Annotated in this window: 56 protein-coding genes, 1 tRNA gene, 1 other RNA gene and 1 riboswitch (2 of these 59 only partly in view); of the genes, 38 read left to right on the top strand and 20 right to left on the bottom strand. The window is 64.2% G+C overall.

Annotated elements, in window-relative coordinates:
* The 4 genes from V6E02_RS03825 to V6E02_RS03810 form a co-directional block, all read left to right on the top strand.
* A protein-coding gene (locus V6E02_RS03825; protein WP_347307325.1) for a RelA/SpoT family protein crosses the window boundary here: on the top strand, window positions 1-1,898 show its 3' portion. The gene continues 208 nt to the left of window position 1, outside the view; only the last 1,898 of its 2,106 coding nucleotides appear in the window; its start codon lies off the left edge, out of view; its stop codon occupies window positions 1,896-1,898.
* A gap of 82 nt (window positions 1,899-1,980) precedes the next feature.
* A complete protein-coding gene (locus V6E02_RS03820; protein ID WP_347307323.1) occupies window positions 1,981-2,364 on the top strand; it encodes a RidA family protein in 384 nt (127 codons plus the stop codon).
* Between the two features lie 10 nt (window positions 2,365-2,374).
* The gene (gene recG / locus V6E02_RS03815; RefSeq protein WP_430626762.1) at window positions 2,375-4,453 is read left to right on the top strand and encodes an ATP-dependent DNA helicase RecG; all 2,079 of its coding nucleotides are present in this window, start codon (window positions 2,375-2,377) and stop codon (window positions 4,451-4,453) included.
* Between the two features lie 130 nt (window positions 4,454-4,583).
* A complete protein-coding gene (locus V6E02_RS03810; RefSeq protein WP_347307321.1) occupies window positions 4,584-5,390 on the top strand; it encodes a phosphate/phosphite/phosphonate ABC transporter substrate-binding protein in 807 nt (268 codons plus the stop codon).
* Window positions 5,391-5,415: 25 nt separating this feature from the next.
* Here the strand turns inward: V6E02_RS03810 and V6E02_RS03805 are convergent, their stop codons facing one another.
* Window positions 5,416-6,204: a thiazole synthase gene (locus tag V6E02_RS03805; RefSeq protein WP_347307319.1), complete on the bottom strand. Its 789-nt coding sequence runs from the start codon at window positions 6,202-6,204 to the stop codon at window positions 5,416-5,418.
* 56 nt (window positions 6,205-6,260) lie between these two features.
* Entirely contained in the window at window positions 6,261-6,461 is a 201-nt protein-coding gene (thiS, locus tag V6E02_RS03800) for a sulfur carrier protein ThiS (RefSeq protein ID WP_347307648.1), read from the bottom strand.
* 118 nt (window positions 6,462-6,579) lie between these two features.
* On the opposite strand from thiS, the gene V6E02_RS03795 reads away from it, so the two are divergent.
* From V6E02_RS03795 to mutY, 3 genes are all read left to right on the top strand, one after another.
* A tRNA-Gly gene (locus tag V6E02_RS03795) sits at window positions 6,580-6,653 on the top strand.
* Between the two features lie 401 nt (window positions 6,654-7,054).
* Window positions 7,055-9,265, top strand: a complete 2,211-nt coding sequence (locus V6E02_RS03790) for an AsmA family protein (RefSeq protein ID WP_347307317.1) — start codon at window positions 7,055-7,057, stop codon at window positions 9,263-9,265.
* Between the two features lie 2 nt (window positions 9,266-9,267).
* Entirely contained in the window at window positions 9,268-10,329 is a 1,062-nt protein-coding gene (mutY, locus tag V6E02_RS03785) for an A/G-specific adenine glycosylase (RefSeq protein ID WP_347307315.1), read from the top strand.
* A 132-nt stretch (window positions 10,330-10,461) separates the two neighbouring features.
* Here the strand turns inward: mutY and V6E02_RS03780 are convergent, their stop codons facing one another.
* Window positions 10,462-11,139, bottom strand: coding sequence for a mechanosensitive ion channel family protein (locus tag V6E02_RS03780; protein WP_347307313.1), 678 nt, complete (start codon window positions 11,137-11,139; stop codon window positions 10,462-10,464).
* 153 nt (window positions 11,140-11,292) lie between these two features.
* Between V6E02_RS03780 and ubiD the strand changes: the two genes are divergently transcribed.
* The 5 genes from ubiD to ubiB all read left to right on the top strand — a co-directional run bounded on the left by ubiD (window position 11,293) and on the right by ubiB (window position 16,205).
* Complete coding sequence (gene ubiD / locus V6E02_RS03775) at window positions 11,293-12,756, top strand: 4-hydroxy-3-polyprenylbenzoate decarboxylase (protein WP_347307311.1); 1,464 nt, start codon at window positions 11,293-11,295, stop codon at window positions 12,754-12,756.
* A 111-nt stretch (window positions 12,757-12,867) separates the two neighbouring features.
* Complete coding sequence (locus V6E02_RS03770; protein ID WP_347307309.1) at window positions 12,868-13,275, top strand: gamma-butyrobetaine hydroxylase family protein; 408 nt, start codon at window positions 12,868-12,870, stop codon at window positions 13,273-13,275.
* Between the two features lie 6 nt (window positions 13,276-13,281).
* Window positions 13,282-14,013 carry a bifunctional demethylmenaquinone methyltransferase/2-methoxy-6-polyprenyl-1,4-benzoquinol methylase UbiE gene (gene ubiE, locus V6E02_RS03765; RefSeq protein WP_347307307.1) on the top strand — a complete coding sequence of 244 codons (732 nt, stop codon included), beginning with the start codon at window positions 13,282-13,284 and terminating at the stop codon, window positions 14,011-14,013.
* 90 nt (window positions 14,014-14,103) lie between these two features.
* Window positions 14,104-14,673, top strand: a complete 570-nt coding sequence (locus V6E02_RS03760; protein WP_347307305.1) for a ubiquinone biosynthesis accessory factor UbiJ — start codon at window positions 14,104-14,106, stop codon at window positions 14,671-14,673.
* On the top strand, window positions 14,670-16,205 hold the full coding sequence (gene ubiB, locus V6E02_RS03755) for a ubiquinone biosynthesis regulatory protein kinase UbiB (RefSeq protein WP_347307647.1): 1,536 nt from the start codon (window positions 14,670-14,672) through the stop codon (window positions 16,203-16,205). Before V6E02_RS03760 ends, ubiB begins: the two co-directional genes overlap by 4 nt.
* A gap of 481 nt (window positions 16,206-16,686) precedes the next feature.
* Here the strand turns inward: ubiB and V6E02_RS03750 are convergent, their stop codons facing one another.
* Entirely contained in the window at window positions 16,687-17,121 is a 435-nt protein-coding gene (locus V6E02_RS03750) for a GNAT family N-acetyltransferase (protein WP_347307304.1), read from the bottom strand.
* Window positions 17,118-19,157, bottom strand: a complete 2,040-nt coding sequence (locus V6E02_RS03745; RefSeq protein WP_430626761.1) for a M3 family metallopeptidase — start codon at window positions 19,155-19,157, stop codon at window positions 17,118-17,120. Before V6E02_RS03745 ends, V6E02_RS03750 begins: the two co-directional genes overlap by 4 nt.
* A 66-nt stretch (window positions 19,158-19,223) precedes the next feature.
* Here V6E02_RS03745 and V6E02_RS03740 point away from each other — a divergent pair, with 66 nt between their 5' ends.
* From V6E02_RS03740 to V6E02_RS03730, 3 genes are all read left to right on the top strand, one after another.
* Window positions 19,224-19,757 carry a gamma carbonic anhydrase family protein gene (locus V6E02_RS03740; RefSeq protein ID WP_347307300.1) on the top strand — a complete coding sequence of 178 codons (534 nt, stop codon included), beginning with the start codon at window positions 19,224-19,226 and terminating at the stop codon, window positions 19,755-19,757.
* A gap of 66 nt (window positions 19,758-19,823) precedes the next feature.
* Complete coding sequence (locus V6E02_RS03735; RefSeq protein WP_347307298.1) at window positions 19,824-20,579, top strand: hypothetical protein; 756 nt, start codon at window positions 19,824-19,826, stop codon at window positions 20,577-20,579.
* Window positions 20,576-21,442: an alpha/beta fold hydrolase gene (locus tag V6E02_RS03730; protein WP_347307296.1), complete on the top strand. Its 867-nt coding sequence runs from the start codon at window positions 20,576-20,578 to the stop codon at window positions 21,440-21,442. The genes V6E02_RS03735 and V6E02_RS03730 overlap by 4 nt, the downstream gene beginning before the upstream one ends.
* Before the next feature lie 71 nt (window positions 21,443-21,513).
* On the opposite strand, the gene mpl is transcribed toward V6E02_RS03730, so the two are convergent.
* On the bottom strand, window positions 21,514-22,866 hold the full coding sequence (gene mpl, locus V6E02_RS03725; protein WP_347307294.1) for a UDP-N-acetylmuramate:L-alanyl-gamma-D-glutamyl-meso-diaminopimelate ligase: 1,353 nt from the start codon (window positions 22,864-22,866) through the stop codon (window positions 21,514-21,516).
* Between the two features lie 157 nt (window positions 22,867-23,023).
* Between mpl and V6E02_RS03720 the strand changes: the two genes are divergently transcribed.
* Complete coding sequence (locus tag V6E02_RS03720; protein WP_347307292.1) at window positions 23,024-23,950, top strand: CobW family GTP-binding protein; 927 nt, start codon at window positions 23,024-23,026, stop codon at window positions 23,948-23,950.
* On the opposite strand, the gene V6E02_RS03715 is transcribed toward V6E02_RS03720, so the two are convergent.
* Window positions 23,919-24,851, bottom strand: coding sequence for a DUF1853 family protein (locus V6E02_RS03715; RefSeq protein WP_347307290.1), 933 nt, complete (start codon window positions 24,849-24,851; stop codon window positions 23,919-23,921). The genes V6E02_RS03720 and V6E02_RS03715 overlap by 32 nt on opposite strands.
* A 74-nt stretch (window positions 24,852-24,925) precedes the next feature.
* Between V6E02_RS03715 and V6E02_RS03710 the strand changes: the two genes are divergently transcribed.
* The gene (locus tag V6E02_RS03710) at window positions 24,926-26,389 is read left to right on the top strand and encodes a DegQ family serine endoprotease (protein ID WP_347307288.1); all 1,464 of its coding nucleotides are present in this window, start codon (window positions 24,926-24,928) and stop codon (window positions 26,387-26,389) included.
* Window positions 26,390-26,437: 48 nt separating this feature from the next.
* Here the strand turns inward: V6E02_RS03710 and V6E02_RS03705 are convergent, their stop codons facing one another.
* Complete coding sequence (locus tag V6E02_RS03705; RefSeq protein WP_347307286.1) at window positions 26,438-28,273, bottom strand: TonB-dependent receptor domain-containing protein; 1,836 nt, start codon at window positions 28,271-28,273, stop codon at window positions 26,438-26,440.
* Between the two features lie 122 nt (window positions 28,274-28,395).
* A riboswitch (cobalamin riboswitch) is annotated at window positions 28,396-28,658 on the bottom strand.
* 116 nt (window positions 28,659-28,774) lie between these two features.
* Here V6E02_RS03705 and V6E02_RS03700 point away from each other — a divergent pair.
* From V6E02_RS03700 to V6E02_RS03675, 6 genes are all read left to right on the top strand, one after another.
* On the top strand, window positions 28,775-28,969 hold the full coding sequence (locus V6E02_RS03700; protein ID WP_347307284.1) for a DUF904 domain-containing protein: 195 nt from the start codon (window positions 28,775-28,777) through the stop codon (window positions 28,967-28,969).
* Window positions 28,970-28,971: 2 nt separating this feature from the next.
* Window positions 28,972-29,286 carry a cell division protein ZapA gene (locus V6E02_RS03695; protein WP_347307282.1) on the top strand — a complete coding sequence of 105 codons (315 nt, stop codon included), beginning with the start codon at window positions 28,972-28,974 and terminating at the stop codon, window positions 29,284-29,286.
* Window positions 29,287-29,319: 33 nt separating this feature from the next.
* A non-coding RNA gene (ssrS, locus tag V6E02_RS03690) (6S RNA) lies at window positions 29,320-29,496 on the top strand.
* A gap of 102 nt (window positions 29,497-29,598) precedes the next feature.
* Complete coding sequence (locus V6E02_RS03685; RefSeq protein ID WP_347307280.1) at window positions 29,599-30,183, top strand: 5-formyltetrahydrofolate cyclo-ligase; 585 nt, start codon at window positions 29,599-29,601, stop codon at window positions 30,181-30,183.
* Between the two features lie 97 nt (window positions 30,184-30,280).
* Window positions 30,281-30,730, top strand: a complete 450-nt coding sequence (locus V6E02_RS03680; protein WP_347307278.1) for an EVE domain-containing protein — start codon at window positions 30,281-30,283, stop codon at window positions 30,728-30,730.
* A 7-nt stretch (window positions 30,731-30,737) separates the two neighbouring features.
* Complete coding sequence (locus V6E02_RS03675) at window positions 30,738-31,535, top strand: sulfite exporter TauE/SafE family protein (protein WP_347307277.1); 798 nt, start codon at window positions 30,738-30,740, stop codon at window positions 31,533-31,535.
* A gap of 31 nt (window positions 31,536-31,566) precedes the next feature.
* Here the strand turns inward: V6E02_RS03675 and V6E02_RS03670 are convergent, their stop codons facing one another.
* Genes V6E02_RS03670 through htpX form a run of 8 tightly spaced genes read right to left on the bottom strand, consistent with a single transcriptional unit; the run spans window position 31,567 to window position 38,978 of the window.
* The gene (locus V6E02_RS03670) at window positions 31,567-32,208 is read right to left on the bottom strand and encodes a S24 family peptidase (RefSeq protein ID WP_347307275.1); all 642 of its coding nucleotides are present in this window, start codon (window positions 32,206-32,208) and stop codon (window positions 31,567-31,569) included.
* A gap of 11 nt (window positions 32,209-32,219) precedes the next feature.
* Window positions 32,220-34,061 (bottom strand): AMP-dependent synthetase/ligase, encoded by a 1,842-nt coding sequence (locus V6E02_RS03665; RefSeq protein ID WP_347307273.1) that lies wholly within the window; start codon window positions 34,059-34,061, stop codon window positions 32,220-32,222.
* A 3-nt stretch (window positions 34,062-34,064) separates the two neighbouring features.
* Window positions 34,065-34,943, bottom strand: a complete 879-nt coding sequence (locus tag V6E02_RS03660) for a phosphoribosylaminoimidazolesuccinocarboxamide synthase (protein ID WP_347307271.1) — start codon at window positions 34,941-34,943, stop codon at window positions 34,065-34,067.
* 3 nt (window positions 34,944-34,946) lie between these two features.
* Complete coding sequence (locus tag V6E02_RS03655) at window positions 34,947-35,381, bottom strand: phosphate-starvation-inducible protein PsiE (protein ID WP_347307269.1); 435 nt, start codon at window positions 35,379-35,381, stop codon at window positions 34,947-34,949.
* A 15-nt stretch (window positions 35,382-35,396) separates the two neighbouring features.
* Complete coding sequence (locus V6E02_RS03650) at window positions 35,397-36,572, bottom strand: 5-(carboxyamino)imidazole ribonucleotide synthase (RefSeq protein WP_347307267.1); 1,176 nt, start codon at window positions 36,570-36,572, stop codon at window positions 35,397-35,399.
* A complete protein-coding gene (gene purE, locus V6E02_RS03645; protein WP_347307265.1) occupies window positions 36,569-37,063 on the bottom strand; it encodes a 5-(carboxyamino)imidazole ribonucleotide mutase in 495 nt (164 codons plus the stop codon). The genes V6E02_RS03650 and purE overlap by 4 nt, the downstream gene beginning before the upstream one ends.
* A gap of 60 nt (window positions 37,064-37,123) precedes the next feature.
* Window positions 37,124-38,098, bottom strand: coding sequence for a TerC family protein (locus V6E02_RS03640; protein ID WP_347307263.1), 975 nt, complete (start codon window positions 38,096-38,098; stop codon window positions 37,124-37,126).
* A 4-nt stretch (window positions 38,099-38,102) separates the two neighbouring features.
* Window positions 38,103-38,978, bottom strand: a complete 876-nt coding sequence (htpX, locus tag V6E02_RS03635) for a protease HtpX (protein ID WP_347307261.1) — start codon at window positions 38,976-38,978, stop codon at window positions 38,103-38,105.
* Between the two features lie 103 nt (window positions 38,979-39,081).
* On the opposite strand from htpX, the gene nhaR reads away from it, so the two are divergent.
* Complete coding sequence (nhaR, locus tag V6E02_RS03630; protein WP_347307259.1) at window positions 39,082-39,987, top strand: transcriptional activator NhaR; 906 nt, start codon at window positions 39,082-39,084, stop codon at window positions 39,985-39,987.
* A 42-nt stretch (window positions 39,988-40,029) separates the two neighbouring features.
* On the opposite strand, the gene V6E02_RS03625 is transcribed toward nhaR, so the two are convergent.
* Both V6E02_RS03625 and V6E02_RS03620 read right to left on the bottom strand, forming a co-directional pair.
* Entirely contained in the window at window positions 40,030-41,262 is a 1,233-nt protein-coding gene (locus tag V6E02_RS03625; RefSeq protein ID WP_347307257.1) for a multifunctional CCA addition/repair protein, read from the bottom strand.
* Window positions 41,263-41,296: 34 nt separating this feature from the next.
* Window positions 41,297-42,373, bottom strand: a complete 1,077-nt coding sequence (locus V6E02_RS03620; protein WP_347307255.1) for a complex I NDUFA9 subunit family protein — start codon at window positions 42,371-42,373, stop codon at window positions 41,297-41,299.
* A 708-nt stretch (window positions 42,374-43,081) separates the two neighbouring features.
* On the opposite strand from V6E02_RS03620, the gene V6E02_RS03615 reads away from it, so the two are divergent.
* Both V6E02_RS03615 and V6E02_RS03610 read left to right on the top strand, forming a co-directional pair.
* Entirely contained in the window at window positions 43,082-43,399 is a 318-nt protein-coding gene (locus tag V6E02_RS03615) for an HU family DNA-binding protein (RefSeq protein WP_347307253.1), read from the top strand.
* Between the two features lie 15 nt (window positions 43,400-43,414).
* A complete protein-coding gene (locus tag V6E02_RS03610) occupies window positions 43,415-44,011 on the top strand; it encodes a hypothetical protein (protein WP_347307251.1) in 597 nt (198 codons plus the stop codon).
* A 12-nt stretch (window positions 44,012-44,023) separates the two neighbouring features.
* Here V6E02_RS03610 and V6E02_RS03605 read toward each other — a convergent pair whose 3' ends face one another.
* Window positions 44,024-44,356, bottom strand: a complete 333-nt coding sequence (locus tag V6E02_RS03605; protein WP_347307249.1) for a tetratricopeptide repeat protein — start codon at window positions 44,354-44,356, stop codon at window positions 44,024-44,026.
* Window positions 44,357-44,413: 57 nt separating this feature from the next.
* Here V6E02_RS03605 and leuS point away from each other — a divergent pair, with 57 nt between their 5' ends.
* Genes leuS through rng form a run of 10 tightly spaced genes read left to right on the top strand, consistent with a single transcriptional unit; the run spans window position 44,414 to window position 53,983 of the window.
* Entirely contained in the window at window positions 44,414-46,999 is a 2,586-nt protein-coding gene (leuS, locus tag V6E02_RS03600; protein WP_347307247.1) for a leucine--tRNA ligase, read from the top strand.
* Window positions 47,000-47,001: 2 nt separating this feature from the next.
* Window positions 47,002-47,484: an LPS-assembly lipoprotein LptE gene (locus V6E02_RS03595; RefSeq protein ID WP_347307245.1), complete on the top strand. Its 483-nt coding sequence runs from the start codon at window positions 47,002-47,004 to the stop codon at window positions 47,482-47,484.
* Window positions 47,485-47,486: 2 nt separating this feature from the next.
* Entirely contained in the window at window positions 47,487-48,494 is a 1,008-nt protein-coding gene (gene holA, locus V6E02_RS03590; protein WP_347307243.1) for a DNA polymerase III subunit delta, read from the top strand.
* 56 nt (window positions 48,495-48,550) lie between these two features.
* The gene (locus V6E02_RS03585) at window positions 48,551-49,807 is read left to right on the top strand and encodes a glutamate-5-semialdehyde dehydrogenase (protein ID WP_347307241.1); all 1,257 of its coding nucleotides are present in this window, start codon (window positions 48,551-48,553) and stop codon (window positions 49,805-49,807) included.
* Window positions 49,808-49,865: 58 nt separating this feature from the next.
* The gene (gene nadD, locus V6E02_RS03580) at window positions 49,866-50,525 is read left to right on the top strand and encodes a nicotinate-nucleotide adenylyltransferase (RefSeq protein WP_347307239.1); all 660 of its coding nucleotides are present in this window, start codon (window positions 49,866-49,868) and stop codon (window positions 50,523-50,525) included.
* Window positions 50,503-50,865: a ribosome silencing factor gene (gene rsfS / locus V6E02_RS03575; protein ID WP_347307237.1), complete on the top strand. Its 363-nt coding sequence runs from the start codon at window positions 50,503-50,505 to the stop codon at window positions 50,863-50,865. The genes nadD and rsfS overlap by 23 nt, the downstream gene beginning before the upstream one ends.
* Before the next feature lie 4 nt (window positions 50,866-50,869).
* On the top strand, window positions 50,870-51,340 hold the full coding sequence (gene rlmH, locus V6E02_RS03570; protein ID WP_347307235.1) for a 23S rRNA (pseudouridine(1915)-N(3))-methyltransferase RlmH: 471 nt from the start codon (window positions 50,870-50,872) through the stop codon (window positions 51,338-51,340).
* Complete coding sequence (locus V6E02_RS03565; protein WP_347307233.1) at window positions 51,337-51,945, top strand: DUF2238 domain-containing protein; 609 nt, start codon at window positions 51,337-51,339, stop codon at window positions 51,943-51,945. The genes rlmH and V6E02_RS03565 overlap by 4 nt, the downstream gene beginning before the upstream one ends.
* Complete coding sequence (locus tag V6E02_RS03560; RefSeq protein ID WP_347307231.1) at window positions 51,942-52,538, top strand: Maf family protein; 597 nt, start codon at window positions 51,942-51,944, stop codon at window positions 52,536-52,538. Before V6E02_RS03565 ends, V6E02_RS03560 begins: the two co-directional genes overlap by 4 nt.
* Window positions 52,535-53,983, top strand: a complete 1,449-nt coding sequence (gene rng / locus V6E02_RS03555; protein WP_347307229.1) for a ribonuclease G — start codon at window positions 52,535-52,537, stop codon at window positions 53,981-53,983. Before V6E02_RS03560 ends, rng begins: the two co-directional genes overlap by 4 nt.
* A 346-nt stretch (window positions 53,984-54,329) precedes the next feature.
* Here the strand turns inward: rng and V6E02_RS03550 are convergent, their stop codons facing one another.
* Window positions 54,330-54,617: a hypothetical protein gene (locus V6E02_RS03550; protein WP_347307227.1), complete on the bottom strand. Its 288-nt coding sequence runs from the start codon at window positions 54,615-54,617 to the stop codon at window positions 54,330-54,332.
* A 208-nt stretch (window positions 54,618-54,825) separates the two neighbouring features.
* Here V6E02_RS03550 and V6E02_RS03545 point away from each other — a divergent pair, with 208 nt between their 5' ends.
* Together V6E02_RS03545 and modA are read left to right on the top strand one after the other, a co-directional pair.
* Complete coding sequence (locus V6E02_RS03545; protein WP_347307225.1) at window positions 54,826-55,008, top strand: hypothetical protein; 183 nt, start codon at window positions 54,826-54,828, stop codon at window positions 55,006-55,008.
* Window position 55,009: 1 nt separating this feature from the next.
* Window positions 55,010-55,611 carry the 5' portion of a molybdate ABC transporter substrate-binding protein gene (modA, locus tag V6E02_RS03540; RefSeq protein WP_347307223.1) on the top strand. The gene runs 163 nt beyond the window's last position, so the window shows 602 of its 765 coding nt (coding positions 1-602); it begins with the start codon at window positions 55,010-55,012; its stop codon lies off the right edge, out of view.

The following is a 55,611-nucleotide window of genomic DNA, read 5'->3' as shown; positions in this document are numbered from 1 at the left end:
ACGACGTGGTGGAAGACACCGATGTCTCCAAGGAGGACATCGCCGCCCAGTTTGGCAAATCCGTGGCCGAGCTGGTGGATGGGGTGTCCAAGCTGGACAAGATCGAGTTCCAGACCGAGGCCCACCAGCAGGCGGAGAATTTCCGCAAAATGTTGCTGGCCATGGCGCGCGACGTGCGCGTCATCCTTATCAAGCTGGCGGACCGGCTGCACAACATGCGCACGCTGGATGCCATGTCGCCGGACAAGCGCAAGCGCATCGCCAGGGAGACGCTGGAGATTTATGCGCCCATCGCCAATCGCCTCGGGCTCAACGCCCTGTATCTGGAGCTGGAGGATCTGGCCTTCCGTTACCTCTATCCCACCCGCTATCAGGTGCTGGCCAAGGCGGTGAAGGCGGCGCGGGGCAACCGCAAGGCCATCATCGAGAAGGTGCAGGAAGCCATCGCCCAGAAGCTCAAGGAAGCGGGGATCGAGGCGACGGTCACCGGCCGGGAGAAGCATCTCTACAGCATCTATCGCAAGATGCAGGAAAAGGGTCTGAGTTTTTCCGAGGTGTTCGACATCTACGGTTTTCGCGTGGTGGTGAAGGACGTGCCCAGCTGTTATCTCGCTCTCGGCGCGCTGCATAGCCTGTACAAGCCGATTCCAGGTAAGTTCAAGGACTATATCGCCATTCCCAAGGCCAATGGCTATCAGTCTTTGCACACGCATTTATTCGGGCCCTTTGGCACGCCCATCGAAGTACAGATCCGCACCCAGGAAATGCACAAGGTCGCCGAGGCGGGCGTGGCCTCCCATTGGCTGTACAAGACCGGCGAGGAGCCCATTGACAGCGCCCAGCAGAAGACCCACCAGTGGCTGCAAAGCCTGCTGGAGATCCAGAGCGAGTCGGGTGATGCGGTGGAATTCCTGGAACACATCAAGGTGGATCTCTTCCCGGACGAGGTCTATGTGTTCACCCCCAAGGGCAAGATCATGGCTTTGCCACGGGGTGCCACGGCGGTGGATTTTGCCTATGCCGTGCATTCTGACGTGGGCAACCATTGCGTCGCCGTGAAGGTCAACAACGAGCTCGCGCCCCTGCGCACCGAACTCAAGAATGGCGACCAGGTGGAAATCATCACCTCGCCCACCGCCCGTCCCAATCCCGCCTGGCTCAATTACGTGATCACTGGCAAGGCGCGCTCCCACATTCGCAACTATCTCAAGCGCATGCGTACCGAGGAGGGGGCCAGTCTGGGGGAGCAGTTGTTGGCACAGGCATTGCGCGCCTTGAACAGCGAGCTGTCGCGCATCGATGACGCCCACTGGAAGGAGCTGTTGCGGGAATACAGGCTTGCCAGCAAGCAGGAGCTTCTGGCCGAAATTGGTCTGGGCAAACGTTTGAACCTGGTGGTGGCGCGCCGACTGTTGGCGATTGGTGAGGAGCCCGCCGACCGCAAGGCGCTGGGCCCGATCACCATACGTGGCACGGAAGGCCTGGCGGTGCAATTCGCCAAATGCTGCCGACCGATTCCAGGCGACCCCATCATTGGCTTCATCAACAAGGAGCAAGGACTGGTGGTCCATACCCATGACTGCCCTGCGGTGGCGAAATACCGGGAGGACCCAGACAAGTGGGTGGATGTGGAATGGGACCCGGATACGCGCCGGCCGTTCGAGGTGAGCCTGAAACTGGTGGTGGCCAACCAGCGCGGGGTGCTGGCCAAGGTGGCGGCGGCCATCGCCGAGGCCAATTCCAACATCGAGAACGTGAGCATGGAGGAGGAGCCGGGTAGCGCCTACACCTCCATGTATTTCACCCTGCAGGTGGAGGACCGCAATCATCTGGCGCGGGTGATGCGCGAGCTGCGCAAGCTACCGGACGTGGCACGCATCACGCGCATGAAGGGCTGATGACCGCCGCCAAGTGGTTGCGCGGATTCGTTCTGCGCAACCTCGCTTAATCCGCATCGAGAACGAGAAAGGTGGAGCAGGCATGAACAAGCAGATCATCAAAACCGATCAGGCGCCTCAGGCCATCGGCACCTACTCCCAGGCCGTGCGAGTGGGCGATACCGTCTATCTGTCTGGCCAGATCGGGCTGGATCCGGCCACCATGACGCTGGTGGAGGGCATCGAGAACCAGATTCACCGCGTCTTGCGCAATCTGCAAGCGGTGGCGCAGGCCGCCGGCGGCAGTCTAGCCGACGTGGTAAAGCTCAATGTGTTCCTCACCGACCTCGGCCACTTTGCCAAGGTGAACGAGATCATGGCCCAGTATTTTTGCGAGCCCTACCCGGCGCGGGCGGCGGTGGGCGTGGCGTCGCTGCCGCGGGGTGCGCTGGTGGAGGCGGACGCGGTGATGGTGCTGGCTCTTTGAGGCGTGGGGTGTGGGCGGGGGCGAGCGCACAGAACGGATCGAGACGGGCCAGGACGTACCGGATGCCGTCATCCATGGCGTGCCCAAGGCGATCCGCGATAAGCTCGCCAAACTTGGGATCACGCGCGACTTCGATCTCATCCTGCACTTGCCGCTGCGCTATGTGGACGAGACTCACCTCTATCCCATCCGCGAAGCGCCGCTCCACCACACCGTGCAGGTGGAAGGCGTGGTGGTTCAGGCCGAGGTGCGTTTCAGGCCGCGCCGCCAGCTGGTTTGTCTGATCGAGGATGCCACGGGCAGCCTCTACCTGCGCCTCATCCACTTCTACCCCAACCAAGTGAAGGCTCTGCAAACGGGCGCGCGCGTGCGCTTGCTGGGGGAGATACGCCAGGGTTTTCTTGGATTGGAAATGGTCCATCCCCAGTTCCGCGTGGTGAAGGAAGCCGCGCCACTCAAGGAGAATCTGACGCCGGTGTATCCCACCACGGCGGGACTGTCCCAGGCCAGCCTACGTGCGCTGGTGGCCAAGGCCCTTGCCCGTGCCGATCTCGCCGATACCCTGCCGGAGGGCGTACGGCGCGAGCTTGAGCTAATGGAATTCAGCGCGGCCGTGCGCTATCTACACGAGCCGCCACCCGACGCCTCGCTGGCGGGCTTGGAAGCGCGCGACCATCCCGCCTGGCAGCGTCTCAAATTCGACGAGCTCTTGGCCCAGCAGCTTTCCATGCGGCGCCATGCCCAGCTTAGGCGTAGCCGCGGCGCTCCCGTGCTTAACCGGCAAGGTGAATTGACCGCCCGTCTGCGCGCGCGACTGCCCTTTCGACTCACCGCGGCCCAAGAGCGGGTGGTGGCCGAGATCGCTCGGGATTTGGCCCAACCCCATCCCATGCACCGGCTGCTGCAGGGGGACGTGGGCAGCGGCAAGACCGTGGTGGCTGCCCTGGCCTGTGCCCAGGCCATGGACAGCGGCTGGCAGGCGGCGGTGATGGCCCCCACGGAGATCCTTGCCGAACAACACTACCGCAAGCTGGCTGACTGGTTCGAGCCGCTCGGGGTGCGCGTGGCCTGGCTGTCGGCGAGCGTCTCCCGGAAGGAGCGGGCGGAATGGTTGCGCCTCATCGCGCAGGGTGAGGCGCCGCTGGCGGTGGGCACGCATGCGTTGTTCCAGGAAGAGGTGGAGTTCGCCCGCCTGGGGCTGGCGGTGGTGGATGAGCAACATCGCTTCGGAGTCGCCCAGCGTCTTGCGCTGCACAACAAAGGGATGAACCCCCATCAGCTGATGATGAGTGCCACGCCCATTCCGCGCACCTTGGCCATGAGCTATTACGCCGATCTGGATCTCTCCGTGATCGACGAGCTGCCACCGGGGCGCACGCCTGTATTGACCAAACTGGTGGACGAGTCCCGCCGCGATGAGGTGATCGCCCGCATCCGTGCCGCCTGCCGTGAAGGTCGCCAGGCTTACTGGGTCTGCCCGCTGGTGGAGGAATCGGAAAAACTCCAGCTAAAGGCCGCCCAGGCCACCTATGCCAGCCTAGCGGCCAGCTTCCCGGAGCTTCGGGTGGGGCTGGTGCATGGGCGCATGGGGGTGCGGGAAAAGGCGGAGGTGATGGAAGCCTTCAAGGCCGGTGCCATCGACCTGTTGGTGGCCACCACTGTGATCGAAGTGGGCGTGGACGTGCCCAATGCCTCCCTGATGGTGATCGAGCACGCCGAGCGCATGGGGCTTTCGCAACTGCACCAGCTACGCGGCCGGGTGGGAAGGGGGGCGGCGGCCAGCGTCTGCATTCTGCTCTATCAGCAACCCCTGTCGGAAACCGCGCGGGCGAGGCTAAAGATCATCTACGAATCTGCCGATGGTTTCGAAATCGCTCGTCAGGATCTCGCCCTGCGCGGGCCGGGAGAGTTCCTGGGGGCGCGCCAGAGCGGCCTGCCCATGCTGCGCATCGCCGATCCGACTGCCGATGAGGCCCTGATGCAGGCGGCGCGGGATCTCGCCCCCCGTCTGCTTAAGCGCCACCCGGAAGCGGTGGAGCGGCATCTTTCGCGCTGGTTGCCCCAGGCCGAGGAATACATGAAAGCCTAGCTGCCGCGACCGCTCTTTCCCGCGGCAGTCGGGCCGAGGCGGGGGAAGCGGGATTGACGCGGCAGGGGTGGCGGCTTGTAATAGCGCAGCCTGCTACGGAGGTTAGGCACACAACGACAAGGAGACAAGCATGACAGTGCGCACTCGTTTGATCGGCTTCATCCTGTTTTTGCTTGGCCTGCCCGCATGGGCGGCGGACTACTACATCCTCGGGGTGCAAGATTACGTCCGCAGTCCCATCATCGTGGTGCGGGAGTACCAGGGACTTGCCCACTACCTCGGGCGGCGGCTCGGTAAGCCGGTGCGGGTGGAGGCGGTGAAGACCTACGACGAGTACATGAAAAAGGCCGCCGCAGGGCGCTACGACTTCATGTACGCCCCGCCATCCATGATCATCAAGGCCAACCGACTCGCCGGTTACGAACCCGTGGTCAAAATTCCGGGCTTGATTTCCGCCGCTTTCATGGCCTTGGCCGATAGCAACATCGCCTTTCCGGAAGACATGAAGGGCAAGCGCATCGGCTTCTACGAGAAGGATGCCATGGTCACCCAGTTGGCCTTGGCCGAGCTCAAGTCCATGGGCATAGACCCGGCCAAGTACTTCAAGAGCATCACCTTCTACAGCGATGCCACGGCCGTGCTCAACGCCCTGCAATACCGGCTGATCGACGTGGGCGTGGCGGCAAGTCCCCTGTTCACCGCTTGGACCAACCGGGGCTACAACCTGGTGATGGTGCTCCAGGGCAAGGGCATGCCACATCTGACCTTCGCCGTGCGCAAGGATTTCCCGCAGACGCAGACCGTGGTGCAAGCCCTGCTCAAGGCGCACGAGGATCCGGAAGCGGCGGAATATTTCAAGTTCAACGGCTTCACCAACTTCGAGCCAGCCAAGCTTTCGGATTACGACGAGCTGGCCAAGTTTCTTGACATCAAGTGAGCCAAGAGCGCCTGGCGCCCCTGGCTTAGCCGGTGCTGCCGATGATGCCGGTGGTGGGCGAACTGGGGCTGGCGGTATAGACTTTTTTCGCCATGCGGCCGGCGAGATAGGCCTCCCGTCCGGCCTCCACCGCCTTTTTCATGGCGGAGGCCATCAGCACCGGGTTCTGCGCGGCCGCGATGGCGGTATTCATGAGCACCGCGTCACAACCCAGCTCCATGGCGATGGCGGCGTCCGAGGCCGTGCCCACTCCCGCGTCCACGATCACCGGCACCGAAATGCGGTCGATGATGATCTGCAGGTTCCAGGGATTGAGGATGCCCATGCCGGAGCCGATGAGCGATGCCAACGGCATGATGGCTACGCAGCCGAGATCCTCCAAGCGCTTGGCGACGATGGGATCGTCCGAGGTATAGACCATCACCTTGAAGCCTTCCTTCACCAGGATCTCCGCCGCGCGCAGGGTTTCCACCACATTGGGATACAGGGTCTGGGGATCGCCCAGCACCTCCAGCTTGACCAGATCGTGGCCGTCTAACAGTTCCCGCGCCAGGCGCAGGGTACGGATGGCGTCTTCCGCCGTGTAGCAGCCGGCGGTGTTGGGTAGATAGGTGTATCGGGAGGGGGGTAGCACCTCCAGCAGCGAGGGTTGGCCCGCATCCTGGCCGATGTTGGTGCGGCGGATGGCCACCGTGACGATTTCCGCGCCACTCGCTTCCACGGCGCGGCGGGTTTCGTCGAAGTCCTTGTATTTGCCGGTACCGACCAAAAGGCGTGAGCGATAGCGCTTACCGGCAATGACCAGATCGTCCATGGTGTGTTCCAAGGGGGAATAAGAAAGCGTGGGGCGGGAACTTCTGTCCGTGCGGCTCAACCGCCGCCCACGGCGACGACGATTTCCAGCCGGTCCCCCGGCGCAAGCTCCACGTCCCCGTGGCGGCTTTTGGGCACGATTTCCCCGTTGCGTTCCACCGCCAGGCGTTTGCCGGCGAGGTTCATGGTCTCGATCAGTCGCGCCACCGTGGTATGGGGCGGCACCCGTTGCGCCTGGCCGTTGACCCAGAGCTCGATCACCTTCAACAACGCCTCGAAACCCAGTATGATTAGCGCCCAATTCTACCACAGCCACGCATGCGTCCGTGCCCACACTGGCTGCGCGAGCGCAAGAGCATCGGCTGACTAAGGTCAAGCGGGTGTAGTTCAATGGTAGAACGGGAGCTTCCCAAGCTCTTAACGTGGGTTCGATTCCCATCACCCGCTCCAAATTCATCAAAGGGCCCCATATGGGGCCCTTTGAATTTGGAGGGCCGTGGGTGAGAAGTCACCGGGTTCGACACGCCGGCCACTGCCTGGCTTGGATGCACGCAGGGCGGTCCTCGAGCCCAGGCAGCCGGCCAGGGTGGCCGGATCGCCCAGCGCGAGCCGGACACATAGCCATCACCTGGCCCGTCATTCCCGCACAAACGGGAATCCACAGTTGCGCCCGGCGGGCTTCCTGGTTTGCCGCTTGCTCGGGGACGCCGGAAGGGCGCCAGGCACCGACCTCATGCTCTCATTAACCGATGCGCAAGTGCCGCGCGGGACCCTTGCATTGGGGATGGGCCGTGAAGCGCCTCTGCTTGCCGTTACAATGGGACACCCGTGTGTGCCTTTGGAGTCCCGCCGTGCCCAAACGCTTCAAGTATGCGCTGGTTTTCCTGGGCGGCCTTATCGTGCTGTTCCTGGCCGCGTTGGCGCTGATCGCCTTCACCGTGGATCCCAATGCCTTCAAGCCCCAAATCGTGAAGCTCGTGCAGGAGAAGAAGCAACGTACCCTGCACATCGAAGGCGACGTCAAGCTGAAACTATTTCCCAAGCTGGGGATAGACCTGGGCAAGACCCGCCTGTCGGAACACCAGGGAGCGGGCGAATTCGCGGCGTTAAACAGCGTGCGTCTTTACGTCGCCTGGTTGCCGCTCATCAAGAGGGAGCTCGTGGTGGACAAGATCGTGGTGGAGGGCGCGCGCGTCCATCTGGTGCGTAACGAAGATGGCACGACCAATTTCGACGACTTGCTCTCCAAGGAGACGTCGCAGCAGGTGAAATTCGACATCGAGGGCGTGCAGGTGAGCCACAGCGCACTCAGCTTCGACGACCGCATGGCCCACCGCAAGTGGGCTATCAGCGATCTCGATGTCGAAACCGGGCGCATTCGTGACGACACCCACAGCAGCATCAAAGCCGATTTCAAGCTCACGGCGGACAATCCCAAGCTTGCCATGCGCGTGGACCTGAAAAGCGGCATCAAGTTTGCGCTGCAAGACAAGCATTACATGCTGGATGGGCTGGACCTCAAGGTGACCGGTAGCGCGGCCGGCATCAGCGGTCTCGAATTGGGCGCTCGCGGCGATGTGGATTTGCGGGCGCCGACGCAGGCACGCCCCTGGGAAATCGCGCTCGAGGGTTTCAAGCTCACGCTCAGAGGCAAGCGCGTCGCGGACACGCTCGACATTGCGCTCGATGCTCCTCGGCTGCTCGTGACCCAGGACAAGGCGCAAGCCAGCAAACTGAGCCTCGATGCGAAGATCGAACAGCCCAAGGGCACCCTGTCGGCGCGGCTTACCCTGCCTGACGTGAGCGGCAGCGCGAAGCAATTCCAAGTCAGTCAACTGATGCTGGAGGTAGACGGCAGACAGGGCGACAGCGCCATCAAGGGCCGGCTCGCAAGCCCGCTAACTGGCAGCCTAGATGGGCAGACCTTCGAGCTAGCGAAGCTTGCGGCGAATCTGGACGTCGCCAACCCGAAACTTGCCAAGGGCGGCATCAAGCTCGCCCTCGCGGGCAGCGCCAGTTTAGACCTGGCCAGAAAGCAGGCCGGGGCCAGTCTCACGACCCAGCTCGACGACAGCAGCATTAAGGCGAAACTCGCGGTGAGCCGCTTTGACCCGCCACGGCTCGATTTCGACATCGCCATCGATCAACTCGACGTGGATCGCTACCTGCCGGCCAGGGCTAAAACCAGCAGCCAGGAGCCGGAAAGCCCGATCGATCTTTCTGCGCTGAACGCCTTCGACGCCAGCGGCAGCATCCGCATCGGCAGCCTCAAGCTGGCCAACGTCAAGGCCAGTAACGTGCGCCTGGACGTGCGGGCCGGCGGCGGGCGAGTGGAGGTGAGCCCGCTGTCGGCCAATCTGTATCAGGGCACCGTCAAAGGCACCATTTCGGCTACCACCACCGCCCATCCGCGTATTGCCGTGCAGCAAAACCTCTCCGACATCAGCATCGGTCCCCTGTTGCGGGATCTCGCCGACAAGGATCTGCTCCAAGGTCGCGGGACTGTGGCGCTCAACGTTACGACCCAAGGCCAAACCATGAGCGCCATGAAGAAGGCATTGGACGGTATGGCGAGCGTGAGGCTGACCGACGGCGCCATCAAGGGCGTGAATATCGCTGCTCTGCTGCGCCGGGCTCAATCGGCTTTCAGCGGCGGCGTCCACACCCAGAGCGCGAGTGCCACGGAGCAGACAGATTTCTCCGAGATGCGAGCCAGTTTCCAGATCCACAAGGGGATTGCCCACAACGACGATCTCACGCTCAAGTCGCCGCTGTTGCGGGTGTTGGGAAGTGGCGACATCGACCTGGGTGCCGGCAGCCTGGACTACCTGGCCAAGGTGGCGGTGGTGGGCACGCTGGAAGGCCAGGGCGGGCGGGAACTGGGGCAACTGAAGGGCGTGACCGTGCCGCTGCGGGTACGCGGCCCCTTTGACGCGCTGCAATACAGTCTGGATACACGGTCTCTGGTCACGGAATCGGCCAAGGCAAAGGTCGAGGAGAAAACGCAGGCGATCAAGGAAAAGGCCCGGGAGGAGTTGTTGAAGGGCCTGTTCGGGCGCTGAAGATGGCCAGCGACGATTTCGCCACCCGCATCATCGCCTGGCAGCGCCGCCATGGCCGGCATGATCTACCCTGGCAGGGTACGCGCGATCCCTACCGAATCTGGGTGTCGGAGATCATGCTGCAGCAAACCCAGGTGGCTACGGTGATCCCCTACTACCAGCGCTTCCTGGCGCGTTTCCCGGATGTGGCGACGCTAGCCGCCACCGACGAGGAGGCGGTGCTCGCCCACTGGAGCGGACTCGGTTACTATGCGCGCGCGCGTAACCTGCACCGGGCTGCGCAGGAGATCGTGGCCCACCATCAGGGTCGGATTCCAGCCGACCCGCGCACGCTTGCCGCCCTGCCCGGTATGGGGCGTTCCACGGCGGCGGCGGTGGCGGTGTTCGCTTTTGGCACTCGTGCCGCCATCCTCGATGGCAACGTGAAGCGCGTCCTGAGCCGCCACGCGGGGATTGCGGGTTGGCCGGGCGACAAGCGGGTCGAGGCGCAATTGTGGGCCGTCGCCGAGGCACGCTTGCCGCAGCAAGAAGTGGGAGGCTACAGCCAGGGTCTGATGGATCTTGGCGCGACAATCTGTACCCGCGCGCGCCCCGCCTGTGCCCTCTGCCCCGTGCACGAGGATTGCGTGGCGCGACACACTGGGCGCACTGGTGAACTGCCGAGCCCACGCCCGCGCAAGCCCTTGCCCGAGCGGGCCGTGGCTGTGCTGGTGCTGCTCGCCGGCGATGCGGTGCTCCTGGAAAAGCGTCCAGCCACCGGGGTCTGGGGTGGACTGTGGAGCTTGCCCGAAGCCCTCATGGAGGAGGATTGCGCGCAAGTCGCGCTGCGACTGGGCCAGCGTCCCCTGCGATCAAGGGCGCTTCCCGCTTTCATGCATGACTTTACGCATTTTCGCCTCCGCATAGAGCCCCATCTCGTCGAGGTGCAGCCCGTGCGCCAAGTGGCAGAGCCTGGCAGGCTGTGGTTGCCCTTGAGTGAGCTCCAGGGGGCGGCGCTGCCGGCGCCGGTGCGCAGGCTGCTAAAGGGAGTGGCCGAGGAACGGGCATGGCTGATACGGTCCTGATTTGGGCCAGCTTCCCCGACCAAGGCAGGCTTTACCCGCGTACGGGTTGGGCAAGCATATTTACTTTTCGTCGCGTAACTGCTCAACAGCTCTGTGCTGTAGCTGTACCGGGACTGAGCAAATGCCAAGCGTTCAGGGCTTCTTTCCGCGCGAGGCCCACTTCTGAATCACACCCGCCGCCCAGTCGCGGCCGCCCAAGCCGAAGGCCAGGGCCAGCGCCAGGCATGCCGCGCCGAACACGATGGCAAAGGCGGTGATGAGCAAATGGGTGGCGACCGCCAGCTGCTCCAGGGCGACGAACACGGCGAAGATCTGCACCGTATATTCGGCGATGGTGCTGATGGTGAGCGCCCCCTCTATTTCCAGGTTGCGCAGCCAGGCGAAGACCAGACGGTTGATGAAGCGTGCGAGCAGCGTACCGAAGATGATGATCAACACCGCCACCACGATGTTGGGCAGGTAGAGCACCACGCGGTTAAAGAGTTCCGCCACCGCGGTGAGACCGAGGCTATTGGAAACCGTGACCAATACGATGAACAGCACCAGCCAGTAGCTTACCTCGGCGATGATGCCGGACAGGGTGATCTGCATCTCGCCGTGCTTGAGGAACTCCTCAATGCCGGTCTTCTCCGCCAGGGTATCGAAATGGGCGAGCGCAAGCAGGCGACGCACTGCACTGCGGGCGAGTTTCGCAACCAGCCAGCCCACGAACAGCAACAGGAGGGCGACCAGCAGCTTGGGCAGGAAGTCGGCCAGCTGGCGGATCACCGCGTTGAAGGACGCCAGAAAAATATCGAGCTCTTGCTGCATGGCTGTCTCCTTTGTTTGGCTCGGATTGCGCGCAGAGGATGCGCATGGGCGGGGACGTGGCAATGATAGAAGCGCGGTGGGAGCGGCGCAACCCGGCGCTTCGCCGTTGTCCGCCCCTTCGCGTATGATCGTGGCCTGGCGGAGGAAGGTGCCATGAAATATGTTGATCTGCGTGACTTCATCGCACAACTGGAAGCCCGCGGCGAACTCAAGCGCATCGGCGTCGAAATCGATCCCCATCTGGAAATCACAGAAGTCTGCGATCGTGTCCTGCGCGCTAAGGGCCCAGCGTTGTTATTCGAGAAACCCAAGGGCCACGACATTCCGGTGTTGGGCAATTTGTTTGGCACGCCGCGGCGGGTGGCGCTGGGGATGGGCCAGGAGGACGTTTCGGCCTTGCGCGAGGTGGGCCGCCTGCTCGCCTTCCTCAAGGAGCCCGAGCCACCGAGCGGCTTCAAGGATGCCTGGGACAAGCTGCCTCTATTCAGACAGGTGCTCCACATGGCGCCGAAGGAAGTGACGCGCGCCCCTTGCCAGGATATCGTCTGGCAGGGGGAAGAAGTGGATCTCACGCGGCTGCCCATCCAGACCTGTTGGCCCGGCGATGTGGCGCCTCTCATCACTTGGGGCCTCACTGTCACGCGCGGTCCCCACAAGTCGCGCCAGAACCTAGGCATTTATCGCCAGCAGCTTCTAGGCCGCAACAAACTCATCATGCGTTGGCTGCCGCACCGGGGCGGGGCGCTCGACTTCCGCGATTTCGTCGCTCTTCACCCCGGCGAGCGTTTTCCCGTCGCCGTCGCCCTGGGTGCCGACCCCGCCACCCTCCTCGGCGCGGTGACACCGGTGCCGGACACGCTGTCCGAATACCAGTTCGCGGGCTTGTTGCGCGGCGCGAAGACCGAAGTGGTGCGGTGCATCAGTTGCGACCTGCAGGTGCCGGCGGGCGCGGAGATCGTTCTGGAAGGCCACATCGACCCCGACGAGACTGCGCTGGAAGGGCCTTTTGGCGATCACACCGGTTATTACAACGAGCGGGAGACTTTTCCCGTGTTCACCGTCACCCACATGACCATGCGCCGCGAGCCCATTTACCACAGCACCTACACCGGCAAGCCGCCCGATGAGCCGGCGGTGCTGGGTATGGCCCTCAACGAAGTGTTTGTGCCCCTGTTGCAGAAGCAATTTCCGGAGATCACGGATTTCTATCTGCCGCCGGAAGGCTGTAGCTACCGCTTGGCGTTGGTGAGCATGAAGAAGCAGTATCCGGGCCACGCCAAGCGGGTGATGTTTGGAGTCTGGAGTTTTCTGCGCCAGTTCATGTACACCAAGTTCGTGATCGTGGTGGACGAGGACATCGACATTCGCGACTGGAAGGAAGTGATCTGGGCCCTCACCACCCGCGTGGATGCGGCGCGCGACACCCTGATCGTGGAGAACACGCCTATCGACTACCTGGATTTCGCCAGCCCGGTGTCCGGGCTGGGCAGCAAGATGGGCGTCGACGCCACCCACAAGTGGAAGGGCGAAACCAGCCGCGAGTGGGGCAGACCCATCACCCGAGATCCCGCGGTGGCCGCTCGCATTGACGGAATCTGGAAGGATCTCGGTTTGTAAAGGTGCTGGCTTCGGCTCAGCCCAGTGTCGGGTGATGCCCTTGCGTCGCGCGTCGTTTTCAGCGTCATCTCCGGTCGGGTATCATTGCCGTTTTACAGCGAGGAAGTCGGCATGAGCACACAGGAGACCCCGCAGCCCACCGAGATCAAGCTGCACCAGAAGTCGCGTATCCTGGAGATCGCCTTTTCCGATGGCAGCCGCTTCGAGCTGCCCTGCGAATTTTTGCGCGTGTATTCCCCTTCAGCCGAGGTCCGCGGCCATGGCCCAGGCCAGGAAGTGCTGCAGGTGGGAAAGAAAAACGTAGAGATCACCGCCATCGAGCCAGTGGGCACCTACGCCATCAACCTCGTCTTCTCCGATGGCCACGATTCCGGGATCTATTCCTGGAGCTATCTCTACGACCTGGGCAAGAATCAGGCCGAGCTGTGGCAGCGCTATCTAGACCGGCTTGCGGCTGCTGGCGCGAGCCGGGAGCCGGTGGCGGAATCGCCCATTCCCATTCGTCCCAAGTCCAAGTAAACCAGCATGGCCGAGACCCATTTCGGTTTCCGCAAGGTCGAGGAGTCGGAAAAGGCGCGCAAAGTGGCGGAGGTTTTTCACTCCGTCGCCCAGCGTTACGATCTGATGAACGATCTCATGTCCGGGGGCCTGCATCGCCTGTGGAAGGCTTTCACTATCGAGCAGGCACGGGTGCGCCCAGGCGAGCGCGTGCTGGATATCGCCGGTGGCACCGGTGATTTGGCCATCGCCTTCGCGAAACGTGTGGGGCACAGTGGCGAGGTCTGGCTCACGGACATCAACAATTCCATGCTCACCGTGGGTCGCGACCGGATGCTGGATCAGGGCCTGGTGCCGTGGGCCGTGCAGTGTGATGCGGAGAAGCTGCCCTTCCCAGACAACCATTTCGATGTGGTGACCGTGGCCTTCGGGCTGCGCAACATGACCCACAAGGAGCGTGCGCTGGCCGAGATGCAGCGCGTGCTGCGCGCCGGCGGGCGCCTGCTGGTGCTGGAATTTTCCCGCGTGTACAAGCCGCTGGTGCCGCTTTATGACCTCTACTCATTCAAGGTGCTGCCCCTCCTGGGCCGGCTGGTGGCCAAGGACGCGGCGAGCTATCGCTACCTGGCAGAGTCCATCCGTATGCATCCCGACCAGGAGGCCATGAAGCGCATGATGGAAGATGCGGGTCTTGAGCGGGTGGAGTATTTCAACCTCACCGCCGGGGTGGTGGCGCTGCACAAGGGCTACAAGCTGTGAGGGCGGCGCACCCCATCGCCGCCATTGCGTTTGCGGCATGCCCGATGCCGCGGTGGGGCGCCGATTCCCGCGACTGACGAGGCTTGGACGATGCAGCTCGCCGTCTCCTTGCTCAATCACGTGCTGGCGCAGAACCCTGGGGCCCGTGAACGGCTCGCGTCCTTTAGCGGCCTTTGCTTCGCGCTGGATGGCTTCCCCCTACCCCGGTTTGCCTTCACCATCACCGAAGACGGCAGCTTGGCCGCGCCCCGTGGCCAGGCACCGGATGCCGTGCTGAGCGCGTCGCCCGATGCGCTGCTAGCCTACCTGCTGGTGCAGCCCCGCGATCGCAGTCTGATTCGCATTCATGGCTACCATGCCTTCGGTGAGGCGGTGGCCGAGGTGTTGAGCGGGCTGGAATGGGAGGCGGAAGAAGACCTGGCGCGTCTGTTCGGCGATGTGCTCGGGCATCGCCTGGCGGCCTTCGGGCGCGCCTGGTGGGACTGGCGCCTTAAGTCCGCGCAGAGTTTGGCTCGCGCGCTGGCGGAATTCCTTACCGAGGAACGGCCTTGGCTTGCCAAGCGTGCGGACATAGAGCGGTTCGCCGCCGAGGTGGCGAGCCTAGCCGCTTCGGTGGAGCAGCTCGAGGCCCGCATCGCCCGGCTCGGCGGGCGTGGCTGATGCGCCTGCTGCGTCTAATCTACATCCTGCACATCGCAGTCCGATATGGACTAGACGAATTCTTCCTCGCCCATGCGCGGCTCGCGTGGCTGCGCGCCGTGGTGCGCGTGGTCCTGTTCTGGCGCTCCCTGAAGCAGCCGCGCGCCGTGCGTCTGCGTCTCGCCCTGGAGCGTCTGGGCCCCATCTTCGTGAAGTTCGGTCAGGTGCTCTCTACTCGGCGCGATTTGCTGCCGGACGACATTGCTGACGAATTGGCCCGGCTGCAGGACCAGGTGCCACCCTTCCCGCCCGAGCAGGTGGCGGCGGTGTTGCAGCAGGTGTATGGGCGGCCTCATGACCAGGTGTTCCGCGAGTTGGACCTGCTGCCCGTGGCCTCTGCCTCGGTGGCCCAGGTGCACTTTGCCTTGCTGCCGGACGGGCGCGAAGTGGCGGTGAAGATCCTGCGTCCCGGCATCCGGCGGGTGATCGACAAGGATCTCGCCCTGCTGGACACGGCCGCCGGCCTGATCGAGGTGCTGTTCGCCGATGGCAAACGCTTGCGTCCACGCGAGGTCGTGGCGGAATTCGCCCACCACCTGGACGAGGAACTCGATCTGCTGCGCGAGGCCGCCAACGCCAGCCAATTGCGGCGTAACTTCCAGGATCAACGCTTACTCATCGTGCCCGAAGTGTTCTGGGACTGGTGCCATAGCGAAGTCATGGTAATGGAACGCATCCACGGCATTCCAGTGTCCCACGTGGAGCGCATACGCGAGGTGGGTATTGATATTCCTGCGCTTGCCCGCCGGGGCGTGGAAATTTTCTTCACCCAGGTTTTTCGCGATGGCTTCTTCCACGCCGACATGCATCCGGGCAACATTTTCGTCGCGCCTGATGGACGCTACATCGGGGTCGACTTTGGCATCATGGGTACCCTCACCGAGCGCGACAAACACTATCTCGCCCAGAATTTCCTCGCCTTCTTCAACCGCGATTACAAGCAAGTGGCGCGCGCCCACCTGGAAGCGGGCTGGGTGCCGCCGCAGACGCGTGAAGACCAGTTTGAGGCTGCCATCCGCTCCGTTTGCGAGCCGGTGTTCGACCGACCGATCAAGGAGATTTCCTTCGGGCGCTTCCTGTTACGGCTGTTCCAGGTGTCACGCCGCTTCAACATGGAGATCCAGCCGCAACTGGTCATGCTGCAGAAGACCTTGCTCAACGTGGAGGGCCTGGGCCGCCAGCTCGATCCGGATCTCGACCTGTGGACCACGGCCAAACCCTTCCTGGAACGCTGGATGAGCGAGCAGGTGGGCTGGCGTGCCCTTGTGCGCCACGTCAAGCAGGAGGCGCCACGCTGGGCGGCCCTGCTACCTGCGCTGCCACGCCGCTTGGAAGAGGCATTGGTGCGCGATCCCCTGCCGGCTTTGCAGCAGGGTTTCGCGCGCCTGCTGGCGGAGCAAAAGAGACGCAATCGGTGGCTTGCGGTCATCGCCGGGCTGTTGGCTTTGCTGGTCGTCATTGCGCTCTGGTCGCGGCTGTCAGGTGGGCCTTGATCATTCACGAGTCCGCCGCGCGCCAAGCTAAGTGCTTATTGAGCGTTACGTAAGTCGTTGACAGGCTCCGTAAGTCAAACGTCATTCCCGCGAAAGCGGGAATCCAGGGTCTTCCTCGCCATGTTCCTGGGTCCCCGCTTTCGCGGGGACGACACAAAGGTGTCACCTACTTACGTAATGCTCCATAGGCGCAAAACCTGCCAACCGTCATTGCGGCAGGCGACCCGGAACGCGCAAATGGCAGCTGCCGCCATCGGGTCTGGACTGCCCCTTGCGCGGGAATGATGGTGTGCGTGTACACGTCGCCTGTTGGCTTGCTGTTGCGACGCTCGCGTTGGATTGCCGCCGACTTTTGGCTGCCAGAGGAATTCGCGCTGCCACCCCGGCGCCTCGGCCTCTTCGCGAACCTCGCCGGCATGATCGCTGGCTCATTGCTGCTCGGCCGCGGCAAACACGGACCGAGCGCCGGCAGCGTAGCCTGCTAGGGCAGCCGCAGCGTCATCCGGTAGTGGGGAATGCCGGCATCGAGAAACGCCTCGCCCTCGCGTCGGAAGCCGAAGCGCTCGTAAAAGGCAAGGGCGGAGATCTGGGCATTCAGGAAGACTCCGCGCGCGCCCTGGGTCCGTGCCGCTTGCAGCAGGCGCAGCAGCATCGCGGTGCCTACGCCCCGTCGCCGCCAGGGCTTGCGTACTGCCATGCGTCCCACGTGGGCCAGCGAGCCGTGGATGATGAGCCGCCCGGTGCCGATGGGTTCACCTTCCAGCGTGGCCAGCACGTGCAGGGCAGCGGCGTCCTTACCATCCCACTCCAGCGCTTCCGGCACGCCTTGTTCTTCGATGAACACGGCGCGCCGCACCGCGGCCAGCGCTGCTGCTGCCGTTTCCCAGCTGACCAGGTGGACGGCGAAGGCGCTCATGTGCCCTGTGTTTCCACCATGCCCGAGTGACGCAGCAGGGCGTCGATGGTGGGTTCTCGGCCGCGGAAGGCGACGAAGGATTCCAGCGCGCTACGCGAGCCGCCCTGGCCGAGGATCTCGCTCCAGAAGCGATGCCCCACCTCGGGATTAAGCACACCATTTTCCTCGAACAGGCTATAGGCGTCGGCGGAGAGCACTTCCGCCCACTTGTAGCTGTAATAGCCCGCCGCATAACCACCGGCGAAGATGTGGGAGAAATTGTTGGGGAAGCGGTTGTAGGAGGGCGGGAACACCACTGCCACCTGACGGCGGATCTCCTCCAGCAGTTGCAGCGGCGTTTTGCTGCCGTCTGGGTCGAAGTCGTAATGCAGATGCATGTCGAACAGGGCGAACTCGATCTGGCGCACCGTCTGCATGCCGCTCTGGAAGTTCTTCGCTGCCACCATTTTGTCGAACAGCGCGCGCGGCAGAGGCGCGCCACTGTCCACATGGCGGGTCATGGGTTCGACCACTTCCCATTCCCAGCAGAAGTTCTCCATGAACTGGGATGGCAGTTCCACCGCATCCCATTCCACGCCGTTGATGCCGGACACCCCCAGCTCTTCCACGCGCGTGAGCAGGTGATGCAGGCCATGACCGAATTCATGGAACAGGGTGATCACCTCATCGTGGGTGAACAGCGCAGGCTTGCCTCCCACGGGCGCGGAGAAATTGCAGGTGAGATAGGCCACCGGCGTCTGGATGCCACTGGCCTTGCGCCGCCGCGTGATGGCATCATCCATCCAGGCGCCGCCACGCTTGTTGTTGCGTGCGTAAAGGTCGAGATAGAACTGGCCCACTAGCTGGCCGCTGCGATCAGTGATGTTGAAGAAGCGCACGTCCTTATGCCACACCGGCGCATGGGTTGCGTGGATTTTCAAGCCGTAGAGGGTCTCCACCAGCCGGAACATGCCCGGCAGTACCGTGGTTTCCGGGAAATACTGTTTCACCTCGTCGTCGGAGAAACCGTATTTTTCCTGGCGCAGCTTTTCCGAGTAATAGGCGATGTCCCAGGCTTTTAGCTCGACCATGCCAAAGCGCTCCCGCGCGAAGCGCGAGAGTTCGGCCAGATCTCGCTCGGCGAAGGGCTTGGCGCGACGCGCCAGCTCATGCAGGAAATCCAGCACCTGCCCCGGTGTTTGCGCCATCTTGGTGGCCAGGGACAGCTCCGCGTAGCTGGAAAAGCCCAACAGCTGCGCGGCCTCCTTGCGCAGTTTCAGGATGCGCGTGATGAGTGGCGTGTTGTCCCATTCCGGTGGCCCGAATTCCGAGGCACGCGTCACATAGGCGCGGTACATCTCCTCGCGTAGCGCCCGGTTGTCCGCGTATTGCATCACCGGTAGCCAAGAGGGCGCATGCAGCGTGAGCTTGTAGCCGGAACGGTCGTCCCGTTCGGCCGCTTCCCGCGCTGCCTGCAGGACATCTGCGGGCAGCCCGGCCAGTTCGGCCTCGTCTTCCACGTACTTGGCGAAGGCATTGGTGGTGTCGAGCAGGTTCTCTTCGAAGCGGGCAGCAAGCGAGGCCAGCTCTTCCTGGATCGCCTTGAAGCGTGCCTTCTTTACTTCCGGTAGCTCGGCCCCGCCCAGCCGGAAGTCGCGCAGCTCGTTTTCGATCACCTTGCGACGGGGTCGGCTGAGGGACTCATATTCTGGACTTGCACGCAGCGTCTTGAACTTCTGGTACAGCCCGAGGTTCTGGGATAGCTCGGCGTAGTATTCGGTGATCTTAGGCAGGTTGGCGTTGTAGGCCTCGCGCAGCTCGGGCGTGTTGACAACGGCGTTGAGGTGGGAGACCTGGCCCCAGGCGCGCGACAGGCGTTCGTTGGCATCCTCCAAGGGCTCGACGAAACCGTCCCAGGTGGGGGGCGCGGCATCGGCCACCAGGCTGGCCACCTGCGCCCGGTTCTCGGCGAGCAGCGTGTCCACGGCGGGGGTGACGTGTTCTGGTTTGATCTTGTCGAACTGGGGCAGGCCAGAGAAATCCAGCAACGGGTTCATGGTCATCTTCCTTGGGAATCGAGCCGGCGATTATACTGTCACGCACCTTCTCGATTGGTTCCCGTCATGGCCTCCAACATCCTGCCCCACCACGGCGCCACCCCCGTAATTCCTGCGAGCTGCTACGTCCATCCCAGCGCCCAGATCATCGGCGAGGTGACGCTGGGTGAGCATGTCTCTGTCTGGCCCGGCGCCGTCATCCGCGGCGACGTGAATTACATCCGCATCGGTGAGGCGTCCAACATCCAGGATCTCGCCGTGCTGCACGTCTCCCATCGCAGCGATTGGGATCCCCAGGGCGCGCCCTTGATCATCGGCGCGCGGGTCACCGTCGGTCATGGTGTCATCCTGCACGGCTGCACCATTGGTGACGAATGCCTGATCGGAATGGGATCCATCGTCATGGACAAGGCGGTGATCGAGCCGCGTGTCCTGCTGGGTGCAGGCAGCCTGGTGCCGGAAGGCAAGGTGCTGCAATCCGGCCATCTCTACCTGGGCCGACCGGTGAAGCTTTTGCGGCCCTTGACCGCAGACGAGCTTGCTTACTTCGACTATTCCGCCCGCCATTACATGAGCCTGGCCCAAAGCTTTCGTGGCTGACAACCACCCTCCCCGCTTGCAGAAAAAACGGCTTTAATGCCAAAGAAATGGCAACCGGAGGCAAGCATGGCGGAAAATCTGGCGGACTATCTGGGCACCACGGCGCTCGCGGTGGGCGCCCTGGGGGCGGCGGCCTATGGTGTGGTGGACGGGCTCAAGCTCGTGCCGTGGGTTGATCTGGCCGGGTTCGAACGCCTGTTCTCAGGCCGCGCCGCGATCCCCGGCCGGGCCTGGATTGGGCCTGCTCGCGGCACCCTCGATCCCCTGTTGCCGGCGCTGGTGGCGGCCTATGGCCAGGACGTGATGCAGCTGATCAAGGCCCAGTATCGTGCCGGACGCAGTGGTGGTGATCTGCCGCGTACCCTGCGGCAGGGCGTGCGCATCGGCTTTGGGCTCCTACCTGCGCAGGACATCGCCGCGATCGCGGAACGCCTGGGCCTGCCCGCAGGTCTGGCGACCTTCGTTGCCGATGCCTTCTTGCGCCTGCGCGAGCTGCGGCCACCCGCCAGTGGCGAGATTCCACGCGCAGGCGATGGTCCCAGCGACGAGGAGAGGGCGGCGCTGGCGCGCCTGGAAAACGCCATCGACGCTCGCATCGACGCTGCCCTGGGACTGGCCGAGCGCCAATACGTGACCCAGACCAAGCTACTGGCGATGTTGGTGGCCTTGGCCATTGCCTTCGGTGTGGGTCTCCACCTGGGTGCGGCACCCGTGGTGTGCTTCATGGTGGGCATCGCGGCCGTGCCGCTCGCCCCGGTGGCCAAGGATCTGGCCACGGCGCTGCAGGCGGCGGTGCAGGCCTTCCGGGGACGGGGCGGGTGAGCCGCTATTGCTTGCACCTGCGCGATTCGGCGGTGGGCGGGCCTGTGGTCTCCGGGCGGCTTTACCGCTTCGTGAACGGGGTTGAGGTGGACTGGGATGCACAGCTTCCCGAGTTCACCGCCAGCACACGAGGCCAACGTCTGTTGGTGCTGCTGCATGGCTACAACGTGAGCCGCAGCGAGGGCCGTGCCAGCCTCGCACGCTACATGGACTTGCTCGCCGCCCAAGGCCTGAGCGACCCGATGCTCGCGGTGCTCTGGCCTGGGGATGGCTGGGCCAAGGCACTGAGCTATCCCTTCGAGGGGCGCGACGCGGACGACAGCGCCGAGGTCTTGTGGAAATGGCTTTCCACTCACCTAAAGCCAGGCACCCGAGTTGCCTTCGCGGGCCACAGCCTGGGCTGCCGCGTGGCGATGGCAACCGCGCGCCGATTGGCCCTTGCCGGGACGCTAAGACTGGATCGCATCGTGTTGATGGCGCCGGCGATCGACAACGACAGCCTAGGCCAAAGCGGCCGTTTCGGCTATCGCGAAGGCACCCTGGGCGCCGAGCGGGTCGCCGTGCTGGCCTCCGAGCAGGATTGGGTGCTGCGCTTTGCCTATCCCTTGGGGGATCTTACCCAGACCATTCTGTTCGGGGAACGCTGGGGACGGGCGCTTGGCCTCAGCGGCCCAGTGGAACGTGACCCGGAAGTGCTGGCCCGCCTGGAGCCCGTGCCCCGGGCCGACCCCGCTTACCACGTGGATCATGGCGATTATCTGGGTGTCGCCCGCCAGGGTGGGCACACTGTGGCGGAAACCGAACGCTTCCTCGCCCCCTTCCTGGAACGCCATTCGCAACCTCGCTGGCCGGCGGCTGGATAAACCCCCAATGGGCCGCCAGTGCGCGGCGTGATCCACGATTTGCCATTTGTTGCAGGAGAACGGATGCGCGCTCAGGCCGCGCACGCCGACAAACGCGCGAGGAGCTTCTCATGCAGGCCGCCGAAGCTGGCGTTGCTCATGATGAGCACGTTATCGCCTGGCCGCGCGGCGCGCGCGATGGCATCCGCCAGCGCGTCGAGATCCGTGTGGATTTCCGCCTTGTCTGCCAGGGGTGCGAAGACTGCAGCGGCATCCCAGCCCAGGTTGGCACCGTAGCAGAAGACGAGATCGGCCTCGCGCAAGCTCTCCGGCAGGCGGTCTTTCAGCACACCCATTTTCATGGTGTTGGAGCGCGGCTCCAGCACCGCCAGGATGCGTGCTTTGCCCACCCTGCGGCGCAGGCCCGCGACAGTGGTGGCGATGGCCGTGGGGTGATGGGCGAAGTCGTCATAGACGGTGACGCCGTTGACGATGCCACGCACTTCCAGCCGGCGCTTGACATTGCGAAACTGGGAAAGCGCCTCGATGGCCACTGCTGCAGGCACGCCCGCATGGCGTGCCGCGGCGATGGCGGCCAGCGCGTTCATTTGGTTGTGCTCGCCCAAAAGATGCCAATGGACGCGCCCTTGCAGGCTGCCTGCGAAATACACGTCGAATCCACTTTCTTGAGCGTCCTGGGCGGCCCAGCCCGGGGCAACGCCGAAATACTCCACCGGCGTCCAGCAGCCGCGGCCAAGGATGCGCGCCACGCTCTCCTCGCGTCCATTGGCGACGATCAGGCCTGAGCGTGGCACGGTGCGCACGCAATGGTGGAACTGGGTTTCGATGGCGGCCAGGTCGGGGAAGATGTCGGCGTGGTCGAATTCCACGTTATTGATGATCAGCGTGCGCGGCCGGTAGTGCACGAACTTGGAGCGCTTGTCGAAGAAAGCGGTGTCGTACTCGTCGGCTTCCACCACGAAGAAGGGCGAGTCCGTAAGCCGCGCCGAGACGCCGAAGTTTTCCGGTACGCCGCCCACCAGGAAGCCGGGCGCAAGCCGTCCATATTCCAGCATCCAGGCCAGCATGGAGGTGGTGGTGGTCTTGCCGTGGGTGCCGGACACGGCAAGCACCCATTTGTGTCGCAGGATGTTCTCCAGCAGCCACTGGGGCCCCGAAATGTAGGGCAGGCCCCGGTCGAGGATGGCCTCCATGAGTGGATTGCCCCGGGTGACCACGTTGCCGACTACGAAGAGATCCGGATCGAGCCCGATCTGGTCCGGGTCATAGCCTTCGATGAGGCGGATGCCCTGGGCTGCAAGCTGCGTGCTCATGGGAGGATAGACGTTGGCGTCACAGCCGGTGACGGTGTGGCCGGCCTGGCGGGCGAGCACGGCGATGCCGCCCATGAAGGTGCCGCAGATGCCGAGAATGTGGATATGCATGAATGTCTAGGGTGAATGTTACGACGATAAACCCAGCATGCGCAGGGAGGCTGAGACGAAGCGGCGTTTCCTGCGCCACAAACGTTCTCGCTGCGCTGCCTTGCCTGCGCTGACAGGCTTTGCAGAATGCCGCACTATAGCGTTTTTCCGAGCCAAGATGAAAATCCCCACCAATCTGATCAGTGGTTTTCTCGGCGTGGGCAAGACCACCGCCATTCTCGATCTGCTCGCGCGCAAGGGACAGTCGGGTCGCTGGGCGGTACTGGTGAATGAATTCGGGCAGGTGGGCATCGACGGCGCGCGCTTGCAGGCCAGTGGCGTCATGGTGCGGGAAGTGGCTGGCGGCTGCATCTGCTGCGCCGCGCAGCTCCCCCTCAAGGTCGCCCTCACGCGGCTGTTGCGCGAGGTGCGCCCGGAACGGCTGATCATCGAGCCGACGGGTGTGGGTCACCCCGCGGGCATCATCGATGCCTTGCGGGATGCTTGGCTTGCGCCCCATATCGAATTGCGCAGCGTCATCACCCTGGTGGATCCCCAGCAGTTCGCCGACGCGCGGCTCCAGGCGCTAAAGACGTATCGTGACCAGCTGGCGCTGGCAGACGTGCTGGTGATCAACCGCTGCGATCTCGCCACGCCCGCCCAGGTGCAACGCTGCCTCGCCGCTCTAGAGGCGCTTTATCCGCCCAAGCTCGACGTGGCCTGTACCCAGCAGGGTCGGCTCGACCCTGACTGGCTTGATCTCGCTTACGGGGAAGTGCAGGCATCATGGCACCCGGCCCACGACGAGGTCGGCTGCTTTGTTTCGCGAAGCTTACGTTTCGAGCCGGAGGTGGTGTTCCACCGTGAGCGCCTCAGCGCATGGTTCGAAGCGCTCGCCAGCGACGCGCGCATTCTGCGCGCCAAGGGTGTGCTGCGTGTGGGGCGCGACTGGCAGGATTACGAACTGGCAGGCGGCCAGCTGACGGTGGCCCCCATCACGTGGCGGCGCGACAGCCGGGTGGAAGTGGTGGCACAAACGCCTGCCCCCGACTGGGCGCAGATCGAAGCGGCGCTCACGGCGGCGCGGATGGCCAGTCCGGGCTGACCACGAAGCCTCGGCTGTCCTCGCGCCACAGCCCGTTCGCTACGGGTGCCAGACGCGCCACGAGCAGTGGCGTCCGCGCCCGGGCGAAATGGGTGGCGAGCACGTGCTCGAGGTGATCTCCCTCGAACAGGGTGCGTTCCCCTTCCTGTCCCAGCGCGGGGGCCAACCACTGAAGCCGTGGCAGCACCTTCCAGCGGCGCTCACCTTCTGCGGGTCGTGGCAGCTCGCGCGTGCCGTAGCGCAGCCACCAACCGCTGGGCGCGGCCGGGGAGAGTTCTGGCAGCCGTGGCCGCGACGCATCCAGGGGAAAGAACAGCCAGCCTTTCACCAGCGCCTGGGCCCGTGGCTGCGCGCCGCCCAGCGCAGCGCGTCCGGCAGGCGTGTGGGCGAGCAGAAGCTGGTGGCCAAACAGGTGATCGAGCTTGTCCACCAGACGGTCGGCGCAATCCGGGCCAAGGAATCCCTTAAGTCCTGCCGCAGGCTCCATCAGCAAGTAGAACTTCACCGCGACTTCCCAGTGCACGAGGCCGCCGAGCTTGGGATGCCGGAAAAGCAAATCGAACTCGCCTAGAACGCGGCCTGCGTCCCTTACCGCAAACCCCACGCGCAGCTCTTGCGCGCCGGCGTGCGTGAGCCAGAAGGCGACGAGACGCTCGAAATACTCGCCCAGACGATGGCTGTGATGGGACTCGAGCCACTTGGTGAGCGGCGCCGGATCGCGGTCGAGGCTGTGCAAAAGCTGCGAAAGCTCGGCCACCTCTTTGGCGCAGAAGGCATCGGGCACCACGGCCGCGGCGTGCGGATGATCGGCTGCCAGCAGGCCCGGACTGGCAATCGCCCAGGCCAGATCGCGCACCGCAGGGTGCGTAAGCTGGACATCCAGGGGCGCAAAGGCGGACACGGGGAGTAAACTTTTGCGTGGGCCAGCTGTCTTTCGCAAGCCGGCATCAAAAATCATAGCCCAAGGAGTGTTCCATGTCCCGACTGTTGGTCAAGACGGCCGCTTTGTTGGCTGTGCTGTTTCCTCTCGCCGCCTGTTCTCAGCCCGCTTCCTCCGGCGCGGCAGCCCCGCGCAACGAAGTGCCTGCCACCAGCGCGCCCGCGCCCAGCACCGTGGTGGCCTTGCCCGATTTCAGCGCCCTGGTGGAGAAGGAAGGCCCGGCGGTGGTGAACATCAGCACCACGCAAAAGATCCGCGGCCGAGCGTTTCCGGGTTTCCCCGGTTTGGACCCAGACGATCCGTTTTATGACTTCTTCCGCCGCTTCATGCCGCCCGTGCCCAATGGGCCGCAGGAATTTGAGACCCATTCGCTGGGCTCCGGCTTCATCATCAGCCCTGATGGCTACATCCTCACCAATGCCCACGTGGTGGACAACGCCACCGAAGTGGTGGTGAAGCTCACGGACAAGCGCACCTTCAAGGCCAAGATCGTGGGTAAGGACCGCCGGACCGACGTGGCGTTGCTCAAGATCGATGCGAAGAACCTGCCCACCGTGCCCATCGGCGATCCCAACAAGCTCAAGGTGGGCGAATGGGTGGTGGCGATCGGCTCACCCTATGGTTTCGAGAATAGCGTCACCGCCGGCATCGTCAGCGCCAAGGGACGTAACCTCCCGGGCGATGGCTATGTGCCCTTCATCCAGACCGACGTGGCAGTGAACCCAGGCAATTCCGGCGGCCCGCTGTTCAACATGCGCGGCGAAGTGGTGGGCATCAACGCCCAGATCTACAGCCGTACCGGCGGTTACATGGGGCTGTCCTTTGCCATTCCCATCGACGTGGCCATGGACGTGGCCAATCAGCTGAAAGGCACGGGCAAGGTCTCCCGCGGCAAGCTGGGCGTGGTGATCCAGGAAGTGACGCCGGATCTCGCCGCTTCCTTCGGCCTGAAAGAGGCCAAGGGTGCGGTGGTGAGCCAAGTGGAGCCGGGTAGCGCGGCGGAGAAAGCCGGGATCCAGCCCGGGGATGTGATCCTCAAGTTCGATGGCAAGGACGTGCCCGACTCCGCCACCCTGCCGCGCATGGTGGGCGCGGCCAAGCCCGGTGCCAAGGTGAAGATCGAAGTATGGCGTGACCGGCGTGTGAAGGAACTCACCCTCACCCTGGGCGAGTGGGACGACAGCGCCATGGCGACCGACGAGGGCGAGGCTCAGGGCGAGCAATCCGGTCGCCTCGGCGTGGGCGTCACCAACCTCAACGCCCAGCAGAAGGCGCGCCTCAAGGTAAGCCACGGCGTGCTGGTGCAGAGCGTCTCCGGTCCGGCAGAACGCGCCGGCGTGCAGCCCGGGGATGTGATCCTCGCCGTCAACAGCGAGCCGGTGCGCGACGTCGACCATTTCGCCAAACTCATGAAGCAAAACGAGGGCGCAAAAGTACTGGCCTTGCTTTTGCAGCGGGGCGATCGGCGCTTGTTCGTGCCGGTGCGCGTGGGCGACTGACGGACCCGGCGAAAAGCCCGCCGAATGGCGGGCTTTTTTTTGCGGGTGTCAGCGCGGCAGGTAGCGCAGCTCCACGAATACCGTGGAACCGCGGGCGGGATAGCCCTTGACCAGTTCGTATGTCCGATCGAAAACGTTGTCCCAACGGCCGGCGAGAGTCAGTGTCCGGTCGATGGCGTAAGCTGCGCGCAGATTGAGGAAGCCATAACCCGGAAGGTGGCTAGACGGATCTTCGTTGATAGAATCGAAGCGATCGCCGCTCCCCACCACTTCGGCCCCTACCTGCCAGGGGCCGCTTTTCCAGTTGAGCCCCAGGCTGCCATAGTATTCCGCCCGTCTTGCCAGGCGTCGCCCGCTGTCGGCATTCACAGCCTCCTGTATCGTCGCGCGCGCCACAGCCCGCCATTGGCTGGCGAGAGGCAGGCTGGCGGCGAGCTCCACGCCCTGGGTGCGGGCGCGTGCAACGTTCACCGGGCAGCCCCACGGGCAAGTGGGTTTCTTTACCTTTTGGTCGAAGGCGATGAGGTCGCGGATGCGATTGGCAAACCCCGTGAGGGAGACCTCGCGCCCTGCTTCGGCGTAGTGCACGGCGATTTCTTCACCCGTGGACTTTTCGGGCTTGAGGTCAGGATTGGCACTGTTGGGGTAATACAACTGATCGAAAGTCGGCGCATGGAACGCAGTGCCCAGGTTGGCGGTCACGCGCCACGCCGGCGAAACCCGGTAGCCATAGCCGATGCCACCGGTGGTATGGCCGCCAAACTGGCTGTTTTCGTCGTGACGCAGGGAAAGCTGCATCGCATGGGGTCCAGTATCGAGACGATAAATGGCGAAGCCCGAGGCGATGTGGCGGCGGGTGCGGTCATAGGGCGTGCCACTGCTGAGTTTCTGGGCCACGTATTCCACGCCGGCGGTGAGGCGCGCGCCGCGCCCGAGGGTGATGTCGTTTTGCCAGGTGAGTTGGTCCTGGGTGGAAGTGACCGGCGCGTAATTCACATTGATCCAGCGGTAATCATCCACCCCCTGGGCGAGGCGTAGCAGGCTCGCCCAGTCGTCCGTGAGGCGCTTGCGGCTGTAGGCGGACACGCTTTGCACGCGCTCCTTCTTGAGCGCATCGCCAGGGGTGCCCGCATCGAAATGCGCCACGCCTTCTGCAGCGAACACCGTGAGTCCCAAGCTTGTGCGGGCGTCCACGTCATGGCGGAGGGCGGCGTTCAGGGATGTGTTGCGGTAGGGATCGCGATCCGCGTTATAGACCCAGGTCGTCGCTCGGTCATTGGTCGCCGAGGGGGCGTTGACGCTTTCATGGGCAAGCCGCAGGTTGAGCTGGGTGCCCCCCCAGCGTTGCCAGAGCCCCAGGCTGGCACGTCCCATCTGATCGCTGCCCACTCCGAGGCTCGCGTCGAAGCCGGAACCCACCGGCCGGCGCGTGAAGATCTGGATTACGCCGCCGATGGCGTCGGCGCCGTAGAGGCTGCTGCCGGGCCCGCGCAGGATCTCGATACGCTCGATCTGTGTGAGTGGAATGTGTTCCAGCGCCGTGGTGCCGCTGGTGATGTTGTCCAGACGTACCCCATCCACCAGCACCACCGTGTGGCCGCTGTTGGCGCCGCGGATAAAGATGGAGGACACCTGCCCAGGGCCGCCGTTGACGCCGATTTCGACGCCACCTTTGGTCTGCAGCAATTCGGGCAGGGTTTGTTGGCCAGCGCCCTCGATGTCTTCGCGAGCGATGACGGTGGTGCTTTGCAGGGTCTGGGTGAGTGGCTCGGCATGGCGGCTGGGGGTGACGACGACCGTGCCGAGATCAAACGTGGAAACCTCCTCGGCGAACGCCGGGGTAAAGGCGCAGGCGATGGCGCCTGCGATGAGGCTTTTTTTCATGATGGCTCCCTCCCGCGGCAGGCAGCCCGCGTGCCGCGCACGTTGCGAATGCGAGTGCTGCAGGGAGACGAAGGCGGAAGGAAGACAGAACGCCGCCACCGGAACGCCACACCCCCGCAGCATCCGCGCTTGCGTCTCAGGCCGGTCTCCGGGCTCGCGAGTGAGCATGAGCTCGGGCATGCCGCCTTCCCAGGGTTCCCAGTGGCTCGATGGCCGGGGCGGCCATCGTGGCATGTCGCAACTCGCCTACCGTTGCGGGTGCAGCGCAGGCTTGCCGCCTAGCCGAAAAACGACTGCGCGACGTTTTCGACCAAACGGATACCTGACTTCCCAGTTTCACCCCCCTGCCTGGCGGCAGGAGGACACCTGAAACGAGGGCGCATTGTAACGGCCGCGGGGCCCGGCGCCAAATGTCAAGGCGGCTCGGCCAGATGACAAAGTACTTTCAAAAGAAGCCGTTATAATTTGACGCCACTTAACTTTTGAAACTATAGTGTCGCCATGGACGCGGAGCTGAAAAGCCTCGAAGAAAAGGTCTCGCAGCTGGTGCGCTTCTGCCAGCGGTTGCGGGACGAGAACCACGCCCTGCGCCAGCGGCTCGCTGCCGAGCAGAACCTGAACAAGACGCTGCACGAGAAGCTGGATGGCGCGCGCGCCCGTTTGGAAAGCCTCCTCAACCGCATTCCCGAAAGCTGATCATGGCCGCCAATTCCAACGGCGTGGACGTCACCATCATGGGACGCGAGTTCCGCATCGCCTGCCCACCGGAGGAGCAGGACAAGCTCATGCAGGCGGTGGCGTACCTGGACCGCAAGATGCGCGAGATCCGCGATGCGGGCAAGGTGATCGGCGTGGAGCGCATCGCCATCATGGCAGCGCTCAACATCGCCCACGAGCTCCTCAACACGCGCATGGGGGGCTTTGATGTTGGCGACATCAAGCGTAGAATCCATTGCCTCGAAAAACAGATTGACGAGGCCATGGCCGATCAGGACGATCTGTTTGAACGATGACCGGCACCATGGGCCGGTGCATTGCGACCCTGTCATCCCCTGCGGTGTCCGTTACGGCCAAAACTTCCTTGAACCAATGCCACTGTGCTTGGTTGCGGCTTTCCGGACGCTTTTGTGCGCGTCCCACGCGGACGCACCTGCGGCGCCCCGGCTGCGACCCCCTGAACCTCAGGTTCAGGAGACTGGCCGGACGGCATGCGCGGGGGGCCCTTTCCCCCATGCTGGCTCGGTGCGGCGCCTGAGAGCCTCGCCGCCAACGCTTCCGCGCTTGGACCCAGTTGCGGCTGTGTCTTTACTGATTCGTCTCGGCTGATGGATAAGGCCCTGCTGCGCCGCGAAATGCGCGCCCGCCGCAAGGCGGTGAACATGCATGAGGCACGTGCCGCGGCGCGGCGGTTACTGCGTGTCGCCCTCGAGCACCGCCTGCTCACCAAGGCGCGGCGTATCGGTTTTTATCTACCCATGGCGGAGGAAATCGATGTGCTGCCTCTGCTCAATAGGGCGCTGTGGCTCGAGCGCGAGTGCTATCTGCCCGTGGTGCCGCGCCGTGGGGCGGCAGCCCTGTGGTTTTCCCAACTCACGCCTCTGCCCACCTGGTACCAAAACCGCTTTGGTATACACGAACATGCCTCGCCAAAGCGAGTGCGGGCCCGTGAGCTCGACCTTTTGTTCCTGCCCCTGGTGGCCTTCGATCGGGAAGGCAACCGTCTTGGTATGGGCGGGGGCTTCTACGACGCGACGCTTGCCTATCTGCGCCACCGCCGCCTCTGGCGCAGGCCACGGGTCATCGGCGTGGCCTACGACTTCCAGCGGGTGGACAGGCTGCCACGGGAACCCTGGGACGTACCCCTCGACGCGGTGCTCACAGACCGGGGACTCCATCGTTTTCCGCGCTGATCGGTGCGTTTGGTGAAACGACGCAGCGCATTTCCCAAGACAACGGTGCTGCGGTTACCATTCACCTTTCCTTCCCCAGGAAGCGTATCGAGGCTTTATGCGTTACTGGCTGATGAAATCCGAACCGTCCGAATATAGCATCGACGACCTGGCGCGCGATGGCAGCGTGGCCTGGTTCGGGGTGCGCAACTATCAGGCACGCAACTTCATGCGCGATCAAATGAAGCCCGGCGATCTGGCTTTCTTCTATCACTCGAGCTGCGAGCAGCCTGGCATTGCCGGCATCTGCGAGATTTCCAAGGCGGCCTATCCCGATGCCACCCAGTTCGATCCCTCGAGCAAGTATTACGACCCCAAGGCCACGCCGGACAATCCCCGTTGGTTCAACGTGGAGGTGCGCTTCAAGCGCAAGACGCGGCTGCTCCCCTTGAGCGAGTTGCGCGCCCATCCGGAACTCGCGCAGATGCGTATCTTGCAGCGGGGCAACCGCTTGTCCATCACACCGGTGGATCCGCGGGAATGGGCTTTCATCGAGCGACTTCTGTGAGCGCTAGATGCTGATCGAGTGGTTCGCCTACGTGGCCCTGGGTGCCTGCGCGGGCTTTCTGGCGGGCCTGTTGGGCGTGGGGGGCGGCCTCATCATCGTGCCGGTGCTCACCTTCATCTTCACCGCTCACCATTTCCCCGAGACTTATGTGGTGCACCTGGCGCTGGGCACGTCGCTAGCCAGCATCGTGTTTACTTCCGTCTCCAGCTTTCGCGCCCACCATGCCCATGGCGCGGTGAATTGGCACGTCTGGCGTCGCATCACTCCCGGCATCATCACCGGCACGCTGGCTGGCAGCGTGTTGGCCGCCTGGTTGTCCACCGTGTTTCTCAAGGGCTTCTTCGTGGTGTTTCTGTTCTATGTGGGCACCCAGATGTTGCTGGACATCCGGCCCAAGGCCGCGCGCGCCCTGCCAGGACGGACCGGCATGTTTGCCGCAGGAAACGTGATCGGCGCGGTGTCCAGCTTGGTGGGCATCGGGGGCGGAACGTTGTCGGTACCCTTCATGACTTGGTGTAACGTGAAGCTACACGAGGCGATCGGCACTTCTGCCGCCATTGGCTTTCCAATCGCCGTGGCGGGCGCCATCGGCTATGTGGCCAATGGCCTCTTGGTGGAGGGCCTGCCGGCGGGCAGTGTGGGCTTCGTCTATCTACCCGCGCTCATTGCGATTGCCGTGACGAGCATCCTCACCGCTCCGCTGGGAGCAAGGCTTGCTCACCGCCTGCCGGTGAAGAAGCTCAAGAAAATCTTCGCCCTCCTGCTCTACACCTTGGGGCTGAGAATGGCCTGGACGCTTATCTGAAAACATCTGGGTCGGGCGCGACGGCTCGAGCTCAGGTGTAGCGCTTCATCTCCCGGCGGCGGCCGGGTTTTTTCTTGAGAATTACCACGCCGCGGATGGCGCTGGGGCCGGCGATCTCGAAGGAAGGATATTTGGGGTTGAGGGCGTGCAGGCTCCACACGCCGTCGATGATGCGTAGCTGCCGAAAATAGAACTCGCCCTGATGCTCGGCGACCACGAATGAACCGTCGCGCGCCAAGCCTTCCGGCTCGCAGACGATGATCTCGCCGTGAAGGAATTCGGGCTCCATGTAGTCGTCCAGCACCATCAGGGCGAAGGGCTCCGCGCCGGCGCAGTTGCTCACTTCCGCCAGGGGATTGATGGGAATGACTTTCTTCTCGCTCATGGCGTGAGGATAGCGCCGCTCGGACGGAGAATCCACCCTAGAAGGTGTGCGTGTATTGAACCTGCAGGATGTCCGCGTGGCTTTCGTAGCTGCTTTTGCCGGCCCGCTGTCGATGGGGGCATTCTTGACGAACGGGTGCGTGTAAGCGCGGTTGAGGGTGTTGGGACCACTGAGTCGCAAGCCTCGGCCTGCGGCCACCTCGGTGCGGTCGTGGTCCGGGCTTTGTACCGTTCCATATCGGCCGTCGGGCAGTGGGGTCTCGTCGTAGCCCGCGCCCATGCGCCGCATTGCGTGCTCCGTCAGCCGCGTAACTCGGCATAGAGGCCCTCGATGGCGTCGCGGTATTTCTCGAGAAGGGGCCCGCGCTTCATTTTCAGCGTCGGCGTGAGTAGCCCGTTGTCCACGGTCCATTGGTCCAGAGTGGCATGGAGGCGGCGCACCTGGGCATAGCCTGGAAAATCCTTGAGACGTTCGGCGATGCGCGCAAGCAGGGCCTTCTGCACCCGTGCCTCCCCCAGCGCGGCTGGGTCATCGGGATCGAGCCCGAGGCCACGTGCGAAACCTTGCCACTGCTCCGGCTCCAGACTCGCCACCGCGGCAAGCCATGGCTGGCCTTCTCCCACTAGCATCACCTGAGCGAACAGGGGATCGAGCTGGATGGCGGCTTCCATGTCCGCCGGCGGCACCTTCTCGCCGTTGGACAGCACGATGATGTCTTTGATGCGGCCGATGATGTGGTAGTGGCCGTATGCGTCCACCGTGGCCTTGTCGCCGGTGTGCAGCCAACCGTCGGGATCGATGGCGGCGCGGGTGGCGTCCGGATCGGCCCAATAGCCTTGCATCACGCAGCGGCTGCGGGTGAGGAGCTCGCCGTCTTCGGCGATGCGTACTTCCACCTGGGGCAGCGGCAGACCGATGCTGGCGGGGATGTTGGACTTGGGCCGGTTGACGGTGACCACCGGGCTGGTTTCCGTGAGGCCATAGCCCTGATAGAGAGGCAGCCCCAAGCCCACGAAAACCCGCGCGATGTCCGGGTTGAGCGCCGCACCGCCGGAGACGGCGTAGCGCAGCCGCCCGCCTAATTTGTTGCAGATGGGGGCGGCCACGCGCGCGGCCAAAAGCGGCCAGGCGAGCAACTTGGGATGCCACCGTGCGCGCCCTTGCTGCCATTCGAAGCGATGCCAGCCCACCTCCACTGCCAGCTCGAACAGGCGACGTGCGAGGGGAGATTTCTTCGCCAGCGCATCGCGGATGCGCGCATGAAAGCGTTCGTAGATGCGCGGTACGGAGATGAGCACCGTGGGGCGGATCAGCTCCAGGTCGTGGGCAAGCAGGGAGACAGAGCGGGCGAAGGCCACTTCCCCGCCCAGGGCCATGGGCAGATAGACCCCGGCGGTGCGCTCCAGGGTGTGGGACATGGGCAGGAAGGAAAGGAACACCTCATCTATCGCGAACGGTCCGCAATGGAGCACGTACCAGATGTTCCAGAGAATGTTGCCGTGAGAGAGCATCACGCCCTTGGGTCGGCCCGTGGTGCCCGAGGTGTAAACGATGGAGGCCAGGGCATCGAGGCCGAGCTTCACGGGCGGCACCGGTGTGCCTTCCGCCGCTGCGAGCCACTCTGCTGCTACCACCACGCGCGCATCGGAGACGGTGCCAGGCTCCAGCGTGCCAAGGCTCACCACACGCCGCAGGAAGTGGCTGCCTTCCAAGATGGTATTCAGCTTGCGGTGCTGCACGCGACCTTCCACCAGCAAAAGGCGCGCACCGGCGTGGTCGATGATGTAGCTGGCGTTTTCTGGACGGTCGTCGAGATAGAGGGGAACCACTGTGAGCCCGAGACTCATGGCGGCGAGATCGAAGATCACCCACTGGGGACAGTTGCGCAACATCACCGCCACGCGCTCGCCCGGCGCGAGATTTTCCCGCGCGAGGGCCATGCGCCAGCGCGCGACTTCCTGCGCCACTTCGCGCCAGGTGAGCGCTTTCCAGGTCTGCTCGGCGTTGTCGTAGTAGCGGTAGGCTACCTTGTTGGGCATGGCCGCCACCCGCGCCTGAAACAGGCCCGGCAGCGAGCCCGCTATCTCCGGATGGATGGCGCTGGGTGCCAAGTAGTCCGGCGGGTCGGAGTAGGGCGCCATGGTTCAGGCGACGAGCCGACGCAGGGCTTCCCGGTATTTTTCCGCGGTCTTGGCGATCACCTCCGGGGGCAGTGCCGGCGGCGGCGGATTCTTGTCCCAGCCCGAGGCCTCCAGCCAGTCGCGCACGTATTGCTTGTCGAAGCTGGGCGGGTTGCTGCCGGGCTGGTATTGGTCCGCCGGCCAGAAGCGGGAGGAATCCGGGGTCAGGGCCTCGTCGATGAGATGCAGGATGCCGCAACCATCGCTGCCGAATTCGAACTTGGTGTCGGCGATGATGATGCCCCGCTCCAGGGCATAGGCAGCCGCTTGCCGATAGAGGGCGAGCGCCACCTCACGCACGCGTTCCGCCGCGCCCGTGCCGATCAGCTCTGCCATGCGCGCGAAGGAAATGTTCTCGTCGTGACTGCCCAGGGCGGCCTTGGTGGACGGCGTAAAAATCGGCTCCGGCAGGCGGTCCGCGAGTTCGAGTCCCGAGGGCAGGGCGATGCCGCACACGCTGCCCGTGGCCTGATATTCCTTCCAACCCGAGCCAACCAGATAGCCCCGCACGATGGCCTCGATGGGCAGCGGTGTGAGCTTTTTCACCACCACGGCACGGCCCTTCACTTGGTTGACTTCGTCCGGCGCGACAACGGACTCGGGCGCCTCACCGGTGAGGTGGTTGGGAACGATGTGCTTGAGTTTTTCGAACCAGAAATTGGAGACCGCGGTGAGGACTTCGCCCTTGCCCGGGATGGGTTCGTTCATGACCACGTCGAAGGCGGAAAGCCGGTCGGTGGTGACGATGAGCAGCCGCTTGGCGTCCACCTCATAGATATCGCGCACCTTGCCCCGGTGCAACAGCTTCAGGCTATGGAGTTCCGATTGATAGAGGACGCCCATGATTCAGCCTTCCCGGCGGTGGGGGGGACGCAGCTCGGCATGGGCATCGTCCTGGGGATAGGGATAACGCGTGTGGCCATAGCGGATGGCGAGCACTGCCAGCGCCAGCAGCAGAATGGCGCTGGTGACGGCCAGCATGCGCCAGACGTCCATTTCCTTCATGTCGAGGATGAGATAGCGCGCCAGCGCCACCATGGCGATGTACAGGGGAAAGCGCACGGGTAGCTTGCCGGAGCCATAGTAGAGCCCCACCATGGTGAGCACCTCCAGGTAGATGAAAAGCAGCAGCAGATCGGCCAGCCGCACGTGGCGCGCCTCGATCATGGTGCCCACTTCCTGAGCCGTGGCGATCACCGTGGCGACAGCGATGATGAATAGCCCCACGCGCTCTGTGAAGGCAAGCACCCGTTTGTTCCAGTCGAAGAAGAAACCAGACATGGTTGGGCCTTCTATTTAGGCAGCGGGTTCGCGCACTTCGGGCGGCGGGCCTTCCACGCCGATGGCTTCTCGCGCTGCCAGCGCGGTGGCGAGGGCCGCCTCCAGCGTGGGCGCCACCACGTTGAAATGGCCCATCTTGCGCCCGGGGCGCGCCTGCCGTTTGCCGTAGAGGTGCAGTTTCAGGTTGGGATGAGCGAGCAGCACGCTCCAGTCGGGGGCGCCATTGCGCCAGATATCGCCCAGCAGATTCACCATCACCACCGGCGAGAACAGGCGGGTCTCGCCCAGGGGGAGGCCGCACAGCGCGCGCACCTGCTGCTCGAACTGGCTGGTGAGGCAGGCATCCAGGGTGTAATGGCCGCTGTTATGTGGGCGCGGAGCGATCTCGTTGACGACTAGCCGCTTACCTTCCAGCAGAAAGAATTCCACCGCCATCACGCCGCAGTAGTCGAGCTTTTCCGCGATGGCGATGGCCATTGCCCGTGCGTTCGCGGCTACCGCTGGCGCGATCCGCGCCGGCACGATGCTCACGTCCAGAATGCCGTTGTGATGTCGGTTCTCCGCGACCGGATAGCAGGCGGTATGTCCCGCAGCGTCGCGTCCCAGCACCACCGACAACTCCGCCGTGAGGGGTAAAAAAGCCTCCAGCACGCAGGGTTCTTGGCCCATGGCGACGAAGGCGGCACGCGCCTCATCTAGGTTTGCCACGCGCGCCTGGCCCTTGCCGTCGTAGCCGAAGCGGCTCACCTTGAGCAGAGCGGGGAAGCCTGTGTGCGCTGCCGCGTCCGGTAGCGCCTGCACGTCCGGCACCAGGCCAAAGGGGACGGTGGGAAAGCCTGCCTCGGCCAGGAAGGTCTTTTCCCGCGCCCGATTCTGCACGATGGCCACCGCATCGCCGGAGGGACGGACTACGGTGTGGCGCGCCAGCAGGCGCAGACTGTCGGCGTGTACGTTCTCGAATTCGGTGGTCACCGCCGCGCATTCCTGGCCCATGCGCGTGAGAGCGGCGGGATCGCCATAGTCCGCCCGGATGTGTTCGGTGGCGATCTGGCCGGCGGGGCTATCCGGGTCTGGATCGAGCACCAGCACCCGGTAGCCCATGGTGAGCGCAGCTTGGGTAAACATGCGGCCCAACTGCCCGCCACCCAGCACGCCCAGCGTCGCGCCTGGCAGGATCATGGCCGGCGTCATGGTTGCTCCGGCAGCTTCATGGCCAGCACCGTTTCGGTCTGACGCGCGCGGAAGGCTTCCAGGCGGCCAGCGAGCGCGGGATCCTCGAGGGCCAACAATGCGATAGCGAACAATCCGGCATTGGCGGCTCCCGCTTCGCCGATGGCGAAGGTGGCCACGGGGACGCCTTTGGGCATCTGCACGATGGACAGCAAGGAATCCATGCCCTTGAGGTGGCGCGAGGGCACCGGCACGCCCAGCACCGGCAGCCGCGTCTTGGCGGCGAGCATGCCGGGCAGATGAGCTGCGCCGCCGGCGCCGGCGATGAGGCATTTCAGGCCACGGTCGGCGGCACGCGCCGCGTATTCGAACAGGAGGTCCGGCGTGCGGTGGGCGGACACCACGCGCGCCTCGTGGGGCACGCCCAGTTCCTTGAGCATGACGCAGGCATGTTGCATCACCTCCCAGTCGGAGGTGCTTCCCATCACCACGCCCACCAGCGGCTTGTCCATGTTCGCTCCCCGCGCCGGCTTAAGCCGGCGCAAAAAGCGGATTATAGCGGAGCAGGCTGCTCAGTCGCCGCCCTTGGGGGGTTGTCCGTCGCGGGTCGCCGCCAGGCTGGCAAGCATGGAGCTGGCAATGATCACGGCGACCAGCCCGAGGGCGAGCCCGGTGGGGACCTTGTAGAAATCCGCCACCAGCATTTTCGTCCCCACCAGTACCAGCACCAGTGCGAGGCCGTACTTGAGGAGATGGAAACGTGCGTGCATGTGCGCCAGCAGGAAATACAGGGCGCGCAGGCCCATGATGGCGAAGATGTTGGAGGTGAAGACGATGAAGGGGTCGGTGGTGATGGCGAAGATGGCGGGAATGGAATCCAGGGCGAAGATGAGATCCGAGGTCTCGATCAACACCAGCACCAAAAACAGGGGCGTAAACCAGCGCACGCCGTCGCGACGGCAGGTGAATCTTTCGCCGTGATAGCCCTCGGTGACGCGCAGATGCCCTCGCATCCATTTCAGCACCGGGTTCTTGTCCAGGCTGGGTTCGTGCTCGGCAAAGATGAGCATCTTGATCCCAGTGATCACCAAAAAGGCACCGAATAGATAAAGCACCCAGTGAAACTGGCTGACCACCCATACCCCTGCGAGGATCATTGCGGCGCGCAGGATGATGGCGCCCAGCACCCCGTAGAGCAGCACTCGGCGCTGGTATTCCGCGGGCACGGCGAAATAGCTGAAGATCATCAGGAACACGAAGATGTTGTCCACGGACAGGGACTTCTCGATGAGATAGCCGGTGAGGAACTCCAGCGCCTTGGCATTGGCTAGCGCCCGTCCCAGGGTGGCATCCAGATGCCACCAGATTAGGCCGCAGAAGGCGAAGGCGAGCAGCACCCAGACGGTGCTCCAGCCCAGCGCCTCCTTCGCCGAGACCCGGTGCGCGGCGCGCCCGCCCAGCAGGAACAGGTCCGCGGCGAGCATGACCAGCACGAACAAGACGAACCCCGCCCACAGGCCCGGTGTGCCGATGGTCACTGAATCCATGGCATCAACCGAGGGCGCGCAAGGCGGCGATGCGTTCTTCCAGCGGCGGATGGGTCATGAACAACCGCTTCAGACCGTGACCGATGCTGCCGGCGATGCCGAAGGCCGCCATCTTGTCCGGCAAGGGCGCGGTATGCACCCGGGCCAGACGTTCCAAGGCGGCGATCATTTTCTGGCGGCCCGCCAGCTGCGCGCCACCCCGGTCGGCACGGAATTCCCGTTGGCGCGAGAACCACATGACGATGAGGGAGGCAATAAGGCCCAGGATCAGCTCGGCGATGATCATGGTGACGAAGAAGGCCGGGCCGTGTCCTTCCTCGTTCTTGAAGATCACCCGGTCCACCGTGTGGCCGATCACCCGCGACAGGAACATGACGAAGGTGTTGACCACCCCCTGGATCAGGGCGAGGGTCACCATATCGCCATTGGCGATGTGGGACACCTCATGTCCCAGGACGGCTTCTGCCTCGTCCCGGGTCATGGACTGGAGCAGTCCCGTCGATACCGCGACCAGCGCGTTGTTCTTGTTCCAGCCGGTGGCGAAAGCATTGACCTCGGGCGAGTCGTAGATGGCCACCTCGGGCATGCCGATACCCGCCTGGCGCGCCTGACGCCGTACCGTCTCCACGAGCCACTGCTCGGCCTCGGAGCGGGGCTGGTCGATGACACGCGCGCCGACCGCCATCTTGGCGCTCCATTTGGAAAGCAGCAGCGAGAGGAAGGCGCCACCGAAGCCAAACACGGCAGCGAACACCAGTAACGCCTGGAGGTCGAGACCCTGGGCGGTGAGATAGGGTTCCACCCCCAGAATGCGCAGGGTGATGGACAGCATCACCACGATCGCCAGGTTGGTAGCGAGGAACAACAGGATGCGTTTCATGGCAGTCCTCCGTATCAGAGCAAAACTTGGCAAGTCATCATTGTAGGGGCGCTGCGCTAGAATAAAAGTCGAATATTTATGAACGAAAATTCGTAAAAATCGAATGATCAACCTGAGGCATCTGTATTACTTCTGGACCGTGGCCAAGACCGGCAGCGTCGCCGCCGCTGCGGAACGGCTGCATCTTGCGCCTCAGACCGTGAGTACCCAGGTGAAGCTGCTGGAAGACAGCCTGGGCACGCCCCTTCTCCAGCCCGCGGGTCGGCGCCTCAAACTGACGCCGGCGGGCAGCCGGGCGGCGGCCTACGCCGACGAGATCTTCGCCCTTGCTGAGGCGCTCAAGACCAGTCTGCGTAACAGTGGCGAGTTCGCGCAACCGCTGCGGGTGGGCATTTCCGACGCAGTGCCCAAGAATGTGGCTTACCGCTTGTTGGCGCCGGTGACGGAGCTTGCCGAGCCGGTGCGCCTGGTCTGCCAGGAAGGCAAGCTCGACCGGCTGCTAGCAGAGCTTGCCCTGCACCGCTTGGACGTGGTGGTGGCAGATCGCATGCTGCCGTCTACGGTGCGTGTCAAAGGCTACAACCACCGCCTAGGGGAATCGCAACTGGCCTTTTTCGCTGCCGCCCCACTCGCGCGGAGTTGCCGACGATTCCCCGCCTGTCTTGATGGGGCGCCCATGCTTTTGCCCGGGGAGGACTCCGCCTCGCGCCTACGTCTTCAGGAATGGTTCGAGGCACAGGGTGTACGGCCACGCATCGTGGGCGAGTTCGATGATGCGGCGCTGATGAAGGCCTTCGGCGAAGCGGGGCGGGGCATCTTCCCGGCGCCGGCGGTGCTGGCCGCAGAGGTGCAAGCACAGTACAAGGTGAAGGAGATTGGCCGCGCCAAGGGGGTGAACGAAGCCTATTACGCCATCACCGCCGAGCGGCGCATCAGCCATCCGGCGCTGCGTCTGGTGACCGAGGCGGCGCGCGACCGGCTATTTTCCCGGAGCGGACGGCCCGACTGAAGCACTTGCGCGCACTAGACGGCGCACGCGCCGCGTCAAACCTCAATCATGGCCAATCTGGGAGGCGCCCAAGGCCGCATTCACCGCCGTCACGCGCGCGGCGAAGAGGGCGGCGCGAATCGCCTCGCCGCTGTGATGCTGGCGGGCAATGGCACCGGCATCCACCGCCGCAGCCGCCTCGAAGGCGCGTGCCAGACGCTGTGCGCCAGGCATGGGGCGCTCCTCGTAGCCGGGTCGCCCCTGGTAATCCGCCGTGCAGGCCAGGAGAAAAGCGTGTAGCCGCGCCGGCTGGCGGAAGGCGTCCAGCCGGGTGAGCAGGGTGACCAGGGTTTCGGCATCGGCCTGGTCGGCGCGATGGGCCTCGCCATGCCAGCGCACCACCAGGCAGGCGAGATCGCGGCAGTCGTGGGGCACCCGCAGGCGTGTCGAGACGGCTTGCACCAGAGCCACGCCCGCTTGCTCGTGGCCGTCGTGGAAAGGCCACTGCTCGCGTGGGGTCACCCCTTTGCCCAGATCGTGGGTGAGGGCGGCGAAGCGCACCGGCAGCGTGCCTCCCAGCGCCGCTGCACGATCCACCACCCGCATCACGTGCACGCCGGTGTCCACTTCTGGATGGCTTTTCGGGTTCTGGGGCACGCCGAAGAGACGGTCCACTTCCGGCAGAAGCTTCGCCAGGGCACCGCAGTCGCGCAGCAGCTCAAACATGCGCGAGGGCTTGGCCTCCATCAGGCCGCGCGCCAGCTCCTGCCACACCCGTTCCGGCACCAAGGCATCCACCTCGCCGTTTCGCACCATCTCGCGCATGAGGGCGAGGGTTTCCTCGGCCACGGTGAAGTCCGTGAAACGCGCCGCGAAGCGGGCCACACGCAAGATGCGCACGGGGTCTTCCACGAAGGCCGGGCTCACATGGCGCAGCAGGCGTCGCTTAAGATCGAGGCGCCCGCCGTAGGGATCGATGTACTGACCGTTTTCGTCCTTGGCGATGGCATTGATGGTCAAATCGCGTCGGGCGAGATCCTCTTCCAGCGTCACCTCCGGCGCGGCATAGACGGTGAAGCCCTTGTAACCGCGACCACTTTTGCGTTCGGTGCGCGCCAGCGCGTATTCCTCGTGGGTTACCGGGTGCAGGAATACCGGGAAATCCTTGCCCACCGGCAGGAAACCATGCTTCACCATTTCTTCGGGCGTGGCGCCCACCACGACCCAGTCGCGGTCGGACACGGGCCGCCCCAACAGTTCGTCGCGCACCGCGCCACCCACCATGTAGATCTTCATCGCTGTTGTCCCAATGGCGGGTGCGCACCCTGCTTTAGCGGCGCGCCGCGTGGCGCAGGGCATCGTAACGGGAACAGACGGCTTGTGGGCCGATGTAATGGGGTGCTACCGCCTCCAGCGCCATCGGCTGGAAGCCGAACAGGGCAGGGAAGGGACAACGACAGACGCTGTCCACCTGCATGGCATAGTAGTTGTCGCGGGTCATGAGGCGTCCTGGCAGATGTTCCAGTAGCCAGGCGTTCCAGTAAGACAGACGGTCCGACAACGGCAGGATGAGGGGATGCTTGCCTTCCAGACGCGCCACGTATTCCACCAGCTCGCGGAAGGTATAGACCTTGGGGCCGCAAAGCTCATAGACCTGGCCATAGGTGGCGGGATTTTCCAAGGCCTCGGCAAAGGCGCGCGCCACGTCTTCCACGAAGACCGGCTGGAAGCGGGCATTGGGACAGGCGAGCGGAATCACCGGCAGGCGCCGCACCAACCTGGCGAGCAGGCTAAGGAAGGAATCGCCGCGGCCGAAGATCACGGACGGGCGGAACACCGTGGTGGCCATGGCCTGACCGCGGATGGACTTGGGTCCATCGAGATACCAGTTCTCATGCTCCCGATGGGGCAGATCCGCTTCCCGCACCAAGGCCTCGCCCACTCCCTTGGAGCGAGCATAGGCGCTTTGCGCCACCGGATTGGCGTTGAGGGCGCTCATGTGCAAAAGCCGCCGCACCCCCTGGCTGCGACAGGCATGGATGATCCGACGCGGCAGCTCCACATGCACTTCGTGGAAATCCCCACGCCGCGCGGTGGGCAGGTCCACGCGGCCGACCCGTTGCTCGTGCAGGATGCCCACCAGATTGATGGCGGCATCCATGCCTGCGAGCAGGCGCGATAGCGTGGCCGGATCGTGCACGTCTGCTTCTACCACCTCCACCTGGGGCAGTACCAGAAGCGCTTTGGCGCGCGCCGCGTGGCGCGTGGGTACGCGCACGCGGTAGCCCGACTCGTGCAGGCGGTGCACCACGTGCTGGCCAACGAAGCCGCTGCCGCCGAAGACGCAGACGGCCTGAATTTTGGGCAGGGTTTTTACCAAGGGAAGAGTCGGTGCGTGTGCTTCCATGCGAACCTTGGGGAAAGGGAATAAAGAAGCGACGCCGGGCGTCGCAAACCCAGGCATTCTACCCAAACCCGGCCAGCGGCCAAAGGCGGAGGAGACGGAAATCGGCCCGTTGGCCAAGGCCTATTGAGCATCACGTAAGTAGGTGACACCTTTGTGTCGTCCCCGCGAAAGCGGGGACCCAGGAACATGGCGAGGAAGACCCTGGATTCCCGCTTTCGCGGGAATGACGTTTGACCTACGCAGCCTGTCCACGACTTACGTAACGCTCAATAGCATCGTTGCACGCGAGCGGTGGATTCATTGAGTGTGACGCAAATCCGCGACCAGTTTCCGTCCAAAAGTCGTTGACGGGCTGCGTTGAGTGGACCGTCATTGCCGCGAAAGGGCAACCCAGAATGTTCCTGGCCATTTTTCTGAGTCCCCGCTTTCCCGGGGTCACACGAAGGTGTGACCTACTTGCGTGACACTCGCTAAAACCCCATCAGCCCCCCGCTTTCAGAAAGCGCATTTTCACCTTCGCGATCGAAAGATGGGGGCGTTCGTGCCGCCTGCGCGCCACCATTTCCCCAAGCCGGCCTTGCGTCGGCACCGGATGCGCCGAGCTTTCCGTGGGGCGAACCCCTGTTTTTACGCTGCGGGGGCTTGTATCCCGCTTTCCCTGTGCTAGCATTGCCGCACCGATTTCCCCCCAACCCACAAGGAGACGATATGGCCAAGGCCGCTGCACCCGCGAAAGCACCCACTAAGACCGAGATCATCGCCCATATCGCCGAACAGGCTGGCATCACCAAGAAGCAGGCCGGTGCCGCCCTCGCCGCGCTCCAGAGCATGGCGGGCAAGGCGCTCAAAAAGGGTGGCGTATTCATGATCCCCGGCTTCGTGAAGGCCAAGGTGGTGGTCAAGCCCGCTACCAAGGCGCGCAAAGGCATCAATCCCTTCACCAAGGAAGAGATGGTGTTCAAGGCCAAACCCGCCCGCAAGGTGGTCAAGGTCCAGGCCCTGAAGAATCTGAAAGACATGATCTGACGCACGGATTGCTCCGTGCCGAACGGACGCCGGGCCCGAACGGGTGACCCGGCGTTTTTTCTCGCAGCCATCCAGGCAGTGCTCATGGCGGGCAAAACGATCTCCGTCCTGGCGACCTTGTGGCTTGCGGCCTGTGCGGCAATGCCGCGCCACCAGACCGTGAAAGCATACCTGGCGCCGCCAGCGGTCCAGTCCTGCGTGGAAGGCTGCGCCCGCGAGCGCGAGCGCTGCCAGAAGGATTGCGGCGAACGTTTTCAGAGGTGCCGCCAGAGCCTGCTGCCCGAGGCCCAGGCACGTCATCAACAGCGTCTCAAGGAGTACGAGAGCGCGTTGGCCCAATACCGCTGGGAACTGGAACGCTACCGTCTGGAGCTGATGCTGGGCTGGGGTGGCTGCCACCCCTATTGGGGCGGCTGGCTCAGCTGGCCGCCCTTTCCGCCTGGGCCGCCTCCATCCGCGCCGACCCTGGAGAAGGAAATCGAGCGCCTGAGCCGGGAGCGGTGCGATCGCGACTGCGGCTGCGAGACGGCCTATGACGTCTGCTTCCAAGCCTGCGGTGGCAGCATCCGTTACGAGAACCGCTGTGTCGCGGGGTGTGCGGGCGCGCCCTAGACCCTGCCTTGATCAGCCGCCGGTGAGTTGCTTTTCGATGCGCCGGGCAAACACCGTCATTTCCTTGGCTGCCTGCTTGTCGCCTTTCTTTTCCGCGGTCTCGATGCCCTGGCGATAGGCTGCGAGCGCGTCTTCGAGTTGTCCCGCCTGGGCGAGCGCCTTGCCCAAAAGCTTCCAGGCGGCGGAATAGGCTGGCTCGAAGGCGAGCGCTGCGCGCAGATGGGCGGCCGCCTCCAGGGGTCGGTCGAGTTTCAGGTACTCGTTGCCCAGGGCGAAGCGCACGAGCGCGTTGTCTTTGCCGCTGGCCAGCATCTTTTCCAGGTTTTCCAGCGCCGGGTGCACCATGGCCAAGTTTCCCTACGGGTATAATCCGCGTTTCGCACCAGATCGTTAAGCGCAAACATGCAGCCCCATTATTCCCCCCGTGAGATCGAAGCTCAAGTGCAGGCCGAGTGGGAAGCATCCAATGCCTTCGTTGCCCGCGAGGATCCCGCCAGGCCCAAGTACTATTGCCTGTCCATGTTCCCCTATCCTTCCGGGAAGCTGCACATGGGACATGTGCGCAACTACACCATCGGCGATGTCCTGGCGCGCTTTTACCGCATGCGCGGCTACAACGTGATGCAGCCCATGGGTTGGGACGCCTTCGGCCTGCCAGCAGAAAACGCGGCGATGGCGAGCGGTGTGGCTCCAGCGCGCTGGACCTACGACAACATCGCCTATATGAAGCAGCAGCTCAGGCGCCTGGGCTTCGCCATCGACTGGACGCGCGAGGTGACCACCTGTCGTCCCGAGTATTACCGCTGGAACCAATGGCTGTTCCTGCGCATGCTGGAAAAGGGCATTGCCTACCAAAAAACCGGGCTGGTCAACTGGGATCCGGTGGACCAAACCGTGCTCGCCAACGAGCAGGTCATCGAGGGGCGCGGTTGGCGCACCGGCGCCGTCGTGGAAAAGCGCGAGATTCCCATGTATTACCTGGCCATCACGCGCTATGCGGAAGAGCTTCTGGCTGAGCTCGACCACCTGCCGGGCTGGCCCGAGCAGGTGAAGCTGATGCAGAAGAATTGGATCGGCAAGAGCCACGGCGTGCGCGTTGGTTTTCCCTATACCTTGCCGGATGGCCACCGTGACGTCCTGTGGGTGTTCACCACCCGCGCCGACACGCTGATGGGCGCAACCTACGTGGCGGTGGCGGCGGAACATCCCTTGGCGGCTTATGCCGCGCGCCGAAATCCTGGGCTTGCCGCCTTCATCGAGGAATGCCGCAAGGGGGGCGTGACCGAGGCGGAAATCGCCACCCAGCAGAAGAAAGGCATGCCCACGGGCTTGAGTGTCACCCATCCCTTGACTGGAGAGGCGCTGCCGGTGTGGGTGGCCAACTACGTGCTCATGGGCTACGGCGAAGGCGCGGTAATGGCGGTGCCGGCTCACGATGAGCGTGATTTCGAGTTCGCCAGCCAATATGGATTGCCGATCAAGGTGGTGATCGAACCCGTGGGGGGAACGGCCGCGCCCCTGCCCTTCGTGGAGCATGGACGCTGCGTCCGGTCGGGCAAGTACGATGGCCTCGAGTTCGAGCAGGCGGTGGAGGCGATCGCTGCGGATCTCGCCGCCAAGGGGCTGGGTGAGAAGAAGGTCACCTGGCGCCTGCGCGACTGGGGCATTTCCCGTCAACGCTACTGGGGCACGCCCATTCCCATCATCCACTGCGAGCACTGCGGCGAAGTACCGGTGCCGGATGACCAGTTGCCCGTGGTGCTGCCGGAAGATCTAATCCCGGATGGCTCTGGCAATCCGCTGGCCAAGTGCGAGGCATTTCTGCGCTGTAGCTGTCCCAAGTGCGGCCGCCCTGCGCGGCGGGAGACCGATACCATGGACACTTTCGTGGATTCGTCCTGGTACTTCCTGCGCTATTGCAGCCCGGATGCCGAGACGATGGTCGATGCCCGCGCCGACTATTGGATGCCCGCCGACCAATACATCGGTGGCATCGAACATGCCATCCTGCATCTGCTCTATGCGCGTTTCTGGACCAAGGTCATGCGCGATCTGGGACTGACGCGGATTAGCGAGCCCTTTGCCAACCTGCTCACCCAGGGCATGGTGCTCAACCACATCTTCTTCCGCCGCACGGAAAAGGGCGGCATTACCTATTTCGCGCCGGACGAGGTGGACATTCGCCGCGACGGGAAGGGCGCCATCATCAGCGCTGTGGCGCGGGCCGATGGTGAGCCGGTGGAATATGGCGGCATCGGCACCATGTCCAAGTCCAAGAAGAATGGCGTCGATCCCCAGGCCTTGATCGATCAGTACGGGGCCGACACCGCACGCCTGTTCATGATGTTCGCCGCGCCCCCCGAGAACACGCTGGAGTGGTCCGATGCAGGCGTGGAGGGTGCGTGGCGTTTCCTCAACCGGCTCTGGAAGCTGGTGTATGCCCACGTGGAAAAGGGCGTGGTCCCTGCCTATGCCGGCGGTGAGCTGCCGCCCGAGCTCAAGGCGTTACGTCGTCAGGTGCACGCCACTCTGCAGAAGGTGACCGACGACATCGGCCGCCGCAAGACCTTCAACACCGCCATCGCCGCGGTGATGGAGCTGGTCAACGCCCTGGGTAAAGTCACGGAGGACTCCTTGCCGGCGCGGGCAGTGATGCAGGAGGCGCTGGAGCTCGTCGCCCACATGCTCTGGCCCATCGTGCCCCACATTTGCGAGGCGCTCTATCGCGAGCTGCGCCCAGGCGCGAACCTCACCCACGCGAGCTGGCCGCAGGCGGATGCCAGTGCCCTGGTGGAGGAGGAGATCGAACTGGTGGTGCAGGTCAACGGCAAGCTTCGGGGCCAGATCCGGGTGCCGCGGGAGGCGGATCGCGAGACCATCGAAGCCCTGGCGCGCACCAACCCCAACGTGCAGAAATTCATCGCTGGCCAAACCATTCGCAAGGTGGTGGTGGTACCGGGCCGGCTCGTGAACATCGTGGCGGGCTGATCATGTTGCCACGCGTGATCGGTTTTTGCCTGCTACTCGTTCTCGCCGGCTGCGGCTTTGCGCTGCGCGGCGCGGCGAGCCTGCCCTACCAGAGTCTCTATATCGAAAACGCCGGCCCAGAGATGGGGGTGGAGCTGGCGCGCGCCATCCGCACCACTGACACCCGCGTGGTGGACGACCCTGCAAAAGCCCAGGCCGTGCTCCAGGTGCTGTCTCAGCAGCGGGAAAAGCAGATTCTCTCCATCAGTGGCGCCGGCCGCGTGAGCGAATACCGCCTCCTCTATCGTGTGACTTTCCGCGTGCGTGACGCGGCAGGCAAGGAACTGCTGCCGGTGCAAAGCATCGAGCTCGCGCGCGAGCTCACCTACGATGCCTCGCGCGCCCTGGCCAAGGAAGCCGAGGAAGCTGTCCTCTACCGTGACATGCAAAGCGACGCCGTGCAGCAGATCCTGCGCCGGCTGGCGGGGCGTCGCCCCACTTTCTAGCCATGCAGGTGCGGGCGGCCGATCTGTCCCGGCATCTGGCGTGCGGACTCGCGCCGTTGTACGTGATCACGGGCGATGAGCCGCTGCTGGTGATGGAGGCGGTGGATGCCATCCGCGCCGCGGCAGTTACCCAGGGTTATACCGAGCGCGAAGTGCTCACCGTGGAAGGCGGCTTCAGATGGACCGAGCTGGCCGCGCGCGGCGCGAGCCTGTCTTTGTTTGCGGCACGGCGCATGCTCGAGTTGCGCATTCCTGGGGGCAAGCCCGGCGTGGAAGGTGCGGCTGCGTTGGAAGCCTATTGTGCCAGCCTTCCGCCCCATACCCTCACCGTGATCACCCTGCCGCGCGTCAACCGGCGCGCCGCCCAGGCCAGCTGGTTCCAGGCCTTGGCCCATGCGGGCATGGTGGTGGACATTGCCCCCGTGGAGCTCGAGCAGCTGCCCGACTGGCTGGCGGAGCGCCTGGCGCGCCAGGGACAGAGCGCCGATGCACAGACGCTGCGCTTTCTCGCCGAGCAGGTGGAGGGCAATCTCCTCGCCGCCCACCAGGAAGTGCAGAAACTGGGCCTGCTCTACCCCCCGCGCCGCCTCAGCTTCGAAGAAGTGAGCGAGGCGGTGCTGGACGTCTCCCGTTACGACGTATTCCAGCTCGCCGACGCCATGCTCGCGGGCCAGGTGGCGAGGCTGGCGCGCATCCTGGATGCGCTGGCGGCGGCAGGGGAAAAACCGGTGCCGGTGCTGGGCGTTCTGGCTTGGGCCATCCGCGGGCTGGCGCGCGCCCGCGCGGCCTTGGATCGCGGCGTGGCGATGGAGGTCGCGCTGCGGGAAGCGGGCTTTTGGGGGTCACGCCAGCAGCTGGCGCGCCGGGCTTTGGCCAAGCTCTCGGCGGGTCGGCTCGCCGCCGCCCTGGGGTGGGCAGCGGAAGTTGATAGAATGAGCAAGGGGTTGGCAGCGGGCGACGTGTGGGATGGCTTGCTGCAGCTCGCCTTGCGCATCGCCCGGCCGGCTTAGAGAATTTCTGCAAAAGCGCGCCGCTTTTTCGAAGGCTTTCGTGGGCACTCCTTAAGATGGACATCAAACAGTACATGAAGCAAGTGGGCCAGCAGGCCCGCGCCGCTTCCCGCGTCATGGCGCGGGCGGACACCCGCGTCAAGAACCACGCGCTCATCACCATGGCCGCTGCTATCGAGCGGGATGCGGAGAAACTCCTCGCCGCCAATGCGCGCGATCTGGAGCACGCGCGCGCCGCCGGGCTGGAGTCCGCGCTGCTCGATCGCCTCGCCTTGAACGCCAAGACCGTGGCGGGCATGGCCGAAGGTTTGCGTCAAATCGCGGCCCTGCCGGATCCGGTGGGGAGCATCACGGATCTCAATTACCGGCCCTCGGGCATCCAGGTGGGGCGCATGCGCGTGCCACTGGGTGTGATTGGCATCATTTACGAGGCGCGCCCCAATGTCACCGCGGACGCGGCGGGCCTGTGCCTCAAGAGTGGCAATGCCGCTATCCTGCGGGGCGGCTCGGAAGCGATCCACTCCAACCAAGCCATCGCCGCCTGTGTGCGCGAGGGGCTCCTCGCCGCCGGCCTGCCGGAGACGGCGGTGCAGGTGATCGAAACCACGGACCGGGCGGCAGTGGGCGAGCTCATCACCATGAAGGAATACGTGGACGTGATCGTACCCCGCGGCGGCAAGGGGCTCATCGAGCGGCTGATCAACGAGGCGCGCATTCCCGTGATCAAGCATTTGCATGGCGTATGCCACGTCTATATCGACGATCGGGCCGATTTGGACAAGGCGGTGAGAATCGCCGACAACGCCAAAACCAGCCGCTACGGCACCTGCAACACCATGGAGACACTCTTGGTGGCCGAAGGCGTGGCGGCTGCGGTGCTGCCGCGCATCGCGAGGATCTATGCCGAGAAGGGCGTGGAAATGCGCGGCTGCGACAAGTCGCGTGCCATCGTCCCGGAGATGAAACCCGCCAGCGAGGAGGACTGGAGCACTGAGTATCTCGCTCCCATCATTTCCATCCGTGTCGTCCCGGACATGGACGCCGCCATCGAGCACATCAACACCTATGGTTCCCAGCATACCGATGCCATCGTCACCGAAGACTACACGCGGGCGCGGCGCTTCCTGCGCGAGGTGGATTCCAGCTCGGTGATGGTCAATGCCTCCACGCGTTTCGCCGATGGCTTCGAATACGGCCTCGGCGCGGAGATCGGCATTTCCACCGACAAGATCCACGCACGCGGCCCGGTGGGGCTGGAAGGGCTCACCTGCCAGAAATTCGTCGTGCTGGGCGACGGCCAGGTGCGGACGTGACGCGCCAGCGGCATGGCGGCAGCACGCGGGGGCCACGGCGGTTGGCCATGGGCCATCCATGATCGGCATCCTGGGCGGCACCTTCGACCCCATCCACTATGGGCATCTGCGCCTGGCCCAGGAGGTGGCGGAAGGGGTGGCGCTCAACGCGGTGCGCTTCATCCCCACCGGCAAGCCCTGGCACCGCGCCCCGCCCCACGCCTCGGGTTGCCATCGGCTGGCCATGGCGCGGCTGGCCTGTGCGGGCAATCCCCTGTTTTGGGCGGATGCGCGCGAGGTGGCAAGCCAAGCGCCGGGCTATACCGTGGATACTTTAAGCGCTCTGCGCCAAGAACTGGGCCAAGACCTGCCCCTGTGTCTCATCCTCGGCGCCGATGCCTTTCTGGGACTCACCAGCTGGCATCGCTGGCCTTTGCTATTCGAGCTGGCCCACATCGTGGTGGCGCAACGTCCCGGTTTCCCGTCGCCCGACGATCAGGCGGGCCTGCCGCCTGCCCTGGCTGCGCAGTGGCGCGCACGGCGTGTGACGGACACCGCGGCCTTGCGAAACACGGCTGCGGGCCACATCTACCTGCAGACCATCACGGCCCTCAACATTTCTGCCACCCGCATTCGCGCCGACCTGGCTGCGGGCCGGAGCGCCCGCTACCTGCTGCCGGACATCGTGCTCGATTACATTCACCGCAACCGACTCTATGAACGAAGCCCCCAACAGTGAAACCCTGCGCCAAGTGGTCGTGGCCGCCCTGGAAGACATCAAGGCCAAGGATATCGTGGTGATGGACGTGAAGCATCTTACTGCCATCGCCGACTTCATGATCGTGGCCAGCGGCGAGTCTGCGCGTCAGACCAAGGCGCTGGCGCGCAACGTGACAGAGAAGGCCAAGGCCGCGGGTGCCCAGGTCATGGGCGTGGAGGGCGAGGAGGCCGGCGACTGGATCCTGGTGGATCTGGGTAGTGTGATCGTCCACATCATGCACCCTGCGGTGCGCGCCTATTACAACCTGGAAGAACTCTGGGGCGCCTCACCCAGCCGGGCCCGCCGCAACGCACCGTAATCGCATGCGGCTGGCCATCATCGCCGTCGGCACTCGCATGCCGGACTGGGTCGAAGCAGGGTTCGCCGAATATCAGAAACGCATGCCGCGCGAAGCGCGCATCGAGTTGATCGAAATCCGTCCCGAAAAACGCGAGAGTGGCCGCAGCAAAGAGCAGGTGCTGCAAGCGGAAGCGGCGCGCATCGAGGCGGCGCTGCCGCGGGGCGCGCTGCGGGTGGTGCTGGACGAGCATGGCCAGGGTCTCACGAGCCGGCTGCTCGCCGCCAAGCTCGACGCGTGGCTTGCCAGTGGGCGCGACGTGGCTTTCCTGATTGGTGGCGCCGATGGGCTGGCTTACGAGATCAAGCGCCAGGCCGATCTGACCTGGTCGCTCTCGCCTCTCACCCTGCCCCATGGCCTGGTGCGGGTGCTGGTGGCAGAGGCCCTCTATCGCGCCATGAGCATCCGCCAGGGCCATCCCTATCATCGGCCATGAGCATGGGTCCAACCTGGTTCGTTATCTATGGCGGCGTGCTGCTATGGTCCGCCATCGCACCGCGAGACTATTTCACTTGGTTCTTGGAAGTCCTGCCGGCGCTCATTGCCTTGCCGCTGCTGATGGCGACGCGCCGGCGCTTTCCCCTCACGCCCCTGGCTTACTGGCTGATCCTGGTCCACGCGGTGATCCTCATGGTGGGAGGCCACTATACCTATGCGCACGTGCCGCTTTTCGACTGGCTACGCGAGGTCTTCCACTGGCAGCGCAACAATTACGACAAGGTGGGACACCTGGCCCAGGGTTTCGTCCCGGCCATGTTGGCAAGGGAAATCCTGATCCGGCTCGATGTCATTCGCGGCCGGGGCTGGCTGAACTTCTTCATCCTCTGTTTTTGCCTGGCCTTGAGCGCAGCCTATGAACTGATCGAGTGGGCGGTGGCGGCAGCCTCGGGTGATGCGGCGGTGGCTTTCCTCGCCACCCAGGGGGACGAATGGGACACGCAGTCCGACATGGCCTTCGCCTTGGCAGGTGCGATTCTCGCCCTCATCATCCTGACGCGCCTGCACGACCGCCAGCTCGCACGCCTGAGCCCTCGCTCATGAAGCACGCCGCGCCCCTGATCTACCTCGCTTCCCAATCGCCGCGCCGGCGCGCACTGCTGCGCCAGCTGGGCATTCCCCACCGCGTCTTGGTGCCCGATGTCAACGAAGCACCCCTGCCGCGCGAGACGCCGGAGGACCACGTGCGGCGGCTGGCGCGTATCAAGGCCGAGGTGGGCGCGATGCGCGTGCTAAAGCGTCGCTGGCCGCCCCTACCGGTGCTGGCGGCAGACACCGTGGTGGTGCTGGGCCGCACCCTTCTCGGCAAGCCCGTCGATGCTGCGGAGGCGGCGGCCATGCTGGCGCGCCTGTCAGGACGCCGCCACCGGGTGCTCACGGCCGTGGCGCTGGCGTTTCAAGGTAAACTCCAGCTTGCCCTATCGGATACGCAGGTGGTGTTTCGGCGCCTTGCAGCATCCGAGATCGAAGCCTATGTGGCCAGTGGTGAGCCGCTGGACAAGGCAGGGGGTTATGGGATTCAGGGCCGGGCGGCGGCGTTCGTGCGTCGCATCGAGGGCAGTTACAGCGGAGTGATGGGCCTGCCCCTGTTCGAGACGGCTGAGCTTTTGCGAAAGATCGGAATCCGCATACCGTGAGCGAAGAAATCCTGATCAACGTCACGCCCCAGGAAACGCGTGTGGCGGTGATGCAGCAGGGCGTGGTACAGGAACTGCACATCGAGCGGGCGAGCAGCCGAGGCTTGGTGGGCAACATCTACCAGGGCCGGGTGGCGCGCGTGCTGCCCGGCATGCAATCGGCCTTCGTGGAGATCGGCCTGGAACGGGCTGCTTTTCTGCACGTGGCCGACATTTGGCAGCAGAAGGCGCAGGAGGGAAAGCCGATCGAGAAAATCCTGCACGAGGGACAGACCCTACTGGTCCAGGTGATCAAGGATCCTATCGGCACCAAGGGGGCGCGCCTGTCCACGCAAGTGAGCATTGCCGGACGGCTGTTGGTCTATCTGCCCCAGGAGACCCACATCGGCATTTCCCAACGCATCGAAGACGAAGAGGAACGCGAGCTGTTACGCGAGCGACTCCTGCATCTGCTGCCTCTTGATGCTCGTGGTGGCTACATTGTGCGCACCAGTGCGGAGACGGCCAGCGAAAGCGAACTTGCCGCCGATATCCAGTATTTGCAGCGCATCTGGCAGGGCATCGAAGAAAAGGCGCGTAGCGCCCCGCCCCAGACCCTGCTCTACCAGGAGCTCGACCTCCCCTTGCGCGTGCTGCGCGACTTCGTCCACGACGACACCGCGCGCATCCTGGTGGACTCCCGCGAGACCTACGGGCGCATGCAGGCCTTCGCTGCCAGCTATGTGGCTAACGTCGCGCCGCGCATCGAGCATTACCAGGGCGAGCGACCCCTGTTCGACCTCTACCAGGTGGAAGCGGAAATCGAGAAGGCCCTTTCGCGCAAGGTCGCGCTCAAGTCTGGCGGCTATCTCATCATCGATCAGACCGAGGCGCTCACCACCATCGATGTGAACACCGGTGCATTCGTCGGCGGGCGCAACTTTGACGACACCATCTTCAAGACCAATCTCGAGGCCGCCCACGCCATCGCGCGCCAGCTGAGGCTGCGCAATCTGGGCGGCATCATCATCATCGACTTCATTGACATGGACAACGCGGAACACAAGGCGGCGGTCCTGGAGGAGTTCCGCAAGGCCTTGGCGCGCGATCGCACGCGCATGACGGTGAACGGCTTCACCGCGCTGGGACTGGTGGAGATGACGCGCAAGCGTACCCGAGAAAGTCTTGCCCATGTGCTGTGCGAGCCCTGTCCCGTCTGCCAAGGGCGGGGCGAGCTCAAGACCCCGCAGACCGTCTGCTATGAGATCCTGCGTGAACTGCTGCGCGAGGCTCGCCAGTACAATGCGCGGGAATTCCGCATCCTCGCCTCGCAGCCGGTGATCGACCTGTTCCTGGACGAGGAATCCCAGAGCCTCGCCCAGCTTGCCGACTTCATCGGCAAGCCCATCTCGCTGCAGGTGGAAAACCAGTACACCCAGGAGCAGTACGACATCGTCCTGATGTAGCTCGGCGTGGGTTTGGCAAGCCCACAAGAACGGGTGGCGAACGACGGCGAGCCGTCTTCGGCGCAGGGATCACTTCATCGTGCCGGGCACCGTGGGCAACCCGGCACACCGCATTCGGGCCAGATGACGCGGGAGCCGGAGAGACCGAAATGCGGCCTATTGAGCGCTACGGAAGTCGTTGACAGGCTGCGTAAGTCAAACGTCATTCTCGCGAAAGCGGGAATCGAGGGTATTCCTCACCATGTTCCTGGGTCCCCGCTGCATAAGTTCAGAAACCTTTGGCACTGCTTCGATGACGGAGGAACGCCATGCAAGGGCAGCACATTGGATACAGGATCAGGGGGTTTTACCGGGCAGCGGGATTGCGGCATCTTTGGCAGATGACGCCCAAAGATGCCCAAGCACGACTCGGCGCCATGCCCGGCAACGCCTGAAGCCCGTGCGCCGTCACCCCAAGCCGCGCAAGCCCAAGGCCGTCACGGTCGTCCCATGGCAGCACCTGGCGGTGGATACCATCGAGCGGGTGCGCGATAGACTTCGCCGCGACTTCCTTACCTTCATCGATCCGACCAGCCGCTTCGCCTTTGGCCTGGCGATCCCAAGCAAAACCAGCCGCCACCGCCGCCGCACTCATACAATTCTTCCTCCAACATCAACCCGAGTGGCAAAGCTGGGGGATCCATACATTGAGTTGACACACACCGCGCCTGACCGCTATATTTATGTGAATATAGCGAGGTGGCGCAATGCAAAATAGGCAACCTCCTGCTAGGCGCAAGCATCGGTGTAAGGCGCTGTTTTTCCTTCGGTGTTTGTAAGATGGTGGTTGCGCAGGGCCGGTGATGATCACCACCGGCACCGAAAAAACACTCGGCCTGAAGGTGGGCGACGCAGTCTGCGCGCTGATCAAGGCGAGCCATGTCATCCTCGGGGTGGACCAAGCATCTCACCTCGCTTGCCGGCTCCGGGCCTGTGCCCGGGGCCGCCTTTTTCCCTTTGTTGTGACAAAACCTGACGGAGTGTGAGATGACACGATTCACCCATGTGCTGCGCGGTGCCGCGTTGCTGCTGGCCCTGCCCCTGGCGTTTGCAGCGCAGGCACGCGCCGAAACCATCACGGTGGCGGTTGCCGCCAACTTCAAAAAACCCGCCGAGGAAATCGGCGTGCTGTTCAAGGCCAAGACCGGCAACGAGGTGAAGTACGCCTTCGGTGCCACCGGTCAGTTCGCTGCGCAGATCCGCAACGGCGCGCCGTTCGACGTGCTGCTCGCCGCCGACGACACGACGACCAAGGCGCTGGCCAAAGAGGGCCACGCCGTCGCCGCGACCGATTTCATCTACGCCCGCGGCGCGCTCGTGCTCTACAGCACGACGCTGCCGGTGAAGGCGCAGGGCGAGCAGATCCTGCGCAAGGGTGACTTCCAGCATCTGGCGATCGCCAACCCAAAGACCGCGCCCTACGGTGCCGCAGCGATCGAGGCGATGAAAAAAATGGGCGTGTATGAGGCGATCAAACCAAAGATCGTCGAGGGGCAGAACATCGGCCAGACCTTCGACTTTGTCGCCACCGGCAACGCGCAGGCGGGCTTCGTCGCGTTGTCGCAGGCGATCGGTGCGGGCAAGGGGCA

It is taken from the genome of Thiobacter sp. AK1, from assembly GCF_039822265.1.
GTDB lineage: Bacteria > Pseudomonadota > Gammaproteobacteria > Burkholderiales > Thiobacteraceae > Thiobacter > Thiobacter aerophilum.
Note: the sequence above shows the minus strand (reverse complement) of the source record. Positions and strands in the feature narration are given on the sequence as shown.

Coding starts and splice junctions, on each gene's coding strand:
- V6E02_RS03820 (WP_347307323.1), top strand. CDS start 1,981: ATGAACAAGCAGATCATCAAAACCGATCAGGCGCCTCAGGCCATCGGC.
- V6E02_RS03810 (WP_347307321.1), top strand. CDS start 4,584: ATGACAGTGCGCACTCGTTTGATCGGCTTCATCCTGTTTTTGCTTGGC.
- V6E02_RS03805 (WP_347307319.1), bottom strand. CDS start 6,204: ATGGACGATCTGGTCATTGCCGGTAAGCGCTATCGCTCACGCCTTTTG.
- mutY (WP_347307315.1), top strand. CDS start 9,268: ATGGCCAGCGACGATTTCGCCACCCGCATCATCGCCTGGCAGCGCCGC.
- V6E02_RS03780 (WP_347307313.1), bottom strand. CDS start 11,139: ATGCAGCAAGAGCTCGATATTTTTCTGGCGTCCTTCAACGCGGTGATC.
- ubiD (WP_347307311.1), top strand. CDS start 11,293: ATGAAATATGTTGATCTGCGTGACTTCATCGCACAACTGGAAGCCCGC.
- V6E02_RS03770 (WP_347307309.1), top strand. CDS start 12,868: ATGAGCACACAGGAGACCCCGCAGCCCACCGAGATCAAGCTGCACCAG.
- ubiE (WP_347307307.1), top strand. CDS start 13,282: ATGGCCGAGACCCATTTCGGTTTCCGCAAGGTCGAGGAGTCGGAAAAG.
- V6E02_RS03760 (WP_347307305.1), top strand. CDS start 14,104: ATGCAGCTCGCCGTCTCCTTGCTCAATCACGTGCTGGCGCAGAACCCT.
- V6E02_RS03750 (WP_347307304.1), bottom strand. CDS start 17,121: ATGAGCGCCTTCGCCGTCCACCTGGTCAGCTGGGAAACGGCAGCAGCA.
- V6E02_RS03745 (WP_430626761.1), bottom strand. CDS start 19,157: ATGAACCCGTTGCTGGATTTCTCTGGCCTGCCCCAGTTCGACAAGATC.
- V6E02_RS03740 (WP_347307300.1), top strand. CDS start 19,224: ATGGCCTCCAACATCCTGCCCCACCACGGCGCCACCCCCGTAATTCCT.
- V6E02_RS03735 (WP_347307298.1), top strand. CDS start 19,824: ATGGCGGAAAATCTGGCGGACTATCTGGGCACCACGGCGCTCGCGGTG.
- mpl (WP_347307294.1), bottom strand. CDS start 22,866: ATGCATATCCACATTCTCGGCATCTGCGGCACCTTCATGGGCGGCATC.
- V6E02_RS03720 (WP_347307292.1), top strand. CDS start 23,024: ATGAAAATCCCCACCAATCTGATCAGTGGTTTTCTCGGCGTGGGCAAG.
- V6E02_RS03710 (WP_347307288.1), top strand. CDS start 24,926: ATGTCCCGACTGTTGGTCAAGACGGCCGCTTTGTTGGCTGTGCTGTTT.
- V6E02_RS03705 (WP_347307286.1), bottom strand. CDS start 28,273: ATGAAAAAAAGCCTCATCGCAGGCGCCATCGCCTGCGCCTTTACCCCG.
- V6E02_RS03700 (WP_347307284.1), top strand. CDS start 28,775: ATGGACGCGGAGCTGAAAAGCCTCGAAGAAAAGGTCTCGCAGCTGGTG.
- V6E02_RS03695 (WP_347307282.1), top strand. CDS start 28,972: ATGGCCGCCAATTCCAACGGCGTGGACGTCACCATCATGGGACGCGAG.
- V6E02_RS03685 (WP_347307280.1), top strand. CDS start 29,599: ATGGATAAGGCCCTGCTGCGCCGCGAAATGCGCGCCCGCCGCAAGGCG.
- V6E02_RS03680 (WP_347307278.1), top strand. CDS start 30,281: ATGCGTTACTGGCTGATGAAATCCGAACCGTCCGAATATAGCATCGAC.
- V6E02_RS03675 (WP_347307277.1), top strand. CDS start 30,738: ATGCTGATCGAGTGGTTCGCCTACGTGGCCCTGGGTGCCTGCGCGGGC.
- V6E02_RS03670 (WP_347307275.1), bottom strand. CDS start 32,208: ATGCGGCGCATGGGCGCGGGCTACGACGAGACCCCACTGCCCGACGGC.
- V6E02_RS03665 (WP_347307273.1), bottom strand. CDS start 34,061: ATGGCGCCCTACTCCGACCCGCCGGACTACTTGGCACCCAGCGCCATC.
- V6E02_RS03660 (WP_347307271.1), bottom strand. CDS start 34,943: ATGGGCGTCCTCTATCAATCGGAACTCCATAGCCTGAAGCTGTTGCAC.
- V6E02_RS03655 (WP_347307269.1), bottom strand. CDS start 35,381: ATGTCTGGTTTCTTCTTCGACTGGAACAAACGGGTGCTTGCCTTCACA.
- V6E02_RS03650 (WP_347307267.1), bottom strand. CDS start 36,572: ATGACGCCGGCCATGATCCTGCCAGGCGCGACGCTGGGCGTGCTGGGT.
- purE (WP_347307265.1), bottom strand. CDS start 37,063: ATGGACAAGCCGCTGGTGGGCGTGGTGATGGGAAGCACCTCCGACTGG.
- V6E02_RS03640 (WP_347307263.1), bottom strand. CDS start 38,098: ATGGATTCAGTGACCATCGGCACACCGGGCCTGTGGGCGGGGTTCGTC.
- htpX (WP_347307261.1), bottom strand. CDS start 38,978: ATGAAACGCATCCTGTTGTTCCTCGCTACCAACCTGGCGATCGTGGTG.
- nhaR (WP_347307259.1), top strand. CDS start 39,082: ATGATCAACCTGAGGCATCTGTATTACTTCTGGACCGTGGCCAAGACC.
- V6E02_RS03625 (WP_347307257.1), bottom strand. CDS start 41,262: ATGAAGATCTACATGGTGGGTGGCGCGGTGCGCGACGAACTGTTGGGG.
- V6E02_RS03620 (WP_347307255.1), bottom strand. CDS start 42,373: ATGGAAGCACACGCACCGACTCTTCCCTTGGTAAAAACCCTGCCCAAA.
- V6E02_RS03615 (WP_347307253.1), top strand. CDS start 43,082: ATGGCCAAGGCCGCTGCACCCGCGAAAGCACCCACTAAGACCGAGATC.
- V6E02_RS03605 (WP_347307249.1), bottom strand. CDS start 44,356: ATGGTGCACCCGGCGCTGGAAAACCTGGAAAAGATGCTGGCCAGCGGC.
- leuS (WP_347307247.1), top strand. CDS start 44,414: ATGCAGCCCCATTATTCCCCCCGTGAGATCGAAGCTCAAGTGCAGGCC.
- V6E02_RS03595 (WP_347307245.1), top strand. CDS start 47,002: ATGTTGCCACGCGTGATCGGTTTTTGCCTGCTACTCGTTCTCGCCGGC.
- holA (WP_347307243.1), top strand. CDS start 47,487: ATGCAGGTGCGGGCGGCCGATCTGTCCCGGCATCTGGCGTGCGGACTC.
- V6E02_RS03585 (WP_347307241.1), top strand. CDS start 48,551: ATGGACATCAAACAGTACATGAAGCAAGTGGGCCAGCAGGCCCGCGCC.
- nadD (WP_347307239.1), top strand. CDS start 49,866: ATGATCGGCATCCTGGGCGGCACCTTCGACCCCATCCACTATGGGCAT.
- rsfS (WP_347307237.1), top strand. CDS start 50,503: ATGAACGAAGCCCCCAACAGTGAAACCCTGCGCCAAGTGGTCGTGGCC.
- rlmH (WP_347307235.1), top strand. CDS start 50,870: ATGCGGCTGGCCATCATCGCCGTCGGCACTCGCATGCCGGACTGGGTC.
- V6E02_RS03565 (WP_347307233.1), top strand. CDS start 51,337: ATGAGCATGGGTCCAACCTGGTTCGTTATCTATGGCGGCGTGCTGCTA.
- V6E02_RS03560 (WP_347307231.1), top strand. CDS start 51,942: ATGAAGCACGCCGCGCCCCTGATCTACCTCGCTTCCCAATCGCCGCGC.
- V6E02_RS03550 (WP_347307227.1), bottom strand. CDS start 54,617: ATGAGTGCGGCGGCGGTGGCGGCTGGTTTTGCTTGGGATCGCCAGGCC.
- V6E02_RS03545 (WP_347307225.1), top strand. CDS start 54,826: ATGATCACCACCGGCACCGAAAAAACACTCGGCCTGAAGGTGGGCGAC.